This is a genomic window from Cedecea neteri NBRC 105707 = ATCC 33855 (assembly GCF_001571265.1).
Taxonomy (GTDB): Bacteria; Pseudomonadota; Gammaproteobacteria; order Enterobacterales; family Enterobacteriaceae; genus Cedecea; species Cedecea neteri.
This window is the reverse complement of sequence record NZ_BCTL01000009.1, coordinates 57,396-113,595: the sequence shown is the minus strand read 5'-3', so window position 1 is coordinate 113,595 and position 56,200 is coordinate 57,396. Positions and strand designations below refer to the sequence as shown.

Annotated in this window: 58 protein-coding genes, 3 tRNA genes and 1 pseudogene (1 of these 62 running past the window's edge); 30 read left to right on the top strand and 32 right to left on the bottom strand. The window is 55.1% G+C overall.

The features are described 5' to 3' along the window. Positions 1–123: 123 nt before the first annotated feature. The 7 genes from sufA to ldtE all read left to right on the top strand — a co-directional run bounded on the left by sufA (position 124) and on the right by ldtE (position 6,753). A complete protein-coding gene (gene sufA / locus CNE01S_RS05240; RefSeq protein ID WP_038473265.1) occupies positions 124–492 on the top strand; it encodes a Fe-S cluster assembly scaffold SufA in 369 nt (122 codons plus the stop codon). Between the two features lie 8 nt (positions 493–500). Continuing rightward, complete coding sequence (gene sufB, locus CNE01S_RS05235) at positions 501–1,982, top strand: Fe-S cluster assembly protein SufB (protein ID WP_061274056.1); 1,482 nt, start codon at positions 501–503, stop codon at positions 1,980–1,982. Between the two features lie 16 nt (positions 1,983–1,998). Then, a complete protein-coding gene (gene sufC / locus CNE01S_RS05230) occupies positions 1,999–2,745 on the top strand; it encodes a Fe-S cluster assembly ATPase SufC (protein ID WP_038473260.1) in 747 nt (248 codons plus the stop codon). Beyond that, positions 2,720–4,000: a Fe-S cluster assembly protein SufD gene (sufD, locus tag CNE01S_RS05225; protein ID WP_061274054.1), complete on the top strand. Its 1,281-nt coding sequence runs from the start codon at positions 2,720–2,722 to the stop codon at positions 3,998–4,000. The genes sufC and sufD overlap by 26 nt, the downstream gene beginning before the upstream one ends. Then, positions 3,997–5,217, top strand: a complete 1,221-nt coding sequence (gene sufS / locus CNE01S_RS05220) for a cysteine desulfurase SufS (RefSeq protein ID WP_061274052.1) — start codon at positions 3,997–3,999, stop codon at positions 5,215–5,217. Before sufD ends, sufS begins: the two co-directional genes overlap by 4 nt. Positions 5,218–5,228: 11 nt before the next feature. Beyond that, positions 5,229–5,645, top strand: coding sequence for a cysteine desulfuration protein SufE (gene sufE, locus CNE01S_RS05215; RefSeq protein ID WP_061274050.1), 417 nt, complete (start codon positions 5,229–5,231; stop codon positions 5,643–5,645). Positions 5,646–5,754: 109 nt separating this feature from the next. After that, positions 5,755–6,753: a L,D-transpeptidase LdtE gene (ldtE, locus tag CNE01S_RS05210; protein WP_061274048.1), complete on the top strand. Its 999-nt coding sequence runs from the start codon at positions 5,755–5,757 to the stop codon at positions 6,751–6,753. Positions 6,754–6,819: 66 nt separating this feature from the next. On the opposite strand, the gene CNE01S_RS05205 is transcribed toward ldtE, so the two are convergent. The 4 genes from CNE01S_RS05205 to CNE01S_RS05190 all read right to left on the bottom strand — a co-directional run bounded on the left by CNE01S_RS05205 (position 6,820) and on the right by CNE01S_RS05190 (position 10,398). Next, positions 6,820–7,056, bottom strand: a complete 237-nt coding sequence (locus tag CNE01S_RS05205) for a major outer membrane lipoprotein (protein ID WP_008456504.1) — start codon at positions 7,054–7,056, stop codon at positions 6,820–6,822. A gap of 309 nt (positions 7,057–7,365) precedes the next feature. Continuing rightward, positions 7,366–8,778 (bottom strand): pyruvate kinase PykF, encoded by a 1,413-nt coding sequence (gene pykF, locus CNE01S_RS05200; RefSeq protein WP_061274046.1) that lies wholly within the window; start codon positions 8,776–8,778, stop codon positions 7,366–7,368. A 371-nt stretch (positions 8,779–9,149) separates the two neighbouring features. Next, a tRNA-Val gene (locus CNE01S_RS05195) sits at positions 9,150–9,226 on the bottom strand. Between the two features lie 248 nt (positions 9,227–9,474). Next, positions 9,475–10,398: a LysR family transcriptional regulator gene (locus CNE01S_RS05190; RefSeq protein WP_061274044.1), complete on the bottom strand. Its 924-nt coding sequence runs from the start codon at positions 10,396–10,398 to the stop codon at positions 9,475–9,477. Between the two features lie 72 nt (positions 10,399–10,470). Here CNE01S_RS05190 and CNE01S_RS05185 point away from each other — a divergent pair, with 72 nt between their 5' ends. Next, complete coding sequence (locus tag CNE01S_RS05185; protein ID WP_061274042.1) at positions 10,471–11,403, top strand: alpha/beta hydrolase; 933 nt, start codon at positions 10,471–10,473, stop codon at positions 11,401–11,403. Between the two features lie 64 nt (positions 11,404–11,467). Beyond that, a complete protein-coding gene (locus CNE01S_RS05180) occupies positions 11,468–11,866 on the top strand; it encodes a RidA family protein (protein ID WP_061274040.1) in 399 nt (132 codons plus the stop codon). Between the two features lie 35 nt (positions 11,867–11,901). On the opposite strand, the gene CNE01S_RS25190 is transcribed toward CNE01S_RS05180, so the two are convergent. The 4 genes from CNE01S_RS25190 to mdtK all read right to left on the bottom strand — a co-directional run bounded on the left by CNE01S_RS25190 (position 11,902) and on the right by mdtK (position 13,938). Continuing rightward, positions 11,902–12,042, bottom strand: a complete 141-nt coding sequence (locus CNE01S_RS25190; protein ID WP_096754119.1) for a hypothetical protein — start codon at positions 12,040–12,042, stop codon at positions 11,902–11,904. Positions 12,043–12,241: 199 nt separating this feature from the next. Continuing rightward, positions 12,242–12,318, bottom strand: a tRNA-Val gene (locus tag CNE01S_RS05175). A 16-nt stretch (positions 12,319–12,334) separates the two neighbouring features. After that, positions 12,335–12,411 (bottom strand) — tRNA-Val (locus CNE01S_RS05170). A gap of 153 nt (positions 12,412–12,564) precedes the next feature. Continuing rightward, entirely contained in the window at positions 12,565–13,938 is a 1,374-nt protein-coding gene (gene mdtK, locus CNE01S_RS05165) for an MdtK family multidrug efflux MATE transporter (RefSeq protein ID WP_061274038.1), read from the bottom strand. Between the two features lie 237 nt (positions 13,939–14,175). Between mdtK and CNE01S_RS05160 the strand changes: the two genes are divergently transcribed. Beyond that, complete coding sequence (locus CNE01S_RS05160; RefSeq protein ID WP_061274036.1) at positions 14,176–14,820, top strand: riboflavin synthase; 645 nt, start codon at positions 14,176–14,178, stop codon at positions 14,818–14,820. A 49-nt stretch (positions 14,821–14,869) separates the two neighbouring features. Here CNE01S_RS05160 and CNE01S_RS05155 read toward each other — a convergent pair whose 3' ends face one another. The 3 genes from CNE01S_RS05155 to punC form a co-directional block, all read right to left on the bottom strand. Further along, the gene (locus CNE01S_RS05155) at positions 14,870–16,261 is read right to left on the bottom strand and encodes a glycoside hydrolase family 1 protein (RefSeq protein WP_061274034.1); all 1,392 of its coding nucleotides are present in this window, start codon (positions 16,259–16,261) and stop codon (positions 14,870–14,872) included. Between the two features lie 226 nt (positions 16,262–16,487). Further along, a complete protein-coding gene (gene cfa / locus CNE01S_RS05150) occupies positions 16,488–17,636 on the bottom strand; it encodes a cyclopropane fatty acyl phospholipid synthase (protein WP_061274032.1) in 1,149 nt (382 codons plus the stop codon). A gap of 297 nt (positions 17,637–17,933) precedes the next feature. Beyond that, positions 17,934–19,136: a purine nucleoside transporter PunC gene (gene punC, locus CNE01S_RS05145; protein WP_061274030.1), complete on the bottom strand. Its 1,203-nt coding sequence runs from the start codon at positions 19,134–19,136 to the stop codon at positions 17,934–17,936. Between the two features lie 114 nt (positions 19,137–19,250). Here punC and punR point away from each other — a divergent pair, with 114 nt between their 5' ends. Next, positions 19,251–20,189, top strand: a complete 939-nt coding sequence (gene punR, locus CNE01S_RS05140) for a DNA-binding transcriptional activator PunR (protein WP_061274028.1) — start codon at positions 19,251–19,253, stop codon at positions 20,187–20,189. Here the strand turns inward: punR and purR are convergent. Next, positions 20,186–21,211, bottom strand: a complete 1,026-nt coding sequence (purR, locus tag CNE01S_RS05135) for an HTH-type transcriptional repressor PurR (protein ID WP_061274026.1) — start codon at positions 21,209–21,211, stop codon at positions 20,186–20,188. The genes punR and purR overlap by 4 nt on opposite strands. A 292-nt stretch (positions 21,212–21,503) precedes the next feature. On the opposite strand from purR, the gene cydH reads away from it, so the two are divergent. Beyond that, positions 21,504–21,593: a cytochrome bd-I oxidase subunit CydH gene (cydH, locus tag CNE01S_RS25185; protein ID WP_008456477.1), complete on the top strand. Its 90-nt coding sequence runs from the start codon at positions 21,504–21,506 to the stop codon at positions 21,591–21,593. An 88-nt stretch (positions 21,594–21,681) separates the two neighbouring features. Here cydH and sodB read toward each other — a convergent pair whose 3' ends face one another. Both sodB and CNE01S_RS05125 read right to left on the bottom strand, forming a co-directional pair. Then, positions 21,682–22,263 carry a superoxide dismutase [Fe] gene (gene sodB / locus CNE01S_RS05130; RefSeq protein ID WP_061274024.1) on the bottom strand — a complete coding sequence of 194 codons (582 nt, stop codon included), beginning with the start codon at positions 22,261–22,263 and terminating at the stop codon, positions 21,682–21,684. Positions 22,264–22,435: 172 nt separating this feature from the next. Then, positions 22,436–23,284 carry a C40 family peptidase gene (locus CNE01S_RS05125; protein ID WP_061274022.1) on the bottom strand — a complete coding sequence of 283 codons (849 nt, stop codon included), beginning with the start codon at positions 23,282–23,284 and terminating at the stop codon, positions 22,436–22,438. Between the two features lie 360 nt (positions 23,285–23,644). Here CNE01S_RS05125 and CNE01S_RS05120 point away from each other — a divergent pair, with 360 nt between their 5' ends. Then, positions 23,645–23,989: a Grx4 family monothiol glutaredoxin gene (locus CNE01S_RS05120; protein WP_061274020.1), complete on the top strand. Its 345-nt coding sequence runs from the start codon at positions 23,645–23,647 to the stop codon at positions 23,987–23,989. Between the two features lie 487 nt (positions 23,990–24,476). Continuing rightward, positions 24,477–25,004 (top strand): hypothetical protein, encoded by a 528-nt coding sequence (locus CNE01S_RS05115; protein WP_061274018.1) that lies wholly within the window; start codon positions 24,477–24,479, stop codon positions 25,002–25,004. 97 nt (positions 25,005–25,101) lie between these two features. Here the strand turns inward: CNE01S_RS05115 and rnt are convergent, their stop codons facing one another. The 5 genes and pseudogenes from rnt to CNE01S_RS05090 form a co-directional block, all read right to left on the bottom strand. Next, positions 25,102–25,755 (bottom strand): ribonuclease T, encoded by a 654-nt coding sequence (gene rnt, locus CNE01S_RS05110; protein ID WP_061274016.1) that lies wholly within the window; start codon positions 25,753–25,755, stop codon positions 25,102–25,104. Positions 25,756–25,865: 110 nt separating this feature from the next. Beyond that, the gene (gloA, locus tag CNE01S_RS05105; RefSeq protein WP_038473207.1) at positions 25,866–26,273 is read right to left on the bottom strand and encodes a lactoylglutathione lyase; all 408 of its coding nucleotides are present in this window, start codon (positions 26,271–26,273) and stop codon (positions 25,866–25,868) included. Between the two features lie 88 nt (positions 26,274–26,361). Continuing rightward, positions 26,362–27,459: an alkene reductase gene (locus tag CNE01S_RS05100; RefSeq protein ID WP_061274014.1), complete on the bottom strand. Its 1,098-nt coding sequence runs from the start codon at positions 27,457–27,459 to the stop codon at positions 26,362–26,364. Positions 27,460–27,513: 54 nt separating this feature from the next. After that, on the bottom strand, positions 27,514–28,113 hold the full coding sequence (locus tag CNE01S_RS05095) for a TetR/AcrR family transcriptional regulator (RefSeq protein WP_061274012.1): 600 nt from the start codon (positions 28,111–28,113) through the stop codon (positions 27,514–27,516). Positions 28,114–28,201: 88 nt separating this feature from the next. Then, a pseudogene (locus CNE01S_RS05090) lies at positions 28,202–28,825 on the bottom strand (phosphoethanolamine transferase domain-containing protein); the annotation flags it as partial. A 167-nt stretch (positions 28,826–28,992) separates the two neighbouring features. On the opposite strand from CNE01S_RS05090, the gene CNE01S_RS24295 reads away from it, so the two are divergent. Next, positions 28,993–29,232 carry a DUF1289 domain-containing protein gene (locus CNE01S_RS24295; protein WP_008456463.1) on the top strand — a complete coding sequence of 80 codons (240 nt, stop codon included), beginning with the start codon at positions 28,993–28,995 and terminating at the stop codon, positions 29,230–29,232. A 54-nt stretch (positions 29,233–29,286) separates the two neighbouring features. Beyond that, complete coding sequence (locus CNE01S_RS05085; RefSeq protein ID WP_061274010.1) at positions 29,287–30,183, top strand: aldo/keto reductase; 897 nt, start codon at positions 29,287–29,289, stop codon at positions 30,181–30,183. Here CNE01S_RS05085 and CNE01S_RS05080 read toward each other — a convergent pair. The 3 genes from CNE01S_RS05080 to CNE01S_RS05070 are packed head-to-tail and all read right to left on the bottom strand — an operon-like array spanning position 30,180 to position 33,305. Beyond that, positions 30,180–32,207, bottom strand: coding sequence for an FUSC family protein (locus CNE01S_RS05080; RefSeq protein ID WP_061274008.1), 2,028 nt, complete (start codon positions 32,205–32,207; stop codon positions 30,180–30,182). The two genes, CNE01S_RS05085 and CNE01S_RS05080, sit on opposite strands and share 4 nt — an antisense overlap. Continuing rightward, positions 32,207–33,064, bottom strand: a complete 858-nt coding sequence (locus CNE01S_RS05075; protein WP_061274006.1) for an efflux RND transporter periplasmic adaptor subunit — start codon at positions 33,062–33,064, stop codon at positions 32,207–32,209. The genes CNE01S_RS05080 and CNE01S_RS05075 overlap by 1 nt, the downstream gene beginning before the upstream one ends. A 4-nt stretch (positions 33,065–33,068) precedes the next feature. After that, entirely contained in the window at positions 33,069–33,305 is a 237-nt protein-coding gene (locus tag CNE01S_RS05070; protein ID WP_008456455.1) for a DUF1656 domain-containing protein, read from the bottom strand. Positions 33,306–33,481: 176 nt separating this feature from the next. Between CNE01S_RS05070 and slyA the strand changes: the two genes are divergently transcribed. The 9 genes from slyA (at position 33,482) to CNE01S_RS05025 (ending at position 41,689) form a co-directional block, all read left to right on the top strand. Then, the gene (gene slyA, locus CNE01S_RS05065; protein ID WP_061274005.1) at positions 33,482–33,928 is read left to right on the top strand and encodes a transcriptional regulator SlyA; all 447 of its coding nucleotides are present in this window, start codon (positions 33,482–33,484) and stop codon (positions 33,926–33,928) included. A 219-nt stretch (positions 33,929–34,147) separates the two neighbouring features. After that, positions 34,148–35,149 (top strand): LLM class flavin-dependent oxidoreductase, encoded by a 1,002-nt coding sequence (locus CNE01S_RS05060; protein ID WP_061274003.1) that lies wholly within the window; start codon positions 34,148–34,150, stop codon positions 35,147–35,149. Continuing rightward, entirely contained in the window at positions 35,146–36,267 is a 1,122-nt protein-coding gene (locus tag CNE01S_RS05055) for an amidohydrolase (protein ID WP_061274002.1), read from the top strand. Before CNE01S_RS05060 ends, CNE01S_RS05055 begins: the two co-directional genes overlap by 4 nt. 47 nt (positions 36,268–36,314) lie before the next feature. Beyond that, on the top strand, positions 36,315–37,628 hold the full coding sequence (locus tag CNE01S_RS26130; RefSeq protein ID WP_061274000.1) for an LLM class flavin-dependent oxidoreductase: 1,314 nt from the start codon (positions 36,315–36,317) through the stop codon (positions 37,626–37,628). Positions 37,629–37,648: 20 nt separating this feature from the next. Further along, on the top strand, positions 37,649–38,581 hold the full coding sequence (locus tag CNE01S_RS26125; RefSeq protein ID WP_061273999.1) for an ABC transporter substrate-binding protein: 933 nt from the start codon (positions 37,649–37,651) through the stop codon (positions 38,579–38,581). 10 nt (positions 38,582–38,591) lie between these two features. After that, positions 38,592–39,101, top strand: a complete 510-nt coding sequence (locus CNE01S_RS05040; protein WP_061273997.1) for a GNAT family N-acetyltransferase — start codon at positions 38,592–38,594, stop codon at positions 39,099–39,101. Between the two features lie 9 nt (positions 39,102–39,110). After that, positions 39,111–40,037: an amino acid ABC transporter permease gene (locus CNE01S_RS05035; RefSeq protein WP_061273995.1), complete on the top strand. Its 927-nt coding sequence runs from the start codon at positions 39,111–39,113 to the stop codon at positions 40,035–40,037. Continuing rightward, positions 40,021–40,794 (top strand): amino acid ABC transporter ATP-binding protein, encoded by a 774-nt coding sequence (locus tag CNE01S_RS05030; protein ID WP_061273993.1) that lies wholly within the window; start codon positions 40,021–40,023, stop codon positions 40,792–40,794. Before CNE01S_RS05035 ends, CNE01S_RS05030 begins: the two co-directional genes overlap by 17 nt. Position 40,795: 1 nt before the next feature. Further along, positions 40,796–41,689 carry a transporter substrate-binding domain-containing protein gene (locus tag CNE01S_RS05025; protein ID WP_061273992.1) on the top strand — a complete coding sequence of 298 codons (894 nt, stop codon included), beginning with the start codon at positions 40,796–40,798 and terminating at the stop codon, positions 41,687–41,689. 44 nt (positions 41,690–41,733) lie between these two features. Here the strand turns inward: CNE01S_RS05025 and CNE01S_RS05020 are convergent, their stop codons facing one another. After that, positions 41,734–42,198, bottom strand: coding sequence for an outer membrane lipoprotein (locus CNE01S_RS05020; RefSeq protein WP_008456437.1), 465 nt, complete (start codon positions 42,196–42,198; stop codon positions 41,734–41,736). Positions 42,199–42,490: 292 nt separating this feature from the next. Between CNE01S_RS05020 and anmK the strand changes: the two genes are divergently transcribed. From anmK to pdxY, 5 genes are all read left to right on the top strand, one after another. Continuing rightward, positions 42,491–43,615: an anhydro-N-acetylmuramic acid kinase gene (anmK, locus tag CNE01S_RS05015; protein ID WP_061273990.1), complete on the top strand. Its 1,125-nt coding sequence runs from the start codon at positions 42,491–42,493 to the stop codon at positions 43,613–43,615. 91 nt (positions 43,616–43,706) lie between these two features. Continuing rightward, a complete protein-coding gene (gene mliC, locus CNE01S_RS05010) occupies positions 43,707–44,030 on the top strand; it encodes a C-type lysozyme inhibitor (protein ID WP_061273988.1) in 324 nt (107 codons plus the stop codon). Positions 44,031–44,087: 57 nt separating this feature from the next. Next, positions 44,088–44,744, top strand: coding sequence for a pyridoxamine 5'-phosphate oxidase (pdxH, locus tag CNE01S_RS05005; protein ID WP_061273986.1), 657 nt, complete (start codon positions 44,088–44,090; stop codon positions 44,742–44,744). Positions 44,745–45,008: 264 nt separating this feature from the next. Then, on the top strand, positions 45,009–46,283 hold the full coding sequence (gene tyrS, locus CNE01S_RS05000) for a tyrosine--tRNA ligase (protein WP_039292531.1): 1,275 nt from the start codon (positions 45,009–45,011) through the stop codon (positions 46,281–46,283). Positions 46,284–46,360: 77 nt separating this feature from the next. Then, positions 46,361–47,221, top strand: coding sequence for a pyridoxal kinase PdxY (pdxY, locus tag CNE01S_RS04995; protein WP_061273984.1), 861 nt, complete (start codon positions 46,361–46,363; stop codon positions 47,219–47,221). Between the two features lie 46 nt (positions 47,222–47,267). Here pdxY and gstA read toward each other — a convergent pair whose 3' ends face one another. The 9 genes from gstA to rsxA form a co-directional block, all read right to left on the bottom strand. Further along, positions 47,268–47,870, bottom strand: a complete 603-nt coding sequence (gstA, locus tag CNE01S_RS04990) for a glutathione transferase GstA (protein ID WP_061273982.1) — start codon at positions 47,868–47,870, stop codon at positions 47,268–47,270. A 109-nt stretch (positions 47,871–47,979) separates the two neighbouring features. Beyond that, a complete protein-coding gene (gene dtpA / locus CNE01S_RS04985) occupies positions 47,980–49,485 on the bottom strand; it encodes a dipeptide/tripeptide permease DtpA (protein WP_061273979.1) in 1,506 nt (501 codons plus the stop codon). A gap of 605 nt (positions 49,486–50,090) precedes the next feature. Next, positions 50,091–50,726 (bottom strand): endonuclease III, encoded by a 636-nt coding sequence (gene nth / locus CNE01S_RS04980; protein ID WP_061273977.1) that lies wholly within the window; start codon positions 50,724–50,726, stop codon positions 50,091–50,093. Beyond that, positions 50,726–51,412, bottom strand: coding sequence for an electron transport complex subunit E (locus CNE01S_RS04975; protein WP_061273975.1), 687 nt, complete (start codon positions 51,410–51,412; stop codon positions 50,726–50,728). Before CNE01S_RS04975 ends, nth begins: the two co-directional genes overlap by 1 nt. Next, a complete protein-coding gene (rsxG, locus tag CNE01S_RS04970; protein ID WP_008456426.1) occupies positions 51,409–52,035 on the bottom strand; it encodes an electron transport complex subunit RsxG in 627 nt (208 codons plus the stop codon). Before rsxG ends, CNE01S_RS04975 begins: the two co-directional genes overlap by 4 nt. Positions 52,036–52,044: 9 nt before the next feature. Next, positions 52,045–53,097: an electron transport complex subunit RsxD gene (gene rsxD / locus CNE01S_RS04965; RefSeq protein WP_061273973.1), complete on the bottom strand. Its 1,053-nt coding sequence runs from the start codon at positions 53,095–53,097 to the stop codon at positions 52,045–52,047. Continuing rightward, positions 53,098–55,053 carry an electron transport complex subunit RsxC gene (gene rsxC, locus CNE01S_RS04960; RefSeq protein WP_061273971.1) on the bottom strand — a complete coding sequence of 652 codons (1,956 nt, stop codon included), beginning with the start codon at positions 55,051–55,053 and terminating at the stop codon, positions 53,098–53,100. Then, positions 55,046–55,624, bottom strand: a complete 579-nt coding sequence (rsxB, locus tag CNE01S_RS04955; protein WP_008456423.1) for an electron transport complex subunit RsxB — start codon at positions 55,622–55,624, stop codon at positions 55,046–55,048. The genes rsxC and rsxB overlap by 8 nt, the downstream gene beginning before the upstream one ends. Beyond that, positions 55,624–56,200, bottom strand: partial view of an electron transport complex subunit RsxA gene (rsxA, locus tag CNE01S_RS04950; RefSeq protein WP_008456422.1) — the 3' portion only. 5 nt of this gene lie beyond the right edge of the window; the window shows 577 of its 582 coding nt (coding positions 6–582); its start codon lies beyond the right edge, outside the window; it ends in the stop codon at positions 55,624–55,626. Before rsxA ends, rsxB begins: the two co-directional genes overlap by 1 nt.

The window sequence follows — 56,200 nt, the reverse complement described above, 5'->3', positions numbered from 1 at the left end:
AGTAAAGACGCCCAAAAAACCAGCGTTTCGCGAATACCCCTGTTTTCATAACGTTGTATTGATAATTGTTATCATTAACATAAGGGTATCGGCCTTCGGGCGCAGAGAGCAATGAGGTGAAGAATGGATGTGCAAACCGGTTCCTTTGATCCCAATGATTTTGCCTGGCAGGGGCTGACCCTGACCCCGGCCGCCAGTGCGCATATCCGCGACCTGGCCGCAAAACAACCTGAGCTACAGGGCATTCGCCTGAGCATTAAACAGACGGGCTGCGCAGGCTTTGGCTACGTGCTGGACACGGTCACCGAGCCGAAACCGGACGATCTGGTCTATGAGTTTGACGGCGCGCGCCTGTGGGTGCCGCTCTCCGCCATGCCTTTTATCGACGGCACGGAAGTGGACTACGTGCGTGAAGGCCTGAATCAGATCTTTAAATTTAATAACCCGAAAGCGCAGCACGAGTGCGGCTGCGGCGAAAGCTTTGGGGTATAGGCGGTACTATGTCTCGTAATACTGAAGCAACTGACGATGTCAAAACCTGGACCGGCAACCTCAATTATAAAGAGGGCTTTTTCACCGAGCTGCAAACCGAGCAGCTGGCGAAAGGCATAAACGAAGAGGTGGTTCGGGCAATTTCTGCCCGTCGTAACGAACCGGACTGGATGCTGGAGTTTCGCCTGAACGCCTTCCATGCATGGTTAAAAATGGAAGAGCCTCACTGGCTAAAAGCAAATTACGACAAACTGAATTATCAGGATTACAGTTACTACTCCGCGCCATCCTGCGGGAGCTGTGACGACACCTGCGCCTCACAGCCCGGAGCGGTGCAGCAGCCACCGAATGCTTTCCTGACTAATGAAGTCGAAGACGCGTTTAAGCAACTGGGCGTGCCGGTACGGGAAGGTAGTGAAGTAGCGGTCGACGCCATTTTTGACTCCGTTTCTGTCGCAACCACTTACCGCGAAAAACTCTCCGAGCAGGGCATTATCTTCTGTTCCTTCGGCGAGGCCATTCACGATTACCCGGAGCTGGTGAAAAAATACCTGGGTACCGTGGTGCCGTCGAACGATAACTTTTTCGCCGCGCTTAACGCCGCAGTGGCCTCCGACGGCACCTTTATCTACATCCCGAAAGGCGTGCGCTGCCCGATGGAACTGTCCACTTATTTCCGCATCAACGCGGAAAAAACCGGCCAGTTCGAACGCACGATTTTAGTGGCGGATGAAGGCAGCTACGTGAGCTACATCGAAGGCTGTTCCGCGCCGGTGCGCGACAGCTATCAGCTGCACGCTGCTGTAGTGGAGGTCATTATTCATCGCGATGCGGAAGTGAAGTACTCCACGGTGCAAAACTGGTTCCCGGGGGATAACAACACCGGCGGCATCCTGAACTTCGTCACCAAACGCGCCCTGTGCGAAGGCGAAAACAGCAAGATGTCCTGGACGCAGTCGGAAACCGGCTCCGCCATCACCTGGAAATACCCGAGCGTGATCCTGCGTGGCGATAACTCCATCGGCGAGTTCTTCTCCGTGGCGTTGACTTCCGGCCATCAGCAGGCGGACACCGGCACAAAAATGATCCACATCGGTAAGAACACCAAATCGACGATCATTTCGAAAGGGATCTCCGCCGGTCATAGCCAGAACAGCTACCGTGGCCTGGTGAAGATCATGCCAACCGCGACCAACGCCCGTAACTTCACCCAGTGCGACTCGATGTTGATCGGGCCGGACAGCGGGGCGCACACCTTCCCGTACGTGGAGTGCCGCAACAACACGGCGCAGCTGGAGCACGAAGCCACCACGTCGCGTATCGGTGAAGATCAGCTGTTCTACTGCCTGCAGCGCGGGATCAGCGAAGATGACGCCATCTCAATGATCGTCAATGGGTTCTGCAAAGACGTGTTCTCAGAGTTACCGCTCGAATTCGCGGTGGAAGCACAAAAATTATTAGCCATCAGCCTCGAACACAGCGTCGGTTAAGGATTAAGGGAAAACTATGTTAAGCATTAAAGATTTACAGGTCAGCGTTGAGGATAAAGAGATCCTGCGTGGCTTAAACCTCGAAGTGAAGCCGGGCGAAGTCCACGCCATCATGGGGCCAAACGGCTCCGGTAAAAGTACCTTATCCGCCACGCTTGCCGGACGTGAAGACTATGAAGTGACCGGCGGCTCGGTGCAGTTCAAGGGCAAAGATTTGCTGGAACTGTCGCCGGAAGACCGCTCCGGCGAAGGTATTTTTATGGCCTTCCAGTACCCGGTAGAAATTCCCGGCGTCAGCAACCAGTTCTTCCTGCAAACCGCGCTGAATGCGGTGCGTGAATACCGTGGCCTTGAGTCGTTGGATCGCTTCGACTTTCAGGATCTGATGGAAGAGAAAATCAAGCTGCTGCAAATGCCGGAAGATTTGCTCACCCGCTCGGTGAACGTGGGCTTCTCCGGCGGTGAGAAAAAGCGTAACGACATTCTGCAAATGGCGGTGCTGGAGCCGGAGCTGTGCATCCTCGATGAGACCGACTCCGGGCTGGATATCGATGCCCTGAAGATTGTCGCCGAGGGCGTTAACTCTCTGCGCGACGGCAAACGCTCATTCATTGTGGTCACCCACTACCAGCGTATCCTGGACTACATCAAGCCGGACTTTGTTCACGTGCTGTATCAGGGGCGCATCGTTAAATCTGGCGATTTTAGCCTGGTGAAACAACTGGAGGAGCAGGGTTATGGCTGGCTTACCGAACAGCAGTAACGGCAACGCGCTCCAGCAGTGGCATCACCTGTTTGAGGCTCAGGGAACCGGGCGCTCACAGGTGGCCCAGCAGCATATGCAACAGCTGCTACGTCTTGGGCTGCCGACGCGCAAGCATGAAAACTGGAAGTACACGCCGCTCGACGGGTTGCTGAACAATCAGTTTGTATTTGCGCCGCAGTCACCTTTAAGTGCGCAACAGCGTGACGAGCTCGCCCTGCCGGTAGACGCGCTGCGGCTGGTGTTTGTGGACGGGCGTTTCAGCGCCGAACTGAGTGATGACATCACCGATAGCGGTTTTGTGATTAGCATTGACGATAACCGCCAGACGCTGCCCGCGCCGATTCAGGGCGAAGTTTTCCTGCACCTCACTGAAAGCCTGGCGGAGACCGTGACGCATATCCGCGTGGTGCGAAATACGCAGCCTGAGAAAACGCTGCTGCTGATGCACGTCACTCGTGGTAGCGCAGGGCAGGAGATGGCGACGGCCCATTACCGTCATCACCTGATTCTCGAGCAGGGCGCTCAGGCCACGGTGATTGAGCACTTCGTCAGCCTTGACGATGCGACACATTTTACCGGTTCGCGGTTTACCGCTGAAGTGGCCGCCAACGCGCAGCTCAGCCACTACAAACTGGCGTTTGAAAATGCGGCCAGCTATCACTTTGCGCACAACGATCTGCTGATTGAGCAGGACTCGACGGTTCACAGCAACAGCTTCTTGCTGGGGGCGGCGGTACTGCGTCACAACACCAGCACGCAGCTTAACGGCGAGAACAACCAGCTGCACATCAACAGCCTGGCGCTGCCGGTGAATAACGAAGTGTGCGATACCCGAACCTGGCTTGAGCACAACAAGGGCTACTGTAACAGCCGTCAGCTGCATAAAACTATCGTGCGTGACAAAGGCCGCGCGGTGTTTAACGGTATGATCAAAGTGGCTCAGCACGCGATTAAAACCGACGGGCAGATGACCAACAACAACCTGCTGCTTGGCCGTCTTGCGGAAGTGGATACCAAGCCGCAGCTGGAAATCTACGCCGATGACGTGAAGTGCAGCCACGGCGCGACTATCGGACGTATTGACGATGAGCAGATGTTCTACCTGCGCTCGCGTGGCATCAGCGAACAGGCCGCGCAGCAGATGATAATCTTCGCCTTTGCCGCAGAGCTTACCGAAAGTATTCGCGACGAGGCCTTAAAACAGCAGGTGCTGGCGCGTATCGCCCGGCGCTTTGCAGGGGGCGAGGCATGAGTTTTTCAATTGAGCAGGTCAGGGCGGATTTCCCGATACTGAGCCGTGAGGTCAACGGGCAGCCGCTGGCCTATCTGGATAGCGCCGCCAGCGCGCAGAAACCGCAGCAGGTCATCAACGCCGAGCTTGAGTTTTATCATCATGGTTATGCCGCAGTGCACCGGGGCATTCACACGCTGAGCGCGGAAGCGACCACGTTGATGGAAAACGTGCGTAACCAGGCGGCACGGTTTATCAACGCGGCAAAACCGGAAGAAATTGTTTTTGTCCGTGGCACCACCGAGGGGATAAACCTCGTGGCCAACAGCTGGGGCAACGCCAACGTGCAGGCCGGGGATAACATCATCATTAGCGCCATGGAGCATCACGCTAACATCGTGCCGTGGCAGATGTTGTGTGAACGTACCGGGGCAGAACTGCGCGTTATCCCGCTGAACCAGGACGGCACGCTGCAGCTTGAGGTCTTCCCGACGCTTATCGACGAGCGCACAAAGTTACTGGCCATTACGCACGTTTCTAACGTGCTCGGCACCGAGAATCCGGTCAAAGAGATGATTGCTACGGCGCATCATGCCGGCGTCAAAGTGCTGGTGGATGGTGCTCAGGCGGTGATGCACCACGTCACGGATGTCGCGGCGCTGGACTGTGATTTTTATCTTTTCTCCGGGCACAAGATCTACGGGCCAACGGGGATTGGCGTGTTATATGTGAAAGAAAGCATTCTGCAGGATATGCCGCCGTGGGAAGGCGGGGGCTCGATGATTGCTACCGTCAGCCTGACCGCGGGGACGACATACGCTGCGGCCCCGTGGCGCTTTGAAGCAGGGACGCCAAACACGGCCGGCATTATTGGCCTTGGGGCGGCGCTGAGCTACGTTGAAGGGCTGGGTATGGGCGCAATTGGCGAGTATGAACGCAACCTGATGCGCTACGCTCAACATGCGCTGCAGGCCGTGCCCGAACTTACCGTATACGGCCCGGAAGAGCGCCGTGGCGTGCTGGCGTTTAATCTCGGTAAACACCATGCCTATGACGTCGGCAGCTTCCTCGACAACTACGGCATTGCGGTGCGTACCGGGCACCATTGTGCCATGCCGCTGATGGCGTTCTATAGCGTGCCGGCCATGTGCCGCGCCTCCTTTGCCATGTACAATACCGAGCAAGAAGTGGATCGCCTGGTCGCTGGCCTGCAGCGTATTCACAGCCTGTTAGGATAACGGAGACGGTCATGGCCACGCTGCCGGATAAAGACAAACTGCTAAAAAACTTCAGCCGCTGTGCGAACTGGGAAGAGAAGTATCTCTACATTATTGAACTGGGTAGCCGCCTGCCGGAACTGGCGGCGAACCAGCATAAGCCGGAGCATATTATTCAGGGCTGCCAGAGCCAGGTATGGATAGTCATGCACCAGCAGCCCGACGGCGTGATTACGCTTGAGGGCGACAGCGATGCCGCTATTGTTAAGGGACTGATCGCTATCGTGTTTATTCTCTATCAGCAGATGACGCCGCAGGATATCGTGGCGTTTGACGTGCGCCCGTGGTTTGAAAAAATGGCGCTCGCTCAGCATCTGACGCCGTCCCGCTCTCAGGGGCTGGAAGCGATGATTCGCGCAATTCGCAACCAAGCCTCCAATCTTATTTAAGTTAGCTAAACTTAATCATACCTATGGTCCTGTTTTGCGAGGCGGTTTTCTGCCTCGCTTGTCTTTCAGCCTGCTGGTGCCCGCCAGCGCGACTACAGGAATAAAAAGTATGAAATACGCGTCTCTACTCACACTAGCTATTATCGGCGCACTGAGCGCCATTCGGCCCGCTTTAGCCCTTGATTATCCCTTACCGCCGGAAGGCAGCCGCCTGATTGGTCAAAACCAGACTTACACGGTTCAGGAAGGGGATCGTAACCTGCAGGCCATTGCCCGACGTTTTGACACCGGGGCGATGCTGCTGTTGGAAGCCAATAACACCATTGCGCCGGTGCCAAAACCAGGAACAGTGCTGACTATCCCCAGCCAGCTTCTGCTGCCGGACGTGCCGCGCGAGGGTATTGTGGTGAATCTTGCGGAACTGCGGCTGTATTACTTCCCGCCGGGCCAAAACATCGTGCAGGTCTACCCGATTGGCATTGGCCTGCAAGGGCTGGAAACGCCGCTGATGACAACAAAGATTGGGCAAAAGATCCCGAACCCCACCTGGACACCTACCGCCGGTATTCGCCAGCGATCCCTGGAGAGAGGGATCAAGCTGCCGCCTGTCGTGCCTGCCGGGCCTAATAATCCGCTGGGGCGTTTTGCCATGCGGTTGGCTTATGGCAACGGGGAATATCTGATCCACGGCACCAGCGCGCCGGACAGCGTAGGGCTGCGCGTTAGCTCGGGTTGTATCAGAATGAATGCCCCCGACATTAAAGCGCTGTTTGAGCAAACACGAAGCGGCACGCCGGTGAGGGTGATTAACGATCCGGTGAAATACTCCGTTGAGCCTAACGGCGTTCGCTATGTCGAAGTTCATCGGCCGCTTTCTCAGGATGAGCAGCAGAATACGCAAACCATGCCGTATGTCCTTCCCGCTGGGTTTAGCGAGTTCCGGGCCGGTAGCGGCGTGGAGAAAGCGTTAGTCGAGAAAGCGCTTTACAGACGTGCGGGTTATCCCGTCGTGGTCTCTGCGGGGCAAAGACCTGCGGCAACGGCGGCAGTGCAGTCGGCCAGAAATGGTGTGGTCAATGCTGAAGAGGCTACGAGCGCGACACAGTAGCAGGCGGGGATAAATAACAGGCAAAAAAAATGGCGCACATTGTGCGCCATTTTATACCAGTGACTCTTACTTACGGTAAGAGTGAGCCTGGTTGTCCAGACGCTGGTTAGCGCGAGCGGCGTCGTCTTTAGCAGCCTGAACGTCAGAACGCACTGCGTTCACGTCGTTGCTCAGCTGATCAACTTTAGCGTTCAGAGTCTGAACGTCAGAAGACAGTTGATCGATTTTAGCGTTAGAAGAACAACCTGCCAGCATAGTAGAAGCCAGGATTACCGCGCCCAGTACCAGTTTAGTACGATTCATTATTAATACCCTCTAGATTGAGTTAATCTCCATGTAGCGTTACAAGTATTACACAAACTTTTTTGTGATGAGAATAATTTTTTGTCGGGAATACCCCTAAATTTGATCGTTCGCTCAAAGAAGCACCGAACGGAGCCGGGAAGTTAAAAAAAAGAGAGAAAACAGGGGAATTTCATCGGATTCATCTTAATTAAGAGTAAGCTTAAATAGTAAAATTCGATTTGCTTTTTTATTAAGATCTGCCAGCAAGTGATATAAAAAAAGCGCCCTGAGGCGCTTTTTTGGTAATTAAACTTGTTAACAAGTCAATTACAGAACATGAACTGAAGCGGTGTTAGTGGTGCCGCTTGGAACCAGTGCACCGGAAACCATCACCACGATGTCGCCTTTACGAGCCAGGCCGCTTTCCAGAGCAACTTCTTTACCCAGGCGGTAGAAGTCGTCGGTGGAGGCGATTTCTTTCACCATCTGCGGTACAACGCCTTTGCTCAGCACCAGCTGACGCGCGGTCACTTCGTTGGTGGTCAGCGCCAGAATGGTCGCGTTCGGGAAGTATTTACGCACGGCTTTAGCGGATTTCCCGCCCTGGGTCGCAACCACGATCAGCGGTGCTTCCAGTTTTTCTGCGGTTTCAACAGCGCCACGGCAAACGGCTTCGGTGATGCGCAGTTTGCGGCTGTCGTTGTTGTTGTCCAGACGGCTGGTCATCACGCGGTCGGTACGTTCGCAGATGGTTGCCATGATGGTCACAGCTTCCAGCGGGTATTTACCTTTTGCAGACTCACCGGACAGCATAACTGCGTCGGTGCCGTCGATGATGGCGTTTGCCACGTCACCGGCTTCCGCACGGGTAGGGCGCGGGTTTTTGATCATCGAGTCGAGCATCTGGGTCGCGGTGATAACCACTTTACGCGCACGAACGCATTTCTCGATCATCATCTTCTGCGCGAAGATAACTTCTTCAACCGGGATTTCAACGCCCAGGTCACCACGAGCAACCATGATGCCGTCAGAGGCTTCAAGAATTTCGTCGAAGTTGTTCAGGCCTTCCTGGTTTTCAATTTTGGAGATGATCTGGATCTTCTCACCGCCGTGAGCCTTCAGGTGCTCACGAATTTCAACCACGTCAGAACGCTTACGGATAAAGGATGCTGCCACGAAGTCAACGCCCTGTTCGCAGCCGAAGATCAGATCCTGTTTGTCTTTCTCAGCCAGCGCTGGCAGTGCGATGGACACGCCCGGCAGGTTAACGCCTTTGTTCTCACCCAGGTCGCCGTTGTTCAGCACTTTACAGATTACTTTGTTACCTTCGATAGAGGTAACTTCCATGCCGATCAGACCATCGTCCACCAGAACGGTGTTGCCAACGGTCAGATCGTTGGTGAAACCTTCGTAGGTGACCGCAACGGTTTCGCTGTTGCCGACCACGGATTTGTCGGTGGTGAAGGTAAAGGTCTGGCCTGCTTTCAGGGAAACGTCGTTACCGCCTTCCAGCTTGATGGTACGGATTTCTGGGCCTTTGGTGTCCAGCAGAATAGCGGCTTTTTTACCGGTTTTCGCGACGACATTGCGCAGGTTCTTGATACGCTGACCGTGTTCTTCATAGTCACCGTGGGAGAAGTTCAGACGCATAACGTTCATGCCCGCGTCGAGCATTTTAGTCAGCATCTCTTCGGATTCGGTTTTTGGACCGATGGTGCAAACGATTTTAGTCTTTTTCATGACAGTCTTATCTATAAGTTGAGGAGGATTGTTGAAACTCGGTTCCGGGAGGCAGGGCTGCCGGAGCTTAAAAGAATACTGTGGTGTTGAAAGTGGCACCTGGTAAGGATAGGTGACAGAAATAAAGCGTGCAGAGGAAAGTGTGCTTGTGGTTCAGCAGGGGAAAGCGTTAGACAATGTTGTTGTATAAAAAAGGAGTCCAATGAGCTGAAACCATTCAAGTTAAGAACGGGCGTAGTATAGATAAATCTGGCTGAAAAAGGAATCAAAACCGTTGATTCAGCGACGGAGTGCACAGTTTTACAGCGAGTTGTTATCGGGGCGTTGCCAGATGTTTGAGAGTTTTAAGAGATGATGAAAAGAAGAAGGAATGGTGCGTTCAATTGGACTCGAACCAACGACCCCCACCATGTCAAGGTGGTGCTCTAACCAACTGAGCTATGAACGCACTGAATACGAATAATAAAACGATAACCGGCTGAATTGATTATTGTTTTAACTTCCTGAATGAGAAGTGACAACATTATGACGGGCGATCCGGACATTGACAAGCCCTGTTGATACTGTCTGGTGAATGTTTGAGCTTTTTATTGTCCGTTCTGGCTGGCTTTATTCGCGCCGGGGCCGCAAAACGTGTATCAGGTAAACGTAGAAGGCCATTTCATGGCGAAACATTTTCTGTCTGTCAGCGTGGGGCTAAATTGACAGATGCTCCACCAGGCTGTCGATAAACAGCCTGACTTTGGCTGCCAGATGTTTTCGATTAGGATACACCACGTTCACGCTCAGAGGCGCGCCGCCTAATTCAGGTAGCACAGGCACCAGCGTACCCTCTGCGACATACCGGGCCACTAGAAAAGCAGGCAGAAAAGCGACGCCTAAGCCTGCAACAGCGGCGGCGCAAATAGCTTCCCCACTGTCGAAGCGGATCCTGCTATGCCCTGCAACCACCACGCTTTCATTACTGGTCGTGAACAGCGTCCAGTCTGCCGTTTGCGGGCTCAGGCCGTAAATCAGCCGCTGGTGCAGGCGAAGATCTTCCGGCACGCCTGGCACGCCAGAGCTGGCCAAATAGTCCGGAGAAGCAAAAAGATGAGGGCGAATGCGCTGCACGGTTCGTGCAATAAGCTGCGAATCTTCCGGCAAATTACCCAGTCGTAGGCTGAGATCGAACCCCTCTGCGACGAGATCCACTACGCGGTCGGTGAAATTAACCTCAATATCCAGCCGGGGCCACGTTGCCAGGGTGTGCTTCAGGAAGGGCAGTAGCACAACTTTGCCCCACGTTTCCGGGACGCTGAGCCGAAGCACTCCGCTGGGGCTGGAAAAATTCTGCCGGACGCTGGCTTCTGCCTCTTCAATATCCTGCAAAATCTGCGCACAGCGTTCATAAAAACCGTAGCCATCGCGGGTCAGAGCGACGCTTCGCGTTGTGCGGTTAAATAGCCGTGTTTCCAGCTGTGCTTCAAGGCGTGCAATCGCTTTACCCGCGGCGGAACGGGTTAATCCCAGCGCCTTTCCTCCGGCGACAAAGCTCCCGCTTTCCGCGATGGCCACGAAAACAAGCAGGCTGCCGAGATCGAGATCTGAATGGTTTTTAGCGCCTGAGCGGATCGGCATTGGCGAACCCTTTTCGTCAAATCATTAAGCATAATCTTTTTTGTTTAATCACAGTAGACAATGGAGAAAGAAATGCTTCCTGATAACGCACAGGCAGCCCTTAAGGGCTGGATAAAAGCCGCCGGGCCGGTTGTGAAGAAGGTATATGGCCAGTCTGATGCCGACTGGAAAGAGGTTCGGGCTGACTATGTGAAGCAGCTTGATAAGTTGTTCCCTGCCGTGGAGGGCGTAACCTTTGCTCACGTCAGCCTTGGCGGCGTTGGGGCAATGTTGGTCTCGCCTGCGGAGGTGATTGATGGCCGGGTGATGCTTTATATTCATGGCGGTGGCTACGTTCACGGTGGGGTAGATGCCTATCGGGGATTAACCGGGCGTTATGCTCGTGCCCTGAAGGCTAAAGTGTATGCGGTTGATTATCGTCAGGCGCCTGAGTTTCCTTTCCCGACGCCAATTGATGATGTATTTCAGGCCTACCGAACCTTGCTTGAACAGGGTACAAGCCCGTGCTCGTTGATGATCTCGGGGGATTCCGCCGGCGGTGCGATGGTTGTCACGCTGATGCGTAAAGCGCGCGATGCGGGCCTTGCATTACCCGCCGCCGCAGTGGCGATTTCACCGTGGGCTAACTTAACGCATAGCGGCGCATCTGCAACGGCTCGGGATGGGCTGGATCCTTTATGCAGCGTAGCTTTTCTGAACCAACTGGCCCGAAGTTTTCTTGCCGGAGAACTGCCCACACATCCGGATGCCTCTCCGGTCTTTGCCGATGTACAAGGGCTTTCTCCCACGCTGATACAGGTTGGTGAAAACGAGGTGATGCTGAGCGACGCCATTCGCCTTGCATCCCACATGAGCGAAAGCCGGGTTCGCACCACTCTGGAAGTTTGGCCGGAAATGTTTCACGTCTGGCATTTGTTTGCCGGGATATTGCCGGAGGCAGACCAGGCGCTGAGAAACGCGATAAGATTCCTGGAAGATGCGCTAAACCCGGGCAATATCGGGTGAGCGCAAAACGATTCATCTGCAGGCGTGCGGACGACGCGCCTTTGAATAATGGGGAGAGAAAGACGTGTCAGACAGAGAAATTATCATGCCACCGGCCATGCAAGTGCTTGCTGAGCGGGCGGGTTATGCGCCCGCGGTGGTGGCAGGCAACACGGTTTATTGCGCGGGTCAGGTGGGGCGCACGCCTGATTTACAGGTAATCACTGACCCAAGGGCGCAATTTATGGCCTGTTGGGAAAACCTGCGTCTGGTCCTGCAGGCAGCGGGCTGCAGCTTTGAAGATGTCGTGGAGATGACGACTTACCACGTAGACATGAAGGAACATATGGATGTTTTTCGGGAGGTGAAAGATGCCCTATTCCCGAGAGGACACTGTGCCTGGACTTGCGTCGGCGTGTCCGAACTGGCCCGGCCGGGGTTGTTGGTAGAAGTGAAATGTATTGCGGTGAGAAGATTGGCGTAACATAAAAAATCCGGCTGGATAAGCCGGTTTTTTTATCAGATCTTGCAAGCGTCGCCGCAGTCGTCATCGGCCACAACGGCCTGAGCTTTTTTGTCTGCGTCTTCCTGGCGCTCGGCGTTGCGCGCTTCGGCTTCATCTAACCCGGAAAACACCAGATTATCGAGATCGATTTCCATAAGTCACCTGTCGTGGTTTAGTGAATAACTCGCTTTATGATATGCAACCTTTCGGGCTTTCGCATCCCAAAACACCGCCGGACGCTCAAAACGCTAAAATTGACGTTTTCATGCACTACAGGCTTGCGTGTAAAAATGAATTTTGGGGTTTATCAGGTTGAAGAAAAACGAATGAAGAAGGGAACTGCTTTAGCAAATATGGTGCGTCCGAGTGGACTCGAACCACCGACCCCCACCATGTCAAGGTGGTGCTCTAACCAACTGAGCTACGGACGCACTGATATATTTGAAATGGTGCGTTCAATTGGACTCGAACCAACGACCCCCACCATGTCAAGGTGGTGCTCTAACCAACTGAGCTATGAACGCATTGTTGTCTTGGCGACAGCGGGGACGAATATTAGCGATACACCTCGGGGCTTGCAAGGGGAAACTCGCAATTTTATTCCAGATTTCACGCGATTGCCGAGCATCTGCGCAGAATGGGGGGAAAGTAGCCGCTGGTGCGGCTACACTGTTTAATTAACGTGCTGCGCGCTGCAGGATAGTGACCGAAGGCTGACGCTGCAGCCAGCGCATGCGCAACATCATCATAATCGCGGCGGAGGTCAGGCCGATAATAAAGCCGATCCAGAACCCGGCCGGGCCCATCGGTTCGACAACCCAGTCGGTTAATCCCAGAATATAGCCGCCTGGCAGGCCCAGCACCCAGTACGCGATGAACGTAATAAAGAAGATCGAGCGTGTATCTTTGTAGCCACGCAGTACGCCGCTACCAATGACCTGTATTGAGTCGGAGATCTGATAAATCGCCGCCAGTAGCATCAGATGTGCCGCCAGCGCGACAACGGCCGGGTTGTCGTTATACAGCAGCGCAATGTGCTCCCGGAAAATGACGGTAAACAGCGCGGTGCATACCGCCAGGCAAATGGCCACGCCAACGCCGGTGCGGGCGGCAATTTGTGCATCCAGAGTCGAGCCCTGACCAAGACGGAAGCCGACGCGAATGGTCACCGCGGCCCCCAAAGAGAGCGGCAGCACAAACATCAGCGAGCTGAAGTTGAGGGCAATCTGATGCCCGGCCACGTCGGTGATACCCAGCGGAGAAACCAGCAGGGCGACAACGGCAAACAGCGTGACTTCGAAGAACAGCGCCAGGGCAATCGGCAGCCCAAGCTGGCTCAGACGCTTGATTACCGCCCAGTCCGGCTTGCTGAAACCTTCCGGGTTTTTGATGTCGCGCATCGAGCGAGCTCTTCTGGTATAGGAAAGCATGCTGAAACACATCACCCAGTACACCGCTGCCGTCGCTACGCCACAGCCCACGCCGCCCAGCTCTGGCATACCAAGATGGCCATAAATAAAGACGTAGTTAACCGGAATATTCACCATCAGGCCAATAAACCCCATCATCATGCCCGGTGTTGTTCTGGCCAGGCCCTCGCACTGGTTACGGCCCACCTGGAAGAACAGGTAACCTGGCGCGCCCCACAGCAGCGCACGGAGATAGCGGACGGCTTTATCCGCCAGTTCAGGATCGATATTGTGCATTGCGTGAATGATATGACCGGCGTTCCACAGCACCACCATCACCAGCACGGAGACCATGCCCGCCAGCCAGTATCCCTGGCGCACCTGGTGCGCAATGCGCTCGCGCCGGGCCGAGCCGTTAAGTTGCGCAACGGTTGGCGTTAAGGCTAATAGCAGCCCGTGGCCGAACAGAATTGCGGGCAGCCAGATGGAGGTGCCGATAGCCACGGCGGCCATGTCGGTGGCGCTATAGCCGCCGGCCATCACGGTATCGACGAATCCCATTGCAGTTTGAGCGACCTGCGCGATGATGACAGGTATCGCCAGGGCAAGGAGCTGGCGAGCTTCGGTGAGGTACTTCTGCATGATTACACCTGATTATTTTTATATGTATGAGAGACTAAAAAAGCCGCCAAAACAGGCAGCAAGAAGATGAACTGGGGAAATAACCAGTCTATTGTAGCGGGAGTTTATTTATACGCCAGTCAAAAATAGAGTCAGCGCACGCCCCGCACTGGCAAGCTGATTTTCCAACTGCTAAAGTGCGAAAATGTCTGTTAATGGCGGTAGCGTTACCGTCTGCGAATTGCCAGGAGTTTTTAGATGTTTACAGGTATTGTGCAGGGCACGGCGACCCTGGTTTCCATCGATGAGAAACCGAATTTCCGCACGCACGTTATTGATATGCCAACTGAAATGCTGCCGGATCTCGAAACAGGGGCCTCGGTGGCGCACAACGGCTGCTGCCTGACGGTAACCGAAATCGACGGCAATCGCGTCAGCTTTGATTTGATGAAAGAGACGTTACGCATCACCAACCTCGGCGAGCTAATCGTAGGCGACAGCGTGAACGTTGAGCGCGCAGCTAAATTTAACGACGAAATCGGCGGGCATTTAATGTCGGGCCATATTATGACCACGGCTGAAATTTCTAAAATTCTGACCTCAGAAAATAACCGCCAAATCTGGTTTAAGATTCAGGATAAAGCCCTGATGAAATACATCCTTTATAAAGGATATGTGGGCATCGACGGGATTAGCCTGACGGTGGGCGAGGTGACGGCCACGCGTTTTTGCGTACACCTGATCCCTGAAACGCTGGAGCGCACGACGCTTGGTGCGAAAAAACTGGGCCAGCGCGTGAACATTGAAATCGACCCACAAACCCAGGCGATTGTCGACACCGTTGAACGCGTGTTGGCCAGCCGCGAAGCCGCGCTGGTAGCGGCAATTCCTGCCGGTGAATAAACGTTTTTAAGCCATAAAAAATGGGGCCAACTAGCCCCATTTTTGTTTTCTAGTCCTGTTCGTTAAACCCGTTTTCGGCGGCGGTTTTCATAAACCACTCGCCGCTTTTCTTAATTGTGCGCTGTTGGGTATTAAGATCCAACGACACAAAGCCATAGCGGTTTTTATAGGCGTTACACCAGGACCAGTTATCAATAAAGGTCCACATGTGGTAACCAAGGCAGTTGCTGCCTTCGCTGATGCCCTTATGCAGCCACTTTAGGTGATCGCGAACGAAATCAATCCTGTAATCATCGTTGATTTGGCCTTTGTCGATAAAGCGCTGTTCGTTTTCCACGCCCATGCCATTTTCTGAAATATAACAGGCCGGGTTGCCGTAATTCTCACGCAGGTTGGTGAGGATATCGTAGATACCGCGCTCGTAAATTTCCCAGCCACGATAAGGGTTCATTTTGCGCCCCGGCATTTCGTAGGACTCGAAGAACCACTCCGGCATAAACGGGCTTTCAGGGTTAACCAGCGTGTCGCGGCACTTAATGCGGCGTGGTTGGTAGTAGTTGATACCCAGCAGGTCTACGACACCTGCGGCGAGCAGGGCTTTGTCTTCGGGCTGGCACGCAGGAAGTTTATCGTGCTCTTTCAGGAACGCGACCAGTTCCGCGGGATATTCACCGCGCAGGGCCGGGTCGAGGAAGCTCCGGTTAAACATCAGGTCGGCGAGGTTAGCCGCTTTGACGTCAGCCGGGTTTTGCGAGCGAGGATAAGATGGCGTCAGGTTAAGAATGATGCCAATCTGCCCGTCATCGTTGCGGGCATGGTAAGCCTTGACCGCTTTAGCATGGGCAAGCATGGTGTGGTAAGCGACGGTCACCGCGCGGTTGAAATCCACCACGTTAGGGTAGTGGTAATCATAGAGATAGCCGCACTCAACCGGCACAACCGGCTCGTTAAAGGTAAACCAGTGCTTCACGCGGTCGCCGAACAACTCAAAACAGGTATTGGCGTAGGCGGCGTAAGCGTCAACCACTTCACGGCTTTCCCAGCCGCCTTTTTCCTGCATCACCATCGGCATATCAAAATGGTACAGATTAATAAACGGCTTAATGCCCTGAGCTAACAGCTCGTCTATCACCTTGTTATAGAACTCAACCGCCAGCGGGTTGACTTCGCCTGTGCCGTCGGGAATCAAACGGGCCCAGGAAATGGAGGTGCGGAAAGTATTGTGGTTGAGCTTTTTCAGCAGGGCGATGTCCTGCTTCCAGCGCTGATAAAAGGTTGAGGTATTTTGCGGCCCAACGCCGTGGTGGAAACGGTTAGGTTGCTCGGCGAACCATCGGTCCCAGATGGTTTCAGATTTGCCAAAGTTCAGCGCTTCACCCTCAGTTTGTGGGCCAGAGGCTGCGCTGCCCCACCAGAAATGCTCAGGAAATGCGTATTTCATCGTTGTCCTCACGGTCTGACCTGTCATCTCCGACAGGCAATCATTGATACGGCTAATGTGATGATTGTCTGTGATTGATGAAACCGGTTTCTATCATGGGAAATGATATCTGTTAAGCAGATCAAGCCGCTACGCGCAGACAGGGCTAAACCTGTGAGGTTAATCACATCGGTGCGCAAGGAGAGACAATTGAAAATAAGAAAACCCGGCATTCACCGGGTTTATTTTAGCGAGGAACTCGCAGACCGTGCTCAATGCCCCGGCTGAAAACAACCTGCCAGAGTTGAATATCACGCGCCCGGAAAGCCCCGGCGCAGGCATTCAGATAGTAACTGAACATCCTTTTGAAACGCTCAGAATAGTTGCCTTCGATTTCAGGCCAGGCCGCCAGAAAACGTTCGTACCAGGCCATCAGCGTTTTATCATAGTCGGCGCCGAAGTTGTGCCAGTCTTCCATCACAAAATGCGGCTCGCTGGCGTCGGCTATCTGCCGCACCGACGGCAGGCAACCGTTAGGGAAAATGTACTTGTTAATCCACGGATCGACGTTATTGTCGGTCTTTTTAGAACCTATTGTGTGCAGCAGGAAAATGCCGTCCGGCTTGAGATTGCGATCGGCAACCTCAAAGTAGGTGGCATAATTTTTTGGCCCGACGTGCTCAAACATTCCGACGGAAACAATGCGGTCAAACTGTTCGTTCAGGTCACGGTAGTCCTGCAAAAGGATGGTGACATCCAGGCCTTCGCAGCGCGCCTGCGCCATTCTTTGTTGTTCCGCGGAGATAGTCACGCCAAAAACGGATACGCCATAGTGACGTGCAGCAAACTCGGCCAGACCGCCCCAGCCGCAGCCGATATCCAGCAGCTTCATGCCGGGTTTTAGCTGCAGTTTTTCGCAGATCATTTTGAGCTTGGCATCCTGCGCGTCGCTGAGATTTGTCGCGTCTTTCCAGTAACCGCAGGAATATTGCATGTGCTTATCCAGCATCCGGCTGAACAGATCGTTGCCAAGATCGTAATGCTCTTTGCCTACTATCCATGCGCGTTTTTTAGACTGCAGGTTAACCAGCCTTGCCGCCGCAATGCGCAGGGTATCTTTGAAATGATGGGGCAGTTGATTTTCCAGCCCGGCGCGCAGGACTTTGGTGAAAAAGATATCCAGTCGTTCGCATTCCCACCAGCCGTCCATATAGCTTTCGCCAAGGCCGAGAGAACCTTCCTGCAGAACCCGTTTAAAAAAGTCCGGGTTTTTGACCTGAATATCAAAGGGGTTTGGGCCGTTGAGGGTGATACCTGCCCGGCTCAGCATTTCATTTGCGATACGATACCATTCGTTATCTCGTACGCTCACTTCTTCTATACACGATGAACTCATAGCTTCTCCATCACCTTGTTGTGATCAGAACCTTAAAACAGCGTAGACGCTATTCACGGCTTGTGAGAACTCTCACGGAAAATTCCGCGTGCCTGATATCCGACGTAGAACAGAGAAAGGAAGGATTCTCCCTTACTGAAAGGCCATCCATGGAAAAACGGAAGCGCTCCGGCTCCCGCAAAAATAAAATTGATAAGGCTTATAGTAGAACCGCAATTACTATAAGCCCGTTTAATTGATGGTTCAATGGAATATTGTTAGCAAGCTAATCACACAACATTCACATTATCATGCAGGTTACTGTGCGCGGGACAACTCGCTGTGGCCCTTGTTTTGTGCTTCACGATGGGCCGTGTGCTGCAGGGCATAACCCAGACCAGCCAGCAGAATTGTCGACAGCATCACGCTGGTGGTGGTCAGCAACGGGGTCGTGACCAGCCAGGAAACCATCAGGCTTGCCAGGAAGCAAAGCCCAAGCTGCAGGGTGTTTTGCAGCGCTGCGGCTTTCCCGGTTGCCTGCGGAAAAGGCAGCAGAGCTGAGGCAACCACAATAGGGTAGATGGCGCCGTTCGCCGCGGCCATGATGCAAAACGGGATCAGCAGCAGCGTCAGGTCAGCATAGCCACTGACCGCGACTCCCCACGTCGCCACTACGCTTAGGGCATAAAGCACTAACAGCCACGGCAGCAGCTGTTTGCCGCTCCACTTTTGCAGCGCGCTGCGGCAGCCATAGCCGCCGACCAGGAAAGCGACAGTTTGCGGCATGTAGCTCAGGCCAATCGCCGCCGGGCTGTAGCCCATCTCGTTAAGGATAAACGGCGAGCCGGTGAGCCATGCGAAAAAGCTGGCGGAACAGGCGGCGTAAATCAGCACATTGCCGCCGTATACGCGGGAACGTAATAAAGAGAAGAAGCTGACCTTATTGTCTTCGGTTTGCTCGTGGTGCTGGGTTCGGGGCTTGAGGCGCAGCGTGGGGATCATCAGTAGCAAAGCGATGGCGAACAGCACGGCGAAAATGGCCTGCCATTCAAAATGGTTTAGCAGCCAGCTGCCAAGCAGCGGGGCCAGCGCCGGGGAAAGCCCGACCAGCGGCATGATGGTGGCAAAAATGCGGCCAGCGCGGTTGGCGGGGTAATAATCAGTCACCAACGCTTGCCAGCTAACCGCGGCGGAACAGACGCCCACGGCCTGAATAAAGCGCAGCACCAGCAGCGTGGTGGCATCCTGTACCCAAAGCATTCCGATACAGCCGACGGCAAACATGGCCAGGCCAATCAGCAGCACAGGTTTACGCCCGAAGCGGTCGGAAAGCGGGCCCCACATCAACTGGGCAAAAGCAAAGCCGGCGAGGAACAGACTCAGGCTGGCGCTAACCGCAGAGGCGGTGGTGCCCAGATCTTGTTGAATGGCGGCGAAGGCGGGCAGGTACATGTCGGTGGCCAGGAAGCCCAGCACGCTCAACCCCGCGAGCCAGATAAGAAATCCCTTTGATGGTTGCATATTTCACTCTTGATTTTGATAGCAGGTTAACGGGGCTGGAGTCTACGGAGTGCAAAACCGCTTGTGAAACGCTAATATTTGCGAGTTGCATTCAAATTTTTTGCAGGCAAAAACATGTGGTCTGAATATTCACTTGAAGTGGTTGATGCCGTGGCGCGAAACGGCAGTTTTAGCGGCGCGGCCCAGGAGCTGCACCGCGTGCCTTCTGCCATCAGCTACACGGTGCGGCAGCTTGAAGCGTGGCTGGCCGTGCCGCTGTTTGAACGGCGTCACCGGGACGTTGAACTGACCGCGGCCGGGGCGTTTTTTCTCAAAGAAGGGCGGTCTGTTATCAAAAAAATGATGGCAGCGCGCCAGCAATGTCAGCAGATAGCCAACGGCTGGCGCGGTCACCTGTCCATTGCGGTAGACAATATCGTTAAACCCGAGCGGACCCGCCAGCTGGTGCTGGATTTTTATCGTCATTTCCCGGATATCGAATTACGCATCTCCCAGGAGGTGTTCAACGGCGTGTGGGACGCGCTGGCGGACGGGCGGGTTGAGGCGGCGATTGGCGCAACGCAGGCGATCCCGGTCGGGGGGCGCTACGCGTTTCGGGACATGGGCGCGCTTAGCTGGCGCTGCGTGGTGTCTGCCGCTCATCCGCTTGCGCAACGGGAAGGTATCATTCTGGATGACGACATTCGCCCCTGGCCGTCTTTGGTGCTGGAAGATACCTCCCGTTCGCTGCCCAAGCGTATTACCTGGCTGCTGGACAACCAGCGTCGGGTGGTGGTGCCGGACTGGGCGTCGGGGGCAGATTGTCTGATGGCAGGATTATGCATTGGCATGGTGCCGACGCATATTGCGCAGCCGTGGCTCGAACGTGGTGACTGGAAAGAGCTGAGGCTGGAGAACCCGTTCCCGGACGCGGCCTGTTGCCTGACGTGGCGGCAGGATGACGCCTCGCCTGCGCTGAGCTGGCTGCTGGAATATTTAGGTGACAGTGAAACGATGAATCAGGAGTGGCTGCAGGAGCCGGGTAACGTATTCCCGGCCCCTGAAGAGGCTTAGCGGCGGTAATCGCGGAATGGGCCGTCGGCCACCGAGCGGCGCTCAATCAGACGAGGATGGACTTCAATCGTCTGCGACTCTTCGCGCTTATTAATGATTCGGTCGAGTAGCATGTTAAAGGCCGTTTCACCTAGGCGCTCTTTTGGCTGGTGGATTGTGGTCAGCGCCGGAGAGAAATAGCGGGCGTTGCGCACGTTGTCGTAGCCGATGATGGAAATGTCTTGCGGCACGCGCAGCCCCATCTCATCCGCGGCGCAAATCGCGCCCATCGCCATAATATCGCCGCCGCAGAAGACCGCAGTAGGGCGATGGGGTTGATTAAGCAACTGCTGCATGGCGCGGTAACCGGATTCGGGTTCGAAGTCGCCCTGAACTACCCAGTTATCCGGCACTTTAATATTGGCTTCTTCAAGCGCTTTCAGGAAACCCGCATGGCGGCCGCCGCCGGTGTTACGCTCCAGCTGGCCAGGGATAGCACCGATGTCGCGATGGCCGCGCTCAATCAGGTAACGGCCAGCGAGATAACCGCCGTGGAAGGCGTTATCGACCACGGAGTCGGTAAAGTCAGCACGAGCTTCGCCCCAGTCCATCACCACCATCGGAATATGGCGGTACTCTTCTAGCGTAGAAAGCAGGGTATCCGGATATTCGGAGCACATGACCAGCAGCCCATCCACGCGCTTTTGCGCCATCATCGACAGATAGGCTTGCTGTTTTTCAAAGTTATTGTGCGCGTTGCCCAGAATCAGGGTGTAACCCTTGGCGAAACAGCTGTTCTCAACGGATTCAATAATTTCCGCAAAATAAGGGGCTTCGCTTGAGGTAGCAAGCAGGCCGATAGATTTGGTGTGGTTGACCTTCAGGCTGCGCGCCACGGCGCTTGGCGAATAGTGCAGCTCTTTAATGGCCGCCCAGACGGCGTTGCGCGTCTCTTCCGCCACAAAACGGGTCTTGTTAATGACATGTGACACAGTGGTAGTGGAAACGTTTGCGCGCTTCGCTACGTCCTTAATCGTTGCCATTAGATGTCACTCCAGACCATATCGTAAACTCCTGATAACTCATGTGTTAAACGTTTGCCTTCGCTAACTCCTGGGGCAACACGTTGGTTGCAGGCCTGTCGGGGATGCGACATACAGCGGGAGGAGGGCGTTGCCGGGCGATACGCGGTAAATTAGCGAAGGATTTTGGCTTATCCCGGGGCAAAGTGGAAGAGGGAAAACCGATATCTGTGCAAATCCAGCAGGATTTTTATCGCTTATTGTGGGAAAATCACCCCACATACACTTTGTAGGGAAATAAAAGGAGCTTACGATGAGTACCGATCTGAAATTTTCCGTGGTGACGACGGTTATCGTCCTGAGTCTGATTGTTGCCGGGGCGCTAACCGCTGTTCTGCACTGATTTATTAAGGGCCGCGAAAAGCGGCCCTTCTCTTATCATATTGAAGAAGAAAAACCCAATTCTCTCCTCCGTGGCTCACCGCTAAAAATTATCCCGCAAGGTTTTGCGCAACAAAGTTCCAGTTAACCAGCGCCCAGAAATGGTCGAGATAAACCGGGCGCGCGTTGCGGTAGTCGATATAGTAAGCGTGTTCCCAGACGTCCACGGTCAGCAGCGGTTTTGCCCCGGTTGTGAGCGGAGTTCCTGCATTAGAGGTAGAGACGATAGCCAGGCTGCCGTCACTGTTCTTCACAAGCCAGGTCCAGCCGGAGCCAAAGTTTTTGATGGCCGCTTCGGTGAACTGCTTTTTAAAGGCTTCAACGCTGCCAAAAGCATGATTGATGGCGGCCAGCACGTCACCGGTCGGCTCCCCGCCGGCATTCGGCGCCAGGCAGTGCCAGTAGAAGGTATGGTTCCAGACCTGGGCCGCGTTGTTGAAAATCCCGCCGTCAGATCCTTGCACGATCTCTTCCAGCGTTTTCCCTTCAAACGGGCTGCCTTTGACGAGGTTGTTCAGGTTAGTGACGTAGGTCTGGTGGTGTTTACCGTAGTGGTATTCGAGGGTTTCGGCTGAAATATGCGGGGCCAGCGCGTCTTTGGCATAGGGCAGGGCGGGTAGTTCGAACGACATTGCTTCACTCCTTGTTATTTTGTTTCACAATATAACTACAATTTGTGTGGTTATAAGGTTAGCAAATTACAGGTGAGTGAAAAAGCGAAATGAAACAACAAAATAAAACAGCCCGTTACCGGGCTGTTAACGTTTAAATCAATTTGATTGCCCCGAAAGGGCGCGGATAAGATTAACGAATGGTTTTTGGCGTCATCACCCGGCGGGCGCCCACATAGTGACGCTGCCAGTAATCTTCGCTCAGAGAGGTTATCTGAATATCGCGTCCGCTGCGTGGGGACTGAATAAACTTCCCGTTGCCAACGTAAACCCCGACGTGATCGGCGGTACCGCGCCCTTGAGTGCGGAAGAAGACCAGATCGCCGCTTTCCAGTTCGCCGCGGTCAACGGAGGAGGCATCGCGCAGGTGATACATTTCATTGGCGGTGCGTGGAATACGGATATTCACCAAATCTTTATAAGCGTAGTAAATCAGCCCGCTGCAGTCGAAACCGGTGCGAGGTGAAGTGCCGCCCCAGCGATACGGTTTACCAATTTGCCCCATCAGCTTGTTCATGGCCGTTTTTTGCGCTTTCTGTACCCGGACTTTATGGGCCTGCGCAATGGTCAGATTCTTTTCAGACTTCACCTTAACGCACTGCTTTTTATGCCCTTTACGATGGGTGCATTTTTCAGTGTAGGCGAGGGTAGAAACGGTTGGTTGTATGGCTATTTTCTGAGAAGTTTTTTTGCTGATGGTTTTAGCGAGGGTACTGCTTTTGCCTGAGGTGGTGTGTTTTGCCACTTTGGCTTTTGCCGGGGAGGCATTTTTTTTACCGGACTTCTTTTTTGTGGAGGCTGTGCTGACCTTAGGTTTTGCTTTCTCTTTGCCTTTGTTGCTTTTACCCGTTGTGGTTTTCGCCGTCTGGCCTTTTTGTACAACAGGATGGCGGACGTGCTCAGACGCCTGCGCCAAAGGTGTATAGGGCAAAGCAAATAGCAGAGCACATAGCGTGATAGAGATTTTAGTTATCCGCGCCACTCGTCAATCCCCTGATAAATGAAGGCATGATGCTAACCATCATGCCTGCGTATGATTTTTGCGAAACCCGACGATTCTAATGCATAAAAGCCGATAATGTTAATAGGCAAATACTATTTAACGGCCAAAAGTGGAAGCTATAGCTAAAAAATTAACCATTCCCGGACGTTATCTGCTGTTTAATTGATCTCAAATGGAGCAAATTGCTCATTTTCGCGAGCCGTAAAAGTGTTATTCTTAAAGCATGTTTGCACGTCTGGGACGGAAGAAAAACCCTGGTAAAAATGGTGTTTTCTGCCCGGGGTGCAACTGGCTACAATGGCAGGCTATTGCCGTATCAAGGTTTGAGGAAGCAAGACAATGAGCACTATTGAAAAAATCCAACGCCAGATCGCTGAGAACCCTATCCTTCTTTATATGAAAGGTTCCCCGAAGCTGCCAAGCTGTGGCTTCTCCGCTCAGGCCGTTCAGGCACTTTCCGCCTGCGGCGAGCGTTTCGCCTACGTGGATATTCTGCAGAACCCGGACATCCGCGCCGAGTTGCCAAAATACGCTAACTGGCCAACGTTCCCGCAGCTGTGGGTGGACGGTGAGCTGGTCGGCGGCTGCGACATCATCATCGAGATGTACCAGCGCGGCGAACTACAGACTCTGATTAAAGAAACTGCAGAAAAGCACAAATCTGAAGAGCCTGGCGCAGAGTAATCTCGCCGGCCAGGCCTGAACAGGCTGGCACTTTTCAATTTTGTTAACGCCCGGTGAATGTTTTCATCGGGCGTTTTGTTTTTAATGCCCCAGGTCGCGAACCTGCTTTACCTGCGTCGCGGTCAGGCAGCTTATTTTTTCATGCTGATGTCATTCGTATCTCTTCGTTAAGCCAAAGCCCATTTTTATTCCCCGAGAAATTATCGATACCCTACGTTTAACTACGTTGTAACAAGAATGCGGGATCGTCAGGCAGGCTGATGTCTCAATAGCGTATGGCTTGCATAATCTGAATTAATTAAATCAAATGATATATCTCTCGAGCGACATTCTACGTTTAATGTGGCGGAAACGTTCATTCTGAAGTTATGGGTTCTATGTTTTTTTTGCAAAAATCTTCAGCGTTTAACATTTCACCATATGGATATTGAGATAATTATTGAGGATATAAAGATGAAAAAAGAAATTACTTGCGCTTAGTTTTTTGATGGGCGCTGCAGTTTCTGCCCCTGCTTTTGCCATTGACTGGAACGGGGATACTGTAACGGCTGCTGCGTCCGTAAAGGTAGTGCAGCAAACTGGTATAGCCCTTACTGTAGATAACGAGCAAGAATTGAGCGGTGATATTCCGGCTGGAACACTACTGTTTACGTTAATGTTGCACGGAGATTCAAAGAATAGTGCATCAACAACCGTAATTCTTGGTGCCAAGAATCAATTGAGCTCTGAAGGAACTCTCCAGAATAACGCCAAAAACCCTGACGGTACCACTCGCAACGGGATATTAACTGCAAGACTAGAAGGTGAGACCACGAGTAATTATGAGCTAACTAATGATAAAACTTATCAGCTTGAAGGTGCTAACACTGGTGCTGAAGCATATGTTTTTAAAATGACAGGAAGCGGTGAAGGTCTCTATAGATTAAAAGCAACGGCAGCTAAGGATATTCTTGCAAGTGAGTTAGCGGGAGGCATCTATACATATGTTTTTGTGGCAAACTCATACACTGAATAATTAAATCGTCCCCCTCGGTTTATTGCGCGCGCAGGATGTACTTCCCTGCGCGCCATATTTTATATAAGCAAAACCACGCGTTAAGCGGGTGGTTTTTTTACGCTTCAGGTTCGTCGGCTGATGGCAGCGGCCAGCCGCCAAGGCGCTTCCAGCGGTTGACGATTTCGCAGAACAGCAGGGCGGTTTGCTCGGTGTCGTACAGGGCGGAGTGGGCCTGCGAGCTGTCAAACTTTTGGCCGGCGGCAATGCAGGCTTTTGCCAGCACGGTTTGCCCCAGCACCAGGCCGCTCAGGGCCGCTGTGTCAAACGTCACAAACGGATGGAACGGATTGCGTTTCAAAGAGGCTCGCTCTGCCGCCGCCATCATAAAGCTATGATCGAACGTGGCGTTGTGCGCCACCATAATCGCCCGGCTACAGCCGCTGTCTTTAATGCCTTTGCGCACGGCTTTGAAAATCGCGTGAAGGGCATCGTATTCGCTGACGGCACCACGCAGGGGGTTATGCGGATCGATTCCGTTGAACGCCAGGGCTTCTGGCTGAAGGTTCGCGCCCTCAAACGGATCGACATGGAAGTGCAGCGTTTCGTCGGGGGATAACCAGCCGTCTTCATCCATCTTCAGGGTAACGGCGGCGATTTCCAGTAACGCATCGGTTTTGGCGTTAAAACCTGCGGTTTCAACATCGATCACTACCGGATAAAAACCACGAAAACGGTCGCACAGGCCATGCAATTGCGTGTTGTCTGACATCAGCTTCTCTTAATACGGGGAAAATGCAGCGCGCATTATGGCAAATTTCGGGGAGTGTTGCAGTAAGGGGCGCACAACACGCCCCTTGTTTGACGCTAATCGCCTGAAAATCAGTTACCCAGGCCTTTGCCCGCGTGCTTCTCTTCGATCAGCTCGATTTTATAACCGTCCGGATCTTCAACAAAAGCGATAACGGTGGTGCCGCCTTTTACCGGGCCGGCTTCGCGAGTCACGTTGCCGCCGTTGTGGCGAATACGCTCGCAGGCGTCTGCCGCGTTATCCACGCTTAGCGCAATGTGGCCGTAAGCGGTACCCAGCTCGTAGCTATCCACGCCCCAGTTGTAGGTCAGCTCGATAACCGCCGTGTCGCTTTCATCGCCATAGCCAACAAACGCCAGAGAGTATTTGTACTCCGTGTTTTCGCTGGTACGCAGCAGTTTCATGCCCAGGACTTTGGTGTAGAACTCGATAGAGCGTTGCAGATCGCCAACGCGCAGCATGGTATGAAGTAGACGCATAAAATCCTCGTCGAATGAGACAGTTATTTCTGGAGTCGTTGAGTATAGCGGCGTTTGCGCGCCGCTATCAATGAAAGGTACTGCGGAGTTACAGGCTTGGGTAGTCGGTATAACCTTCCGCGCCGCCGCCGTAGAAGGATTCAGGGCGCTGCGGGTTCAGCTCTGCATTTTTGTGCAGACGAGCCACCAGGTCAGGGTTAGCGATGAATGAACGACCAAAAGCAACCGCGTCAATCAGGCCTTTGCCGATCAGATCTTCCGCTTTCTCCGGGGTATAAGCGCCTGCGCCAACGATAACGCCGCTGAAACGCTCGCGAACTTTTTCACGGAACGCTTCGGTGTACGGTTCGCCACCGGCCCAGTCCGGCTCGGACATGTGCAGATAGGCAATGCCACGTTTACCCAGTTCTTCAATCAGGTACAGCGCGTCAGCTTCTTCGTTCAGGCCATTGTCCACGTTCTGGAACGAGCCAATTGGGGACACGCGGATCCCGATGCGATCGGCACCCCATTCTTTGATCCCGGCATCAACCACTTCCAGCACCAGGCGAGCACGGTTTTCGCGGCTGCCGCCGTATTCATCGGTACGGTGGTTAGAAGAAGGAGACAGGAACTGGTGCAGCAGGTAGCCGTGGGCGGAGTGCAGCTCAACCAGGTCAAAACCTGCATCGCGAGCGTTACCAATCGCCTTGCGGAAGTCGTCCACAATGCCTGGGATCTCGCTCAGTTCCAGCGCACGCGGCATAGAGGTATCTTCGCGAACGGCGTGCCCGTTTTCGTCGCGCAGCGAGGTACGAGTCCCGGCGCTCAGCGCGGAAGGCGCGACCGGAGCCTGCTGGCCTGGCTGAAGCGTGAAGTGGGAGATTCGGCCGGTATGCCACAGCTGAACGGCCATATGGCCTTTTTCTGCATGAACGCCTGCGGTGATTTTTTTCCACGCGGCGATTTGCTCTTCGCTGTGCAGGCCAGGTGCGCCAGCATAGCCTTTGGCCTGGGCGGAAATCTGAGTTGCTTCGCTGATGATAAGCCCGGCGCTGGCGCGCTGACGGTAATATTCACCCATCAGCTGTGTTGGAATATCGCCCGGCTCAATACTGCGCAGGCGCGTCAGCGGAGCCATAAAGATACGGTTTGGAACGGTAATTGCGCCAACTTTGAGCGGCGTAAACAGTTTATCTGCTGACATGGTATTTCCTCAAGTAGACCGGTCGTCTAGTAATTTGATAAATAAAAAAACCTGTCAGGCGACAGGTTCTGCCAATAGGGTTTGTACGTGTGCCAGGGCGCTTTCAAGCGGCAGCGCGCTGCGGGAAATTTTTGCCTGCAGGCTGGCGCCTAACCACAGTGAATACAGCACCATGGCATGCGCCAACGCTTCGCCTTCAAAACGCAGGCTTTTCTCGCTGCGGCCTTTCTCCAGCGCATCGGCTAACAGGGAAATTATCTGTGAGCCGCCGTTATTCAGCGCGCCGCGCATATCTTCCGAAAGGTCGCAAACTTCTGCTGAGAGCTTCACTATCAGGCAGTTGCTCAGGTTCCCGCTCTGGCAGAAGTAGCTCAGCATATCCTGGTACCATTTCAACAGGCGTTGGCGATAAGTGCCTTCGCCGTGCGAGAAATGATCCGCCACCCGCAAATTAGACGCCTCGTAGTAGCGCTCAAGCATCGCCACGCCAAACGCTTCTTTAGAGCGGAAGTAGTGGTAGAAAGAGCCTTTTGGCACTTCTGCGGTGCGTAACAATTCGCTCAAGCCCATGCCGGTAAAGCCCCGGGCAAGGCACAACCGCTCACCAATGGCGAGGAGATGTTCGCGAGTGTCGTGTTCAGGATGTCGATTCATGGGCTCCAATGTAGTAGACCAGTCGGTCTAATGCAAGAGGGGCGGCCACTTTTTTTTGACTGAAGTTGCATTAGTCTTTATGGGCTTCGGCAAACCAGCGTTTTTTGCCGTAGCGGCTAATGGCGCTGATGTAGTTTGCGGGCGTTACCATTTTCACCACGCTTTTATTGCTGCGGAACAGCGAAGTGTAGTCTTTGTAAAACACGGAGGCGACGAGGATTATCACCAGCAGTCCGGCCAGAATACTGACCAGGCGAGTCAGCACGGTATGCCACCAGCGCGCCGGCTGCACTTTCACCAGGGACAGCAAAAGGGCGGGGATAATCCCCAGCAGGGCCAGCCAGCTAACCAGTTGAGGCGTAACGAGCGCCGTGGCTTTCTGAGAATTTGTTTCAAACACGTTGACCATCATGTTTTTATCGATGACGGCGTCATAGGTAAACATAAAATAGTTGCTGACAGCGCAGCCGATGACCAGCAGCACCAGCACGGGTTTACGCAGCCAGGGCAAATTCACCACGCTGAAAATCGTCAGCCAGGCGCAGAACAGCACCACCGGCACCGAAGCGGCAAATAACCAGCTACGAAGCGAGTCCGGGGCAATTAACTGCCAGCTGCGGTGGATAAAAAGAGCATTGATCAACGTGAAGAAAAAGGCGCAGCAAAGGTTAAATTGCGAATCGTTGCACTGTAACTTTTTCAAAAAGTTCATATAAGCCGTGAAGACAAAACAGAATATTCGCCAGAGTAGAGAGAGAAGATTAGCTGAACCTTAATTTTCAGCTGCTTTCCGGTGAAGGGTGATTTTTTAGCCGTCACGCTTGCATCCGGGGCAGAGTCAGGCTTCAATTGATGCAAAGTCATTAATGAGGCGGGTTAGTGTCTGAGCAGCTAGAGTTCTTCCCCATTCAAAGCCCCTGCCGCGGGATCTGTCAGTCGGATGAACGCGGATTTTGCCGTGGCTGCATGCGCAGCCGGGATGAACGTTTCCAGTGGCAACAAATGAGCGACGCCCAAAAGCAGGACGTACTGCGCCTCTGCCGCCAGCGCTTATTGCGCAAGTTACGAGCAAACAAGCCCAATTCACCTGAAGAACCTGAGCAGCCCTCACTGTTTTAATCATTCAGCGCCGTTATACTCGGGGCAGTTTCTTTCCTTTTGAGGTTATTTTTTATGGTACAGCGTATTACGATTGCCCCGCAGGGTCCGGAGTTTTCACGCCTGGTGATGGGCTACTGGCGTTTGATGGAATGGAATATGTCCCCGCGCGAACTGGCGAGCTTTATTGAAGAGCACGTTGAGTTGGGCATTACCACGGCGGATCACGCCGATATTTATGGTGGTTACGCTTGTGAAGAAGCTTTCGGCGAAGCTATGCGCCTGGTGCCGCATCTGCGCAGCAAAATGGAGATTGTCACCAAGTGCGGCATCGCCACCACCGCTAAGCCAGAAAATGCCCTTGGTCACTATATTACCGATCGCGATTACATCATCAGCAGTGCAGAAAGCTCGCTGAAAAAGCTGGCCACCGATTACCTGGATCTGCTGCTGATCCATCGCCCGGATCCGCTGATGGACGCCGACGAAGTTGCAGAAGCCTTCACCGCGCTGCATCACAGCGGCAAGGTTCGTCATTTTGGCGTCTCTAACTTTACCCCGGCGCAGTTCTCGCTGCTGCAGTCTCGCCTGCCGTTCACCCTGGCGACAAACCAGGTTGAGCTTTCGCCGGTGCACCAGCCTCTGCTGCTGGACGGCACGCTGGACCAGCTCCAGCAGCTGCGCATTCGTCCGATGGCGTGGTCCTGCCTTGGCGGCGGCCGTCTGTTTAACGACGATGAATTCCAGCCGCTGCGCGCCGAACTGCAGAAAGTGGCGGAAGAGCTTGGGGCCGACACCATCGAACAGGTGGTTTACGCCTGGGTGATGCGCCTGCCGTCCTCGCCGTTGCCGATCATCGGTTCCGGCAAAATCGAACGTGTGCGCTCTGCCATCCACTCGCTGTCTCTGGAAATGACTCGCCAGCAGTGGTTCCGCATTCGTAAGGCCGCGCTCGGCTACGACGTGCCTTAATCGTTCTGACCGCCTGCCAGGGTTCCGGCAGGCGGTGCCTGTTCCAGCTGGGACAGCGAGCAATAAAGTCGCCAGATAATCCCCGCCAGTTCCCGCGCCGCCGGGTCGTGATGATGCGCCAGCGTGTCGCACATTCTTTGCAGTTCTTTCAGTGATTCCGCCAGCGGCCTTTGCAGCACGCCCCGTTCACTCATCACGTCCCGCAGCGTGTGCAGGCAAACGTCCCTGACCATCGACAGCGGGTCGGAGCGCGTTTCCCAGCCGCGCAGCTGCCAGACCACGTGCGAACAGTTGAGCAACACCACGCCCCAGCGCAGAAGCCAGCGGCGGGCCGCTTCTTCTTTGCTGCTGCTAAGCTGGCTGATGTGATGGTAAACCAACGACTCAAACTGGCTCTCGCTGTGCTGCGGTTTGCGGCTGAGCTGGTCGATAAACCCACGCCGAAGCGCCCGGATATGCCGACGGCTTCGCCGGGTGTCCGAGCTTGGCCGCAGGACCGAAAAGGCCAGCCATGAAATGCCCACGCCGAGCACTTTGGCGAGGTTGTCATTCATAAACCCGGCAAAGTCGTAAACCGGTGGATTGCTGACCGACAGAAACGATCCCATAAAGACAATGAGCTGCCCCCAAAGCGCTGCGCGCTTTGCCTGCTGGAGCTTGAGCAACTGCATGGTGAGCAGCAGTGGCAGCAGGAAAACAAGGAACTGCCACAGCTGGGTGACCTGAATCATCAGGCCAAATTTCACCAGGAAACTGAACAGCGACAGCCAAAGCAGGGTGCGCATCAGCAGCGTGAGCGAGCCGAGCGGCGAGGCCACCGAAGAGTAGAGCACACAGCTAATGGCGGCCAGGGACAGCGCGCCGCCGCCGGACTCCCACTGGGTGCCGATGCACCATGCGCCGGTCAGGACGATCGTTGCGAAAGTGCGCACGGCGCTCCACAGCGCTTCGGCATTGTCGGTATGACGCGCCAGCGGCGGGGCTTCTGGCGGTGTGATCACCGACACCGGCGTGGCGTTTTCCAGCTCCCTTAGCCAGCGGCTGCTGTTGAGATAGAGCCAGCAGAAATAACGCAGGCGGTGCCAGAATGCCTGATGGCGATAATCGTCCTGTGAATGAGGGGCAATCTGTTGCAGTAGCCTGGCGACGGTGTATTTATCGGCGTTTGGCTTTGCCAGCTCCCGCAGCAGGCTGTCCAGCACCGACCAGATATTGGCTGGCGCCTCCGGCCAGTTGAGCAGCATCCGGCGCAGGCTGGAAATGACGCTGGTCAGGCGGAGCTGTTGGTGGAGCAAATAGTTCAGCAGGTTGTTCTGGCGGCGGAAGCGGTAGTGGCTCCAGAATGCCTGAATGCGCAGCAGATTCATGGTCAGGATCTGGCCGATAATCCCTTCGTGCGCGGTGCGGATGGCGTCGGTGGTTTCCGGCTGCCAGAGCAGGCTGGCGTGTTCGAGCAGCCGGGCGTGCATGTTCTTCAGGGCGCTAACCAGGGCGCTGCCGTCTGAAGTGCTGGGCAGCACCATCATCATAAAGCCGCCGCACAAAATCCCGACCACCACCTCGCACACGCGGGCCTGGGCGATATCCCATAGCTCCGTCGATTCTACGGTATTGATCATCGGGAAGGCGATGATCGCGGCGGTGTACCCGGCGAGCATGAACGCGTACGCCACGTTATTCTGAAAATGGCTGGAGGCCCAGGTACAAAGTGCCAGCCAGCTTGCCATGGCGAAGGTGAACAGCCAGGGATCGTTCAGCGCGTTGCCGGCGATGATTAACGAAGCCGCAGCCCCGATAAAACTTCCCGCAATACGCCCCAGACTTTTGCTTATCACGCCGCCAACGGTGGGGAAGCTCACCACGGCAGCGGAGGTCATGGCCCAATAGGGTTCGTCCAGATTCAGGCCATAGGCGATAGCCAGCGCCATGCCCATGGCAATGGCGTTACGCAGCGCATAGCGCCATTGCCCACCGGTGGCTTTTCCCCACGGCGTGTTATGCCATGCCAGAAAACTGAGATTCATCAGGGCTGAACGCTAACGGTACAGGTGGTGCCCGACACCAGCGTCACGCCGTCAGGAATGGTATCCAGACTGATGCGTACCGGCACGCGCTGCGCCAGGCGAACCCACGGCACGTTCGGCTTAATGTCCGGGACCAGGTCGCTGTCGCTTTCGATGCTTTGGTCGTAGATCGCGCGGCCAATACTTTCGACTTTGCCGCTCAGCTTTTGGTTGCCGTTGTACAACACGATCTGAACCGCGCTGCCCGGCTGAATGCGGCGCAGCTTGGTCTCTTCGAAATAGCCCACCACGTAAAACGAGTGGCTGTCTACCAGCGCGAAGACCGGTTTGCCTTCGCTGGCGTAGTTCCCGACGCGGGAGGTCAGGTTGGTGACCCAGCCGTCCACCGGCGCGGTGACCGTGGTTTGCGAAAGCTGCCATTGCGCCTGTTCAAGCGTGGCCTGGGCGACTTTCACCGCCGCCTGCATCGCTTTAACGTTGATGTTGGCGGTGTCCATGTCTTCGGCAGAAATGTAATTGCGGGGCAGATTCTGGCGGCGGTTCGCCTCGTTGCTGGCTTTGGCCAGATCGGACTGGGCCTTCGCCAGCTGCGCCTCTGCGTTCAGCACCGCAATGTGGTAAGGCGTAGTGTCGAGGGTGAACAGCGTGGTGCCTTTACTCACGAACTGATTGTCTTTCACGTTCAGGGTGACGATGGTGCCGGACACCTGCGGCGTAATGCTGACCTGTTCGGCGCGCACTTTACCGTCCCGCGTCCAGGGCGACTGCATGTAATAGTTCCATAACAGCCAGCCTGCCAGCAGCGCCGCAGCAAAAACGATGAGGGTGGAAAAGTATTTTATTGTTTTGATATTCATTGTGTTACCACATCACCAAAAGAGCCATGCCGGCGCTGACGGACAGCGCGAAAAGGGATAAATCCATCAACGTGGGGTGCCAGATTTCACCGGAGTAAATCCAGTCGCGCAGCAAACGGTGGACGATCAGCCAGATAAAAAAGCCGACAAACACGGCCTTGAACAGCGGGGGAAAGTAGACCGATGCCCCGACCACAAGATCCTGAAGCGGGAAGCCGGACGGGCTAAAAGTGAGACTCACGTAGTGATAATCCTTTAAAAAACGGGGGTAGCTGCCGTTTCCCCTCACTTAGATGTAGAATAAAAGTATAGCTGGTTGCATAACTTCAGTGAAAGTAAGGGATTTGTTTTTAACAATTAATGCCTGCACAATAGTCTAAAATCAGTATAATAAGTTAGCAAGCTAATTATAAGGAGATGAAATTGGAATCGCCATCGCCATTAGGTTCGGATCTGGCCCGCCTGGTACGCATCTGGCGTGCGCTAATTGACCATCGCCTGAAACCTCTGGAATTGACACAGACACACTGGGTAACGCTGCATAATATTCATCAGCTGCCGCCAGATCAGTCACAGATTCAGTTGGCTAAAGCGATCGGCATTGAGCAGCCATCACTGGTTCGTACGCTCGATCAACTCGAAGAAAAAGGGTTAATCTCGCGCAAAACCTGTGCAAACGACCGTCGGGCAAAACGGATTAAATTGACCGAACAGGCCGCGCCTATCATTGAAAAGATGGAAGGCGTTATAAACGAAACGCGGGGAGAAATCCTGTCGGGCATTACTCGCGAAGAGCAGGCGCTGTTAAGCAGCCTTATCAACCGGCTTGAGCAAAATATTATTGAACTACAGAGCCGGGATTAATCTCCCCGGTTGAACCAAAGCCTCGCTGCTTATCCAGCGGGGCTTTTTTTTACCTGACGATCCGCGGATGGGGGAAATGTGTACCCGGTAGCAAATAGTTGAGCAGGCGTGTGAGTTTGTTTATCTCTATTTCAGAAGTCTAAATGTAAATTAATTGTTTCTCACCGCCGTCTCCCGCTTTTAATAATGCAGGCATGTTTATCACAATGAGCCTGCATTATGTCTTATCGCATCAGTATCCTGGATAAAAGCCCGCTTGCGCCCAACGACAGCGCGACGGATGCCCTGGCACGTACGCTGCGTCTCGCTCAGCAGGCAGAAACCTGGGGCTATCACCGATTCTGGCTGGCCGAGCACCACAACACGCCTCAGCTTGCCAGCCCTTCTCCGGAAGTGCTGATTGCCTGGATTGTCGGCCAGACCCGCCGTATTCGCGTGGGCTCAGGCGGCGTGATGCTCCAGCATTACAGTCCTTACAAAGTGGCCGAAAACTTCAACCTGCTGTCTTCCCTTGCGCCTGGCCGCATCGATCTCGGAGTCGGTAAAGCGCCGGGGGGCCTGCCGCTCTCTACGCAGGCGCTGCAGCACGGGCTCTCGCAGGCGGCAAAAGGCAGCTTTGATGAACAGCTCGCTCAGCTTGATGACTGGCTCTCGCGACGTGACCCCGCGGCAGGCGAAAGCGTTCGAGCTACGCCGCTTCCTGCCCAGCGCCCGGAAGGTTTTTTGCTGGGCGCAAGCCTGCAAAGCGCCCGTTTAGCCGCCAGTCTGGACTGGAACTTTGTTTTTGCCGCCCATCTGAACGGCGATAAAACGCTATTGCGCGACGTCGTGACCGACTGGAAAAAGAACAGTCGTCGCGACGTGCTGGTGGCAGTGCAGGCTATTGTGGCGCGGGATGCAGGGCGTGCGGAGGAGCTTGCCGGGCAGGTTGAAATCTGGGGCGTGGAGCTGGAAAACGGCCAGCGCGTGAGCGTGGCAAGCGAAGAGCAGGCCCACAGTTTTGCCCGTCAGTCCGGCAGCGCGCTGCGTAGCCTGACGCGCCGTGAACCTTCACTATTAAAAGGCACGCCTGAAACGGTGCAAAAAGCGCTTCAGGCGCTGCACGAAGAGTATGGCATTGATGAATTTATTATTGATACGCCGGTAGCCGAAGGGGCTGAACGTCTGGCCTCGCTGCAGCTGCTGGCAGAAGCCCACGCGATTGTGGAGGCGGCAGTATGACGTTTGCTCAGCAACTGACCGACTGGCGCCGTGAGCTGCACCGGTTCCCGGAATTATCTCTTGAAGAAGTGGAAACCACTTCGCGCATCCGCGACTGGTTGCAAAGCGCGGGTATTCGCCTGCTTCCGTATTCGCTTCAAACCGGCGTCGTGGCGGAGATTGGCGAAGGTGAGAACGCCATTGCGCTGCGGGCCGATATCGATGCGCTGCCCATTGAAGAAGCCAGCGGCGTGGCCTTTAGTTCGCAGAATCCGGGCGTGATGCATGCCTGCGGGCATGACGTTCACAGCAGCGTGATGCTGGGTGCGGCACTGCTGCTTAAGCAGAACGAAGCGCGGCTTAACGGGCGAGTTCGCATTCTGTTTCAGCCCGCAGAGGAGCGTTTTGGTGGGGCAACCACGCTGGTCAAGGCCGGCGTGCTGGAGGGGATCTCCGCCATTTTTGGTATGCACAATGAGCCATGCCTGCCGGTCGGGGCCTTTGCCACTCGCGGCGGCCCGTTTTATGCCAACGTTGACCGGCTGGTCATTCAGGTGCGGGGCAAAGGGGCGCACGCGGCACGCCCGCATGAAGGCAAAGACGCCATATTGCTCGCCAGCCAGCTGGTGGCTCTGCTGCAAAGTATCACCAGCCGGGAGGTAAACACCCTGGATTCGGCAGTGCTGAGCATTACCCGCATTGCAGGCGGTAATACCTGGAACGTGCTGCCGGAAAGCGTTGAGCTGGAAGGGACGCTGCGCACCCACAGCGCTAGCGTGAGGGCAACGGTAAAAGCGCGCGTCATTGAGATTGCCGCCGGTCTTGCCAGCGCTTTTGGGGCGGAAATCGACGTCACCTGGCATCTGGGGCCAGATGCATTAGTTAACGATGAGCGCTGGGCGACGTTTGCCAGCGATGTTGCGGCCGCCGAAGGTTACGACACGCTTTATGCCGATCTGCATTTGGGCGGTGAGGATTTTGCCGTTTATCTCCAACATATACCTGGCGCATTTGTCAGCATTGGCAGCGACAGCCGTTACGGGCTTCATCATCCGGCCTTCGATCCCGATGAAAGACTGATTGAACCTGCGGCGCGTTATTTCGCTCGGTTAGCACAATCGGCACTACAACAACTTTAACGCCCATCAGCGATGGCGGATTTTAACGTTCCGCATAAGGATAAAGCATGTCTGCAAAACGACAGTTAAGACTGGGTACGATATTACATGGCGCTTCGGGAAATATGTCGGCCTGGCGCCATCCTGCTGCGGTTGCCGATGCCAGTATTAATTTTGAGTTCGTCAAACAAACGGCATTCAAAGCGGAAGAGGGGAAGCTGGATTTTATCTTTGTGGCGGACGGACTTTATATTAACGAAAAATCTATCCCGCATTTTTTAAATCGCTTTGAGCCGCTGACGGTATTATCCGCCCTGGCGAGCGTGACCCGGCATCTGGGCCTGGTGGGAACATTGTCGACGTCGTACAGCGACCCTTTTACCACGGCGCGCCAGTTTGCGAGTCTCGATCACCTGAGCAACGGCCGCGCGGGCTGGAACGTGGTCACGTCGCCACTGGAAGGCTCGGCTAAAAATTTCTCCAGAACCCAGCATCCTGAACATGCGCTGCGCTATCGCATCGCCGACGAATACCTGGATGTTGTGAAAGGACTTTGGGATTCATGGGAAGAAGATGCTTTTGTGCGTAATAAAGAAAGCGGGCAGTTTTTTGCCCCTGAAAAGCTGCACGCGCTCAATCATCAGGGGGATTTCTTCCAGGTCGCGGGGCCGCTGAACATTGGCCGCACGCCGCAGGGCAGGCCGATTCTGTTCCAGGCCGGGGCATCGGAAGACGGCAAAAAACTGGCGGCAAAACATGCCGATGCCATCTTTACTCACCATGAATCGCTCGCTGAGGCAAAAGCCTTTTACCGGGATGTGAAAAACCAGCTGGAAGGGCAAGGCCGCGAGGGGGATTCGCTGCACATCTTCCAGGGCGTGAGCGTCATCGTAGGTACAGATGCCGCGGACGCCGAGCGGCAGTACCAGACCACCGCCGCGCTGGTCTCTGTCACCGATGCCCTGAACTACCTGGGCCGCTATTTTGAGCACCATGACTTTAGTCAGTACCCGCTGGACGAGCCTTTCCCCGATATCGGTGACCTGGGCCAGAACAGCTTCCGCAGCACCACCGATGAGATCAAACGCAACGCCCGCGAGCGTGGATTAACCCTGCGCCAGGTCGCGCTTGAAGCCGCCAGCCCAAGGCCGCGTTTTTCCGGTTCGCCGGAACAGGTGGCGGACGGCCTGCAGCAGTGGTTTGACGAGCGGGCAGCTGACGGATTCATCATCCAGGGCGGTACGCCGGACACCTTCCCACGTTTTGTGGAGCAGGTTGTGCCGGTACTTCAGGCTCGTGGTCTTTTCCGCACCGAATACCCCGGCACGACGCTGCGCGAGAGTTTTGATCTCGCGCCGCCCGAAAATCGCTACGGCAAATAAAACAAATAAAGAGAAAAACTATGCAGAAAACTTCCCTGTTGCTGGCTATTGCGCTTGCGTGGACGCCGCTTGCCTGGGCGAATGACGTCACCATCAACGGCACCGGCGTGAGCCTTGAGGCCAACAAAGCGCCGATCAATACCGCTAAAAATCCACAGGCCATCGCGCAGTTACCTAAAGATTATCGATTTGCCGTTCCCGGTAAGTTTACCGTGGCAGTGGCGGCGCTCAATTCGCCGCCGCTGACGGTTTTTTCTGATGACAATAAAACCCTGCTTGGCAGTGAGGTGGACATTGCCCGCCTGGTTGCCGACAGCCTTGGGCTGGAGCTGAACGTGGTCCCGACGTCCTGGGAAGACTGGCCGCTCGGGGTGGCTTCCGGGAAATATGATGCCGCGATCAGCAATATTACCGTCACCAAAGATCGCAAAGAGAAATTCGATTTTGCCACCTACCGCAAAGACTCGCTGGGCTTTTATGTGAAGGCCAACAGCCCGATCAAATCGCTCACCCACGCGGAAGATATCGCCGGGTTACGCATCGTCGTCGGTTCCGGCACCAATCAGGAAGCTATCCTGCTGGCGTGGAATGCTGAAAACGAGAAGAAAGGGCTGAAGCCGTTCACTCCGGTCTACACCAAAGATGATGCGGCGCTGACGCTGGCGCTACAGTCCGGGCGAGCCGACGCCTGGTTTGGGCCGAACGTCACCGGGGCCTGGAAAGCGGCGCTGACCGGTAAAACGAAGCTGGTGGGCAGCGTCGACGGCGGCTGGCCGAAAGCGGCTCACATTGCGGTGACGCTAAAAAAAGGCAGCGGCCTGGTTGAACCTGTTCAGACGGCGCTCAACGGCGCGATCCAGCAGGGCGACTACGACAAAGTTTTAAAGCGCTGGGGCGAGGACGTGGAGCGTATTCCTGCCTCGGAAGTTAACCCCGCCGGTTTAGGTGATTGAGGAGGCGTATATGAGCGAACATTTTCGCGTTTTGTCCCCGGAAGCGCCGGAGCTGCAGCCGATCATTAGCGGCCTGTTTGGCGAATATGCCGCCCGCTATGGCGATTTTTTCTCGCGTGATGCCGAAGTGGAGCTGACCGAATGGTATCTGCCACCGCAGGGCATTTTTATTGTGCTGGAGCGTGAGGGCGAAATTATTGCCACCGGCGCCTATAAGCCCTACGACCAGCAAACCGCCGAGATCAAACGTATCTGGACGAAAAGTACGCTGCGTAAGCAGGGCCTGGCCGGGCGAGTGGTTCGTGAACTGGAACGCCTTGCCCTCCAGGCGGGCTACAGCCGAATCTATCTCACCACCGGCTTTCGTCAGCCGGAGGCCGTCAGGCTTTATCTGAGTGAAGGTTACGACCCTCAGTTCAGCCTTGAGGTTGACCCCGAAACGTTCAGCCAGCCGCCCCACGACGGGCGGCTGCGGTTCACTAAAATCTTAGCGCTGGAAAGCCTGAGTAAAACGGCCTGAGGAGTGACGATGAAAACGTCTGAAACCATTAAAGTGGTGCCTGCGCGTTATCCGCTGCGCACCGTGGGTGCGGTGATTGCGCTGTTTGTGCTGGCGGTGGTGGTGCAATCCGTCGCGTTTAACCCCCGCTGGGAATGGGGCGTTTTTGCCCACTGGTTTTTTGACCCGGTCATTCTGGAGGGGTTAGGACAAACGCTGTTGTTAACGCTGTTGGGCACGGCGCTGAGCGTAGTATTTGGCGGTTTGCTCGCGCTGGCCAGGCTTTCTTCCTCCTGGCTGCTGAGCAGTCTCGCCTGGAGTTACATCTGGCTGTTTCGCTCCCTGCCGCTGATTGTCGTGCTGATCGTGCTCTACAACTTCTCTTACCTGTACGACACGCTGTCGATTGGGGTGCCGTTCACCAGTATTGTCTGGGGGAGTTACGACACGATTAACGTGCTGGGGCAGTTTTCGACGGCGGTGGTGGGGCTGACGCTGGTGCAGAGCGCCTACACGGCAGAGATTGTCCGCGGTGGTTTTCTGGGCGTGGATCACGGGCAATATGAAGCCGCCGCCGCGTTAGGTTTGCCCGCGTGGCGACGTACCGTGCGCATTATTCTGCCGCAGGCGCTGCGCACTATTCTGCCCTCCGGGTTCAACGAAATTATCAGCCTCGCCAAAGGTACGGCGATGGTTTACGTGCTGGCGATGCCGGAGCTGTTTTACACCATCCAGATGATCTACAACCGCACGCAGCAGGTGATCCCGCTGCTGATGGTGGCGGCCGTCTGGTATTTGGTTATTACCAGCGTGCTCTCACTGATCCAGTACCTCGTTGAACGTTCATTGGCCCGCAGTGAACGCCGCTCGGCCATCAATCAAACGCGTACTGCCCGCAGCGCAGTGCCGTCCACAGCCCCCGTTGCCCAGGAGCCGGTCCATGCCAACCTCTCATAACGGCCATATTTCAATTACCGGCGTCAGCAAATATTTTGGTCGCCATAAGGCGCTGGATGATGTCTCGCTCGAGATCCCACCGGGCACGGTGACGGTGATCCTCGGGCCATCCGGCTCCGGTAAATCTACGCTGCTGCGCACCATCAACCACCTTGAGCGGGTGGACGAAGGTTATATCCAGATTGACGGAGATTACATCGGTTACCGGCTGAAAGGGGACAAACTGTACGAGCTGAAAGAAAAGGAGATCCTGCGCCAGCGAGCCAACGTGGGCTATGTCTTTCAGAACTTCAATCTGTTTCCCCACATGACGGTGCTGGAAAATCTGATTGAAGCGCCGGTGGCCCATAAACAGCTGAGCCGCAAAGAGGCGGTTGAGCGCGCGTATGAGCTGCTCGATGTGGTTGGGCTGCGCAGTAAAGCGGATGCCTGGTCGCGGCACTTATCCGGCGGGCAGCAGCAGCGCATTGCCATTGCTCGCGCGCTGGCGCTGAGCCCACGGGTGATGCTGTTCGATGAGCCAACGTCCGCGCTCGACCCTGAGCTGGTCGGCGAAGTGCTGGACGTGATTAAAAGACTGGCCCGGTCGGGCACCACGCTGGTGGTCGTCACACATGAAATCGGCTTTGCGCGGGAAGTGGCCGATCAGGTGGTGTTTATGGTGGACGGTAAAATTGTCGAGCAGGGAAGCAGTGATGAGGTTTTGAATCGTCCGCAGCACCCGCGTACCCGCCAGTTCTTATCCAGGGTGCTTTGATATGAAATATGGATTTATTGCGCTGTTAGTTTCTTTTTCTACTTTATCCGCGCAGGCGAATATCGACCTTGCTGCCAATGAAAAACCTCTGAGCGTGGCTAGGGATGAAAAAGCTATTGCCAAAATCCCCGCAGGCTATCGGTTCGTCGAACCCGGCACGCTAACGGTGGCGATCTCCGCGCTTAACTCACCCCCGCTGGCGCTGCTGGCCAGCGATAATCGCACGCGCATAGGCAGCGACCCGGACATTGCCCGGCTGCTGGCCGGCAGCCTGGGCCTGAAACTGAAGCTGGTGCTGACCGCGTGGGAAGACTGGCCGCTGGGTATCACGTCCGGGCGCTATGATGTGGCGCTGGTGAATATTGCCGTGACGGAGCAGCGGAAAGAGAAATTTGATTTTGCCACCTACCGCGTGGACTCGCTCTCTTTTGCCGTGAAGGCCAGCAGCCCGATTCAGTCTATCGCTAAGGCAGAAGATCTTGCCGGGCGGAAGGTCATCGTTGGGGCAGGGACCAATCAGGAGCGCATTCTGCTGGGCTGGAATGCAGAAAACGAAGGTGCCGGGCGTGAGCCAGCCTTGCCGATTTATGTCACCGACGATGCCTCCGCGAACCTTTATATTCAGTCTGGCCGGGCCGACGTGTTCTTTGGGCCACAGTCCATTACGGCTTATAAAGCCGCGTTAACCGGCACAACGCGCGTGGTGGGGCTCGGGCCGAAAAAGGCCTATGTAGCAACGACAACGAAAAAAGGAAATGGGCTGGTTTATGCCCTGCAGGCGGCGCTGGATGGCGCTATTCAGCGGGGTGAATATCAGCAGGTGCTTACGCGGTGGGGGGAACAGGGAGAGGAAGTTGCTCAGTCGGAGGTGAACCCGCCGGGTATTACCTACTAAAACAAAAGGCCCGTAATACGGGCCTTAAATCATTTCGCGTTGTCTTAGCGAGGAGCAACGGTGATGTTGTTGCCGCTGCCGGAGATGGCTACACGCTGACCAACGGAGTAACGGGTGTCACCCTGTTTCTGCACGGCGATGATGGTTTGGCCGTCATCTTTACGGATTTCCAGCTCAACGCCTTTGCTGTTGCCCATTGCGCCGCCGACTGCGTCACCCGCCAGGCCACCGGCTACAGCGCCGCCTGCGGTTGCCAGAGTACGCCCGGTGCCACCGCCAACGGTGTTACCCAGCAGGCCACCCAGTACCGCACCGCCGATAGCCCCGATAGTGCTATTGCTGTCGCTGCCTTTGATGGTGACCGCGCGAACGTGGGTAATAGTCCCGTAGGTCACGGTTCTTACCTGTTTAGCTTCAGACGCGTTGTAAACATCGCCGGACAGCCCTTCGTTGGCGCAGCCAGCAAGGGTGAAAGCAACCAGTGAAACTGCCAAAATACGTGAAATCATTTGTACCTCTCCTGTGAACCCATCAACGCTCAGTGAGCATCCGTTATGGCTAAATTATATGGCAATTCCTGGCCATAGTTCATGTTTGTTCTACAACAATCCTGTAAAAATAGTAAATCAAATGTCTTTAACAACAATTAAACCGCTGTGCTGTGCGAGTTTTGCTTAAATGCCTGACCGCCCGATGCCGCAGCTGACACAGATTATTAATTAAAATTATTAATAAATCATAATATTGCGTGCTAGTTTAACCAAATTAATTTACCGCCCCGGCGAGAATAAGGAGTGACGGATGAAGTCAGGTCGTTATATAGGCGTGATGTCAGGCACCAGTCTGGATGGTATCGATGTGGTGCTGGCTGCTATCGACGAACATCTGGTCGTTCAGCAGGCGAGCTACAGCCACCCGATGCCGCTGGCCATCAAAAACGCGGTTCTTGCCGTTTGCCAGGGCCAGCAACTCACGCTGTCCCAGCTAGGCCAGTTGGACAACCGGCTTGGAAAATTGTTCGCCGAGGCGGTGCAAATCCTTATTAAGCGCGAGGGGCTGCGGCCTGAAGACGTCACTGCGATAGGCTGCCACGGGCAAACCGTGTGGCATGAGCCACAGGGCGAGGCCGCCCACACCATGCAAATTGGCGACAATAACCAAATCGCCGCGCTGACCGGTATTACCGTGGTCGGCGATTTTCGCCGCCGTGATATGGCGCTTGGCGGGCAGGGAGCACCGCTGGTGCCGGCGTTTCACCAGGCGCTGCTCGCGCATCCGGTGGAACGCCGAATGGTGCTGAACATCGGCGGCATTGCCAACCTCTCTTTGCTGATCCCAGACCAGCCGGTCAGAGGCTACGACACCGGGCCTGGCAATATGCTGATGGATGCGTGGATCTGGCGGCAGCGTGGGAAAGGCTATGATAAAGACGCCGAATGGGCGAGCCGGGGCAAAGTCGTTATTCCTTTATTACAGCAAATGCTTAGCGACCCTTACTTTGCTGCACCCGCGCCCAAAAGTACGGGCCGTGAATACTTCAACTATGGCTGGCTTGAGCGTCAGCTTGCGATGTTCCCGGCGCTTGCCGGAGAGGACGTGCAGGCCACGCTCACCGAGTTGACCGCGACAACCATCGCCGAGCAGGTACTCCTGAGCGGCGGCTGTGAACGTCTCATGGTGTGCGGCGGAGGCAGCCGCAACCCGCTGCTGATGGCGCGCCTCGCTGCGCTGCTGCCGGGCACAGAAGTGACGACGACCGATGAAGCCGGGATCAGCGGTGACGATATGGAAGCCCTGGCGTTTGCCTGGCTGGCTTATAGGACAATGTCCGGCCTGCCGGGGAACCTGCCTTCGGTAACCGGTGCCTCTGAGCCAACAATCCTCGGCGCTATTTATCCGGCAAATCCTCGCCATAATCAGAGTTAACTGAAATTATCTTCATCCCGCAGCCGCTAAACTGAAGGCGAAAAGGAGGGCGCAGGCCCTCCAGGGATAAGAAGATATTCAGGATACTCAGATGAAAAAACTGCTCGTTGCCACCCTGCCAATGCTGCTTGCCGGCTGTAGTTACTACAACACTTTTCTTGAAAGAATGCATACCGATACGCTGGCGTACCAGTGCGATGAAAAGCCGCTCACCGTGAAGCTGAATAACGACAAACAGCAGGTCAGTTTTGTCTACGACAACCAGATGCTGAACCTGACGCAGGGGCTTTCCGCCTCCGGCGCACGGTATACCGACGGCGTTTACGTCTTCTGGTCGAAGGGCGACAGCGCAACCGTCTATCGTAAAGACACCATCGTGCTGAATAATTGCCAGCTTCAGACGGCCAAACGTTGAGATTTCTCAGGGTGGAGAGCACAATAGCTTCACCCGAGGATAGCCTGACGTAACGCCATGTCTGATAACGACTCTCTGCAACAGATTGCGCATTTGCGCCGCGAATACACCAAAGGTGGCCTGCGCCGCCACGATCTCACCGACACACCGCTGCCGCTGTTTGAGCGCTGGCTGGCTCAGGCCTGCGAAGCCAAACTTGCCGACCCGACCGCTATGGTCGTGGCGACGGTTGACGAAAACGGCCAGCCGTATCAACGTATTGTCCTGCTGAAGCATTTTGATGAAAAAGGGCTGGTGTTTTACACCAACCTGGGGTCCCGCAAGGCGCACCACATCGAACATAATCCCCGCGTCAGCCTGCATTTCCCGTGGCATATGCTGGAGCGCCAGGTGATGGTACAGGGTACCGCCGAGCGCCTCTCCACCCTTGAAGTGCTGAAATATTTCCACAGCCGCCCAAAGGACAGCCAGATAGGTGCCTGGGTATCGAAGCAATCGAGCCGCATATCCGCGCGCGGCGTGCTGGAAAGCAAATTCCTCGAGCTGAAACAGAAGTTCCAGCAGGGCGAAGTGCCGCTGCCGAGTTTTTGGGGCGGTTACCGCGTCAGCATCAACCAAATGGAGTTCTGGCAGGGGGGAGAACATCGTCTGCACGACCGCTTCCTCTACCAGCGTGACGGAACTGCCTGGAAAATAGACCGCCTCGCGCCGTAAAGTCAGGATTTTCAGCTTAAGGGCTGGTGCTAACTGCGCCAGCCCTTTATTCTATGTGCCCCGTCATACTTCAAGCTGCAGATGCGTTAACTGCACTCGCTTACCCCAGTCACTTACTTAAGTAAGCTCCCGGGGATAACCGAGCTTGTCGCCTTTCTGCAACTCGAATTATTTAGGGGCGGACACTCAAAATGAATTCTTTCGCCAGTGGGCGAAAAGCCGTGTACCGGCAAAGGTGCAGTCGTATTAGAGATGGAGAATTTGATGTCGAACATCAATTTGATCAAACAATTGCAAGAGCGGGGCCTGGTGGCCCAGGTGACGGATGAGGATGCGTTAGCAGAGCGACTGGCGCAAGGGCCAATTGCACTCTATTGCGGCTTCGATCCGACCGCCGACAGCTTGCATTTGGGCCATCTGGTTCCGCTGCTGTGCCTGAAACGCTTTCAGGAAGCAGGCCATAAGCCGGTTGCCCTCGTGGGCGGCGCGACCGGTCTTATCGGCGACCCAAGCTTCAAAGCCGTTGAGCGTAAGCTGAACACCGAAGATACCGTGCAGGAATGGGTGGAAAAAATCCGCCGTCAGGTTGCACCGTTCCTCGACTTTGACTGCGGAGATAATTCTGCCGTTGCCGCTAACAACTATGACTGGTTCGGCAGTATGAACGTGCTGACCTTCCTGCGTGATATCGGCAAGCACTTCTCTGTTAACCAGATGATTAACAAAGAAGCCGTCAAACAGCGTCTGAACCGTGACGACGTGGGGATCTCTTTCACCGAGTTCTCTTACAACCTGCTGCAGGGTTACGACTTCGCCTGCCTGAACAAACTGCACGGCGTGGTGCTGCAGATTGGTGGTTCTGACCAGTGGGGCAACATCACTTCAGGTATCGACCTAACCCGTCGTCTGCATCAGCAGCAGGCTTTCGGTCTGACCGTACCGCTTATCACTAAATCTGATGGCACCAAATTCGGTAAAACCGAAGGCGGCGCGGTCTGGCTCGATCCGAAGAAAACCAGCCCGTACAAGTTCTACCAGTTCTGGATCAATACTGCGGATGCCGATGTGTATCGCTTCCTGAAGTTCTTCACCTTTATGGACATTGCAGAGATCAATGCCCTGGAAGAAGAAGACAAAAACAGCGGGGCTGCCCCTCGTGCCCAGTACGTGCTGGCCGAGCAGGTCACCCGACTGGTGCACGGTGAAGAAGGTCTGACCGCGGCTAAGCGTATTACCGCCAGCCTGTTTAACGGCAACCTGAGCGAACTGAGCGAAGCGGACTTCGAGCAGCTGGCTCAGGACGGCGTGCCGATGGTTGAAATGGATCGTGGTGCCGACCTGCAACAGGCGCTGGTGGATTCCGAGCTGCAGCCGTCCCGTGGTCAGGCGCGTAAAACCATTTCTCAGAACGCGATCACCATCAACGGTGAAAAACAGTCTGACCCGGAATACACCTTTACCGAAGGCGATATCCTGTTTAACCGTTACACCCTGCTGCGTCGCGGTAAAAAGAACTACTGCCTCGTCTGCTGGAAATAAGTCATAAGATCGGAAAAACACGGCTCAGGCCGTGTTTTTTTTAGCAAGCACAACACCTGGCGATACCCGAGTCGATAATGAAAAACATTCTTGCCATCCAGTCCCATGTGGTATTTGGTCACGCCGGCAACAGCGCCGCCGAATTTCCGATGCGCCGTCTGGGCGCCAACGTCTGGCCGCTGAACACGGTGCAGTTTTCTAACCACACGCAGTACGGGCAATGGACCGGCACGGTGATGCCTGCCAGTCACTTGAGCGAGATTGTGCAGGGGATTGCAAATATCGGCCAACTGGAGCGCTGTGATGCGGTCCTGAGCGGATATCTGGGCTCGGCGGAGCAGGGCGAACATATTCTCTCCATCGTGCGTCAGGTAAAAGCGGCTAATCCGAAGGCAAAATACTTCTGTGATCCGGTGATGGGCCACCCGGAAAAAGGCTGTATCGTGGCACCCGGCGTGGCGGAATACCACACGCGCTACGCCATGCCAGCGAGCGATATCATCGCCCCAAACCTGATTGAACTGGAAATTCTCAGCGGGCACAGCGTAAATAACGTGGAAGAAGCCGTGGCAACAGCCCGGGAGCTGATTGCTCAAGGGCCGGAAATTGTGCTGGTGAAGCATCTGGCTCGCGCGGGCTACCAGCAGGACCGCTTTGAAATGCTGCTGGTGACGGCCGAAGAAGCCTGGCATATTCACCGTCCACTGGTGGACTTTGGCGAGCGTCAGCCGGTAGGCGTGGGTGACGTAACCAGCGGCCTGCTGCTGGTTAAGCTGTTACAGGGCGCGACGCTGCGTGAAGCGCTGGAGCACGTCACGGCGGCGGTGTACGACATTATGGTCGTGACTAAACGTATGGCCGAGTACGAACTGCAGCTGGTCGCGGCTCAGGACGGGATTGCCAAACCCGAACACTATTTCACCGCGGTGAAGCTCTGAAACAGAAACGCCCTCATTTGAGGGCGTTTTTCTGTCCAGGTCTGATTTAAATCCCTTCGGCGCTCAGGGCCGCAGACACCGCCGGACGCGCTTTCATGCGTTCAACATACGCTTCGATATTCGTCAGGCCAGCCAGATCCAGCTTCAGGCCGTACGCCCAACGCAATACGGTGAACAGGTAAGCATCTACCACCGTAAAACGGGTGCCCATCAGCCACTGCTTGTCCTTCAGCTCTTCGTTCACGTAATGGAATTTTTTCTCCATTTGCTGGCGAACCACGGCCTTGAACTCTTCTGGCGTTGCCGGGTTGAACAGCGGAGAGAAGCCTTTATGCAGCTCGGTTGCCACATAGTTCAGCCACTCCAGAGTGTGGTAGCGAGTCATGCTGCCCGCCGGGGCCAGAAGCTGGCGGTCAGGCACTTTATCCGCCAGGTATTGCACGATAGCCACGCCTTCGGTCAGCAGGGAGCCGTCATCCAGCACCAGCGCGGGCACCTGCCCTTTAGGGTTAATGGCGAGAAAATCGTCACCGGTTTCGGTGCGTTTGGTCGCCAGGTCAACTTTCACCAGCGAAAAGTCCAGGCCAGATTCACGCAGGATAATGTGCGGGGAGAGGGAACAGGCACCGGGCTTGAAATACAGTTTCATGACGAACTCCTTTAGGGCGCTAAGATAACTTATGTTAGTGCGGACGCGGCGAAAAAAAAAGCCGCCAGCTGTGAGGCCGGCGGCTAAATAATCATTTTTCCTGAAGAAATTACGCGGTAGCGGTTTCGTTAGCCTTTTCCGCTTTGTCTTCACTCAGCGTCATGCGGTTCAGCTTAGGCGCTGTCAGCAGCATCAGCACGGCAATCACGCCGGTGACGATACCGATCTGCATGAAGACACGACCGTACACTTCCAGAGACTGCAGCGGGTCAGTCACGTTTTCCGGCACCGCCATCAGGCCCGCAACTTTACCGGCGATGATCGCCGCACCCGCGGTCGTCAGGAACCAGCTACCCATGATGAAGCCCATCAGGCGCTGTGGCACCAGCTGAGCAACCATGGCAAGGCCCAGGCCGGAAATCATCAGCTCACCGATACTCTGCAGCGCGTAGCTCAGAATCAGCCAGTTCACGGAAACCATACCCGCGTCGCTGGCAAACTTCGTGCCGACCGGCAGCACCAGGAAGGCGAAGGAGCACAGCACCATACCGATAGCAAACTTGTGCGGCATCGGCAGGCGGTCACCCATCTTGTTGTAGATAGCGGCCAGAATCGGGCTACCAATCATGATCCAGAACGGGTTCAGCGCCTGGAACTGTTCTGCTTCGAAGGTGATGCCTAGAATTTCATGGCCCACGTTACGAATGGCGAAGAAGTTCAGGGAAGTCGGCATCTGGCTGTACAGCACGAAGAAGACGATAGCTTCAACCATCAGGATGAAGGCCACGATCATCTTACGGCGAGCTGCGCCTTTCATCGCAAAGGCTTCTTTAGCAAAGATAATGACGATACCCAGGGCAACAACGCCCAGTACGGCACGAGCAATGCCCTGGTTGTGCAGCAGCCAGGTAGCAATCGCAACCAGCACCACGACGCCGGCGATGGTCGCCATCAGCTTACCGAAGTGCACCGGCGCGAAGTCTGGTTTAGAGCCATAGTTCTTCACCCACTTCTTACAGAAGATGAAGTTCACCAGCGTAATCAGCATGCCCACGAAGCTCAGGGAGAACGCGGTGCTCCAGCCGTACTGCGCAGCCAGCCACGGGGTGGCAAGCATAGAGAAGAAGGAACCGATGTTGATGGACATGTAGTACATGGTGAATGCACCGTCCAGACGCGGGTCGTCTTTCTCATAGCAGGTAGACAGCAGCGCTGAAGGGTTAGCCTTGAACAGGCCGTTACCTACCGCGATGGTCGCCATACCGATATACACCACGCTCACGTCGTGGCCGGAGTAGGCCACAAGGGCGTAACCGATAGCCAGTACGACGGTACCAAGCATGATAACGCGTTTGGTGCCGAGAACTTTATCGCCCAGCCAGCCGCCAATCGCGACCAGGCCGTAAACAAGGGCACTAAAGGAGGAGAACAGCGTGATGGAGTCCGCTTCGGACATGCCCAGCATTTTGACCAGATAAACGGCCATGATGCCTTGCAGGCCGTAATAGCCGAAACGCTCCCAGAGTTCGATGGAGAAAATCAGGTAGAACGATTTAGGTTGCTTAAAGGCGTTTAGACTCACGCTTTCTGCTGGTTCTTTGTTTGCAGTCGACACATATACCTCTTTTTTTACATCCCGCTTTAATAAGGGGCTTTCTCATGCCTTACCGCATCGGTAAGCATTTTTTTTGTTATAAGGAAGGAAAAACGGGAGGTAATGTTCACTATCCAGGGGGCTCAGGCAAGGGGTTTGTAATAATCTGTTACATATATCCGAGGCAAGATAATACGCCATCAGGTGAATTGTTATTCAGCGTTAAATTTTACTAATTCATTTATTAACGATTTTTTGTCTTTTTTCAAAGCGATTTTTTAACATTGCAGATGTATGTTCTGCTTTTAAAGCATAATTGCAGTGATAATGACCGGTATATTCAATATGCATGGCCTATTGTATTGCCTGAGATCCATTATTGCTAACGATAGCAAGGCGTTACTGGTGTTTTCGTTACCTTTTTGCAACCTCGAGTTATCAAAGTGATGCAGATCACAAATTTATAGAAATTTCTTATCGCAAAAAAACGATTAACCTGGTGAGTCGATTATTGAGCGGACAATATAAAATCATCCTGGGTTATTTATGGGATAAAAGTGTGCAAATGGCGTGTTTTAAAGGCAGGGGCGTGAAGGTAAAGCCCGGTGCTGGCCCGGGCGAGGCAATCAGACGTCAACCTTCTCTTTGAATTCGCAGAGATCTTCGATAATGCATGAGCCACAGCGCGGCTTGCGTGCGATACAGGTGTAGCGGCCGTGGAGGATAAGCCAGTGATGGCAGTCGACCTTAAATTCTGCCGGAACCACCTTCAGCAGTTTTTCCTCTACCTGCTCGACATTTTTTCCGGCGGCAAACTGAGTGCGGTTACACACCCGGAAGATATGGGTATCTACGGCAATCGTTGGCCAGCCAAAAGCCGTGTTTAGCACCACGTTTGCCGTTTTACGACCGACGCCCGGCAGGGCCTCAAGCGCCGCCCGATCTTCAGGAACTTCGCCACCGTGTAGGTCAAGCAGCATGCGGCAGGTTTTGATCACATTCTCCGCTTTGCTGTTAAACAAACCGATGGTTTTGATGTACTCCTTGACGCCATCTACACCAAGCGCCAGCATCGCCGCCGGGGTATTGGCCACCGGGTAGAGTTTTGCCGTCGCTTTGTTCACGCTGACGTCGGTGGCCTGAGCGGAAAGCAGAACCGCAATTAGCAGCTCAAAAGGGCTGCTGAAGTTGAGTTCGGTTGTTGGATGAGGATTGTTGTCTCTCAGGCGGGTGAGGATCTCAACGCGCTTGCTGTTATTCATTAAGCCTTCTCTGCATTACCTGCGACGGTGGCGCTTTCGCGGGCGCGGCGCGCCTTCATTTTTTCATCGATGAGGTATTTTATCGCCAACAGCATACCAAGGCCAATAAAGGCACCCGGCGGCAGCATGGCGAGCAGGAATGGCGTGTCGGTATGGAAGACTTCAATGCGCAGCACTTTTGCCCAGTTGCCAAGCAGGCCGTCTGCGCCGTCAAACAGGGTGCCGTTACCAATAATCTCGCGAATGGAGCCTAAAACAAACATCGCGCTGGTGGCGCCCAGCCCGGTAGCAAAGCCGTCCAGTGCGGCATAAGGCACGCTGGCTTTTGCCGCATAGGCTTCGGCTCGTCCGACGACGATACAGTTGGTCACGATAAGCGGAATAAAAATCCCCAGCGACTGATAGAGCCCAAACGCGTAAGCGTTGATCAGCATCTGCACGATACTGACCACCGAGGCGATAATCAGCACGTACACCGGAATACGGATCTCAGCGGGTACCCAACGGCGCAGGGCGGAGATTGTCCCGTTGGTCAGCGTCAGTACCAGCGTGGTCGCCAGCCCAAGCCCAAGGGCGTTGGTGGCGGTGGAGGTGACGGCCAGCAGCGGGCAAAGGCCCAGCAGTTGAACCAGCGCCGAGTTATTTTTCCACAGCCCATTTACGAGGACGCGTTTTGTTTCGCTCATTGTTGTTCTCCACAGGCCGGCAATTCGTTGAGCTGCGCAGGCAGGGTTTCTGCGAACAGGCCAGCGCGCTTAACGGCGTTGACGACCGCGCGCGGGGTTATGGTTGCCCCGGTAAATTGCGTGAACTGCCCGCCATCTTTTTGGACCGCCCAGCTCGGGTCATTGCTCCCTTGAATGCGTTTGTTAGCAAAGTGGGTGATCCAGTCGCTGAGACGGAGTTCTATTTTATCCCCAAGCCCCGGCGTTTCGTGATGTTCCGTCACGCGGGTGCCGAGTATGGTGCCGTTAAAATCGGCGGCAACCAGAATCTGTATAGCACCAGAATAGCCGTCCGGAGCGGTGGCTTCCATTACCACGGCAACCGGCTTATCGCCTTTACGCGCCACGTAAATATGCCGGGCGCCTTTACCGAGAGGGGAATCCTTGACCAGCAGGCAGCTGTCCTGAATAGGGTTATCGTAGACATCATCCGCAATGACCTGGTCAAACAACATTTTTTGCTGCAGCGCCGATTGCTGCGCAATAGTCGGTTTAGTGAGTTCGTTGACTAACGCCGTGAGTCCGGTAAACAGGGCGGCGAACAGCGCCAGGGCTACGCCATGCTTTTGCATTGTTTTAAACATAGCGTCTCCTTAACGGTGGCCGTACGCGCGAGGGCGGGTGTAATAGTCAATCAACGGCACGGTAATGTTGCCCAGCAATACGGCGAACGCCACGCCGTCCGGATAGCCGCCGTAGGTACGAATCAGCCAGACCAGCAGGCCAACCAGCGCCCCGAAAATCAGTCTGCCACGGTTGGTGGTAGAGGCGGTGACCGGGTCGGTCAGAATAAAGAATGCGCCAAGCATGGTCGCGCCGGAGAACAGGTGCACCATCGGCGACAGGCATTTTTCCGGGGAGATAAGCCAGCCGAGCGTGGAGCAGACGGCCAAAGCCACCAGGAAGCCCGCCGGGATATGCCAGCGAATAGTGCCGCGCCACAGCAGGAACAGGCCGCCCGCCAGATAGGCCAGGTTAACCCACTGCCAGCCGAGGCCTGCAAGCGCGCCGCCATAGATTGGCGCGCTCAGCAGTTGCTCAGCGGAGTGGCCCGCGTGCAGACCGGTTTTGAAGATGTCCAGCGGCGTGGCCTGGCTGATACCGTCCACGCCCATGCGCAGCGTATCCATGGTGCCGCCCGTAGCGGTTGCGCCGTGGAAAATCACCTGCAGGCTGTCAACAAAACCGGGCACGGTGGCGGCGATGGACTGCGGCGGCAGCCAGGAGGTCATCTGCACCGGGAAAGCGATCAGCAGTACAACGTAGCCAATCATTGCCGGGTTAAACGGGTTATTGCCGAGGCCGCCATAAAGCTGCTTGGCAATGATTATCGCAAACACCATCCCGACCACTACCATCCACCACGGCGCGAGAGGCGGAATGCTAATACCCAGCAACAGGCCGGTCAGCAGCGCGGAGTTATCTCCCAGATGGCTTTGTACGGATTTTTTGCGCAGGCGCAGCACCAGCGCTTCGGCGGCCATAGCGCTGACGATCCCCAGCACAACCTGAATCAGCGTTCCCCAGCCAAACCAGTACCACTGCATCGCGATGCCGGGCAGGGCTGCGAGACAAACCAGCATCATAATCCGCGCGGTGCTGCGCTGATTATGGGTAAACGGGGAGCTTGCGATTTTAAAAACCATTTATTCCTCTGGAGACATCTGAGCGGCTTTACGTGCCTGAACGCGGGCAATTGCCGCAGCCACTGCAGCTTTGCGTGGATCTTGTTCTTCTTGTGGGGCCGATTGTTCGGTTTCCGCTTTTTGCGCAGCTTTACGCGCTTTAGCACGGGCAATAGCGGCTTCAACGGCCGCCTTGCGCGGGTCAATGGCTTCAGGCTCAGCGCCAGTTGGCTCAGTGCTTTCTGCGTTTTGCGCAGCTTTGCGCGCTTTGGCCCGGGCAATGGCAGCTTCAACGGCGGCCTTACGTGGATCGGTTTCGGTGCCGGTAGCAGTTTCTGCCTGTTGCGCTTTCTCTGCCTGGCGTGCACGCGCTTCAGCTTTCCGGGCTTCGCGGGCGGCGATCGCTTCGCTGTTATCCGGCGTACTGCCAGCTTTCACCACGATAGGCTCATCGTTGGCCTGCGTTTTTTTGCTTTTTACGCGGGCAAGTGCGGCCTGAATAGCGTCATTGTCCTTCGCCGTTGGCTGAACCGCGGCATTTTTATGGCGCTCAAGGCGGGCGGCTTTCTCACGCTCCAGCCTTTCCTGACGGGCCTCAAAGCGAGCCTTAGCTTCAACGGTGCGCCGGGCCTCCAGCTCGATCTCACGGATTTCAGCCTTTTCCTGACGGAAATACTGCACCAGCGGGATATTGCTTGGGCAAACGTAGGCGCAGGCCCCGCACTCGATGCAGTCCGAGAGGTTATACGCGGTGGCTTTATCGTGCTGCTGGCCTTTGCTGAACCAGTAAAGCTGCTGCGGCAGTAGATCTGCCGGGCAAGAATCCGCGCAGGCGCTGCAGCGAATACAGCCTTGCTCTTCTTCCTGCTCGCCCATTTCTGCCGGAGACGGGGCCAACAGACAGTTGGTAATTTTCACTACCGGGACATCAAGCCACGGCAGGGTGAAGCCCATCAGTGGGCCGCCCATGATGACTTTCTGATCCTGCCCCGGGCGGAAGCTGGCAAAGTTAAGCAGGTGGCTGACCGGTGTCCCCAGACGCGCCCAGACGTTACCCGGCTGCGTTATCGACTCGCCGGTTAAGGTGACGACGCGCTCGGTCAGCGGTTCTCCGTCAATCACCGCACGTTTAATGGCGTACGCGGTACCGACGTTTTGCATCAGAATGCCAATGTCGGATGAACGACCGCCGTGAGGAACCTGCTTGCCGGTTAAAATTTGCGTCAGCTGCTTCGCGCCGCCGGACGGGTATTTTGTCGGGATGACCCGAAGCTGCATATCGTGGCTATTAGCCAATACCGCCCGCATCATTGAAATGGCCTGCGGCTTGTTGTCTTCGATGCCGATAAGAATGCGCTGCGGTTTAAGAATATGGGCCAGAATGCGCACGCCTTCGATGATTTGCGCTGCACAGTCCTGCATCAGGCGGTCGTCGGCGGTAATGTACGGCTCGCACTCTGCAGCGTTAATGATAAGCGTGTCTATTTTGTCGCCGCCGCCCTGCAGTTTACTGCCAGTAGGGAAGCCTGCGCCGCCCAACCCGGCCACGCCGAACTGGTGAATTCGTTCAATAAGCGCTTCACGCGTCTGGCAGCGATAGTCGCTCCAGCCGTCTCGTTCTAGCCAGCGGTCTTCACCGTCGGCATCAAGAATGACGCTAAGTTCGGCGAGGGCAGAAGGGTGTGCGGTGGAATGCGGCTCAATAGCCTTAATGGTGCCGGACGTTGGAGCATGTACCGGCAGCATACGCCCGCGTCCACGGGTCAGCGGCTGGCCGCGCAGCACATAATCACCGGGCTTCACGCACAGTTCGCCTTCCGCGCCGATGTGCTGCTTAAGCGGAATCACGAGCTGGGATGGCAGCGGAACCTGGCGCAGTGGCGTACCGTTGGACTGGGTTTTCATCTCCGGCGGATGAATACCGCCGTCAAAGTCCCAAATTCTGTCTTTTTTAAAGCGATTGAAAATATTAAGCATGGTTGTCCGCCGGGATCATACGCACCGGGATGGTCTGCAAATCCCATTTCCAGCTTTCGGTCGTCGGGCTGACTGGAATCAGGTCGATGCAGCGGGTAGGGCAAGGATCGACGCAAAGATTACAGCCTGTGCACTGGTCACTAATCACGGTGTGCATGGCGCGGGTCGCACCGACAATAGCGTCAACGGGGCAAGCCTGAATGCATTTCGTGCAGCCGATGCAGTTCGCTTCGTCAATTACGGCCAGCATTCGCACGGGCTCTGCGGCGGTGGCGTCGCCGTCAATCGGCTGAGGTTCCACGTTCAGGGCGCTGGCAATTTTCAGCATGACGGCTTCGCCGCCAGGCGCGCAAAGGTTGATTTTCGCGCCCTGATTGCCAACGGCCTCTGCGTAAGGGCGGCAGCCTGGGTAACCGCACTGCCCGCACTGGCTTTGGGGCAGCAGTTCGTCAATGCGGTCAACAATCGGGTCTTCTTCTACTTCAAAGCGGCGAGAGGCGTACCCCAGGATCAGGCCAAACAGCAACCCCATCAACGTGACCGAAATAATGGCCATCCACAACGTTGTCATCAGAACTTCACCAGCCCGCTAAAGCCCATAAAGGCGAGGGCCATCAGCCCTGCGGTGACCAGCGCGATTGCGTTGCCACGAAACGGGGCAGGAATGTCCGCGACAACCATACGCTCGCGAATTGCCGCGAACAGCACCATCACCAGCGAGAAGCCCAGCGCGGCGGAAAAACCATACACCGCAGACTGCAGGAAGTTATGGCCCAGGTTAATGTTGAGCAATGCCACGCCGAGTACGGCACAGTTGGTTGTGATCAACGGCAGGAAAATCCCCAGCAGGCGATAAAGCGCGGGACTGGTTTTACGCACCACCATTTCGGTGAACTGCACGACAACCGCGATAACCAGGATGAACGCCAGGGTGCGAAGATAAATCAGGTCCAGCGGTACCAGGATAAGTTCGTCAATAATCCACGCAAAAATAGAGGCGAGCGTCATCACGAAGGTCGTCGCCAGCCCCATGCCGATGGCGCTTTCCAGTTTTTTGGAAACCCCCATAAACGGACACAGACCAAGGAACTTCACCAACACGAAGTTATTGACCAGCACGGTACCCACAAAGAGCAGCAAATAATCT

Coding starts and splice junctions, on each gene's coding strand:
- rsxD (WP_061273973.1), bottom strand. CDS start 53,097: ATGGTTTTTAAAATCGCAAGCTCCCCGTTTACCCATAATCAGCGCAGC.
- nth (WP_061273977.1), bottom strand. CDS start 50,726: ATGAATAACAGCAAGCGCGTTGAGATCCTCACCCGCCTGAGAGACAAC.
- CNE01S_RS05160 (WP_061274036.1), top strand. CDS start 14,176: ATGTTTACAGGTATTGTGCAGGGCACGGCGACCCTGGTTTCCATCGAT.
- mdtK (WP_061274038.1), bottom strand. CDS start 13,938: ATGCAGAAGTACCTCACCGAAGCTCGCCAGCTCCTTGCCCTGGCGATA.
- CNE01S_RS05190 (WP_061274044.1), bottom strand. CDS start 10,398: ATGCCGATCCGCTCAGGCGCTAAAAACCATTCAGATCTCGATCTCGGC.
- CNE01S_RS05155 (WP_061274034.1), bottom strand. CDS start 16,261: ATGAAATACGCATTTCCTGAGCATTTCTGGTGGGGCAGCGCAGCCTCT.
- punC (WP_061274030.1), bottom strand. CDS start 19,136: ATGCAACCATCAAAGGGATTTCTTATCTGGCTCGCGGGGTTGAGCGTG.
- CNE01S_RS26130 (WP_061274000.1), top strand. CDS start 36,315: ATGTCTGCAAAACGACAGTTAAGACTGGGTACGATATTACATGGCGCT.
- CNE01S_RS05030 (WP_061273993.1), top strand. CDS start 40,021: ATGCCAACCTCTCATAACGGCCATATTTCAATTACCGGCGTCAGCAAA.
- rsxC (WP_061273971.1), bottom strand. CDS start 55,053: ATGCTTAATATTTTCAATCGCTTTAAAAAAGACAGAATTTGGGACTTT.
- CNE01S_RS05120 (WP_061274020.1), top strand. CDS start 23,645: ATGAGCACTATTGAAAAAATCCAACGCCAGATCGCTGAGAACCCTATC.
- purR (WP_061274026.1), bottom strand. CDS start 21,211: ATGGCAACGATTAAGGACGTAGCGAAGCGCGCAAACGTTTCCACTACC.
- CNE01S_RS04975 (WP_061273975.1), bottom strand. CDS start 51,412: ATGAGCGAAACAAAACGCGTCCTCGTAAATGGGCTGTGGAAAAATAAC.
- sufE (WP_061274050.1), top strand. CDS start 5,229: ATGGCCACGCTGCCGGATAAAGACAAACTGCTAAAAAACTTCAGCCGC.
- CNE01S_RS05115 (WP_061274018.1), top strand. CDS start 24,477: ATGGGCGCTGCAGTTTCTGCCCCTGCTTTTGCCATTGACTGGAACGGG.
- tyrS (WP_039292531.1), top strand. CDS start 45,009: ATGTCGAACATCAATTTGATCAAACAATTGCAAGAGCGGGGCCTGGTG.
- gstA (WP_061273982.1), bottom strand. CDS start 47,870: ATGAAACTGTATTTCAAGCCCGGTGCCTGTTCCCTCTCCCCGCACATT.
- sufS (WP_061274052.1), top strand. CDS start 3,997: ATGAGTTTTTCAATTGAGCAGGTCAGGGCGGATTTCCCGATACTGAGC.
- pdxH (WP_061273986.1), top strand. CDS start 44,088: ATGTCTGATAACGACTCTCTGCAACAGATTGCGCATTTGCGCCGCGAA.
- slyA (WP_061274005.1), top strand. CDS start 33,482: ATGAAATTGGAATCGCCATCGCCATTAGGTTCGGATCTGGCCCGCCTG.
- CNE01S_RS05205 (WP_008456504.1), bottom strand. CDS start 7,056: ATGAATCGTACTAAACTGGTACTGGGCGCGGTAATCCTGGCTTCTACT.
- CNE01S_RS05060 (WP_061274003.1), top strand. CDS start 34,148: ATGTCTTATCGCATCAGTATCCTGGATAAAAGCCCGCTTGCGCCCAAC.
- cfa (WP_061274032.1), bottom strand. CDS start 17,636: ATGAGTTCATCGTGTATAGAAGAAGTGAGCGTACGAGATAACGAATGG.
- CNE01S_RS05095 (WP_061274012.1), bottom strand. CDS start 28,113: ATGAATCGACATCCTGAACACGACACTCGCGAACATCTCCTCGCCATT.
- CNE01S_RS05185 (WP_061274042.1), top strand. CDS start 10,471: ATGCTTCCTGATAACGCACAGGCAGCCCTTAAGGGCTGGATAAAAGCC.
- rsxB (WP_008456423.1), bottom strand. CDS start 55,624: ATGACAACGTTGTGGATGGCCATTATTTCGGTCACGTTGATGGGGTTG.
- sufA (WP_038473265.1), top strand. CDS start 124: ATGGATGTGCAAACCGGTTCCTTTGATCCCAATGATTTTGCCTGGCAG.
- sufB (WP_061274056.1), top strand. CDS start 501: ATGTCTCGTAATACTGAAGCAACTGACGATGTCAAAACCTGGACCGGC.
- mliC (WP_061273988.1), top strand. CDS start 43,707: ATGAAAAAACTGCTCGTTGCCACCCTGCCAATGCTGCTTGCCGGCTGT.
- gloA (WP_038473207.1), bottom strand. CDS start 26,273: ATGCGTCTACTTCATACCATGCTGCGCGTTGGCGATCTGCAACGCTCT.
- sufD (WP_061274054.1), top strand. CDS start 2,720: ATGGCTGGCTTACCGAACAGCAGTAACGGCAACGCGCTCCAGCAGTGG.
- CNE01S_RS05035 (WP_061273995.1), top strand. CDS start 39,111: ATGAAAACGTCTGAAACCATTAAAGTGGTGCCTGCGCGTTATCCGCTG.
- rnt (WP_061274016.1), bottom strand. CDS start 25,755: ATGTCAGACAACACGCAATTGCATGGCCTGTGCGACCGTTTTCGTGGT.
- anmK (WP_061273990.1), top strand. CDS start 42,491: ATGAAGTCAGGTCGTTATATAGGCGTGATGTCAGGCACCAGTCTGGAT.
- sodB (WP_061274024.1), bottom strand. CDS start 22,263: ATGTCGTTCGAACTACCCGCCCTGCCCTATGCCAAAGACGCGCTGGCC.
- CNE01S_RS05080 (WP_061274008.1), bottom strand. CDS start 32,207: ATGAATCTCAGTTTTCTGGCATGGCATAACACGCCGTGGGGAAAAGCC.
- CNE01S_RS05075 (WP_061274006.1), bottom strand. CDS start 33,064: ATGAATATCAAAACAATAAAATACTTTTCCACCCTCATCGTTTTTGCT.
- CNE01S_RS05085 (WP_061274010.1), top strand. CDS start 29,287: ATGGTACAGCGTATTACGATTGCCCCGCAGGGTCCGGAGTTTTCACGC.
- rsxG (WP_008456426.1), bottom strand. CDS start 52,035: ATGTTTAAAACAATGCAAAAGCATGGCGTAGCCCTGGCGCTGTTCGCC.
- sufC (WP_038473260.1), top strand. CDS start 1,999: ATGTTAAGCATTAAAGATTTACAGGTCAGCGTTGAGGATAAAGAGATC.
- ldtE (WP_061274048.1), top strand. CDS start 5,755: ATGAAATACGCGTCTCTACTCACACTAGCTATTATCGGCGCACTGAGC.
- CNE01S_RS26125 (WP_061273999.1), top strand. CDS start 37,649: ATGCAGAAAACTTCCCTGTTGCTGGCTATTGCGCTTGCGTGGACGCCG.
- pykF (WP_061274046.1), bottom strand. CDS start 8,778: ATGAAAAAGACTAAAATCGTTTGCACCATCGGTCCAAAAACCGAATCC.
- pdxY (WP_061273984.1), top strand. CDS start 46,361: ATGAAAAACATTCTTGCCATCCAGTCCCATGTGGTATTTGGTCACGCC.
- CNE01S_RS05025 (WP_061273992.1), top strand. CDS start 40,796: ATGAAATATGGATTTATTGCGCTGTTAGTTTCTTTTTCTACTTTATCC.
- CNE01S_RS05100 (WP_061274014.1), bottom strand. CDS start 27,459: ATGTCAGCAGATAAACTGTTTACGCCGCTCAAAGTTGGCGCAATTACC.
- CNE01S_RS05020 (WP_008456437.1), bottom strand. CDS start 42,198: ATGATTTCACGTATTTTGGCAGTTTCACTGGTTGCTTTCACCCTTGCT.
- CNE01S_RS05055 (WP_061274002.1), top strand. CDS start 35,146: ATGACGTTTGCTCAGCAACTGACCGACTGGCGCCGTGAGCTGCACCGG.
- CNE01S_RS25190 (WP_096754119.1), bottom strand. CDS start 12,042: ATGGAAATCGATCTCGATAATCTGGTGTTTTCCGGGTTAGATGAAGCC.
- cydH (WP_008456477.1), top strand. CDS start 21,504: ATGAGTACCGATCTGAAATTTTCCGTGGTGACGACGGTTATCGTCCTG.
- CNE01S_RS05040 (WP_061273997.1), top strand. CDS start 38,592: ATGAGCGAACATTTTCGCGTTTTGTCCCCGGAAGCGCCGGAGCTGCAG.
- punR (WP_061274028.1), top strand. CDS start 19,251: ATGTGGTCTGAATATTCACTTGAAGTGGTTGATGCCGTGGCGCGAAAC.